The organism is Streptococcus mitis, assembly GCF_002860865.1.
GTDB lineage: Bacteria > Bacillota > Bacilli > Lactobacillales > Streptococcaceae > Streptococcus > Streptococcus mitis_AT.
This window is the reverse complement of the sequence record NZ_PKIE01000009.1, coordinates 2,501-51,231: the sequence shown is the minus strand read 5'-3', so window position 1 is coordinate 51,231 and position 48,731 is coordinate 2,501. Positions and strand designations below refer to the sequence as shown.

51 protein-coding genes and 2 tRNA genes are annotated in these 48,731 nt (G+C 40.1%); 2 read left to right on the top strand and 51 right to left on the bottom strand.

From position 1 onward, the window contains the following. Positions 1-272 precede the first annotated feature (272 nt). From CYK18_RS09800 to pbp2a, 6 genes are all read right to left on the bottom strand, one after another. Positions 273-344 (bottom strand) — tRNA-Glu (locus tag CYK18_RS09800). 92 nt (positions 345-436) lie between these two features. Beyond that, positions 437-916, bottom strand: a complete 480-nt coding sequence (locus CYK18_RS09795) for a transcriptional regulator (protein ID WP_101786372.1) — start codon at positions 914-916, stop codon at positions 437-439. Positions 917-1,036: 120 nt separating this feature from the next. Continuing rightward, on the bottom strand, positions 1,037-1,573 hold the full coding sequence (nusG, locus tag CYK18_RS09790) for a transcription termination/antitermination protein NusG (protein ID WP_000376740.1): 537 nt from the start codon (positions 1,571-1,573) through the stop codon (positions 1,037-1,039). 50 nt (positions 1,574-1,623) lie between these two features. Then, positions 1,624-1,800: a preprotein translocase subunit SecE gene (secE, locus tag CYK18_RS09785; protein ID WP_001210991.1), complete on the bottom strand. Its 177-nt coding sequence runs from the start codon at positions 1,798-1,800 to the stop codon at positions 1,624-1,626. A gap of 9 nt (positions 1,801-1,809) precedes the next feature. After that, entirely contained in the window at positions 1,810-1,962 is a 153-nt protein-coding gene (gene rpmG, locus CYK18_RS09780) for a 50S ribosomal protein L33 (RefSeq protein WP_014017356.1), read from the bottom strand. Positions 1,963-2,014: 52 nt separating this feature from the next. Continuing rightward, the gene (pbp2a, locus tag CYK18_RS09775) at positions 2,015-4,210 is read right to left on the bottom strand and encodes a penicillin-binding protein PBP2A (RefSeq protein WP_101786370.1); all 2,196 of its coding nucleotides are present in this window, start codon (positions 4,208-4,210) and stop codon (positions 2,015-2,017) included. An 86-nt stretch (positions 4,211-4,296) separates the two neighbouring features. Here pbp2a and CYK18_RS09770 point away from each other — a divergent pair, with 86 nt between their 5' ends. Further along, positions 4,297-5,172 carry an RluA family pseudouridine synthase gene (locus CYK18_RS09770; RefSeq protein ID WP_101786368.1) on the top strand — a complete coding sequence of 292 codons (876 nt, stop codon included), beginning with the start codon at positions 4,297-4,299 and terminating at the stop codon, positions 5,170-5,172. A gap of 69 nt (positions 5,173-5,241) precedes the next feature. Here CYK18_RS09770 and gap read toward each other — a convergent pair whose 3' ends face one another. The 36 genes from gap to tgt all read right to left on the bottom strand — a co-directional run bounded on the left by gap (position 5,242) and on the right by tgt (position 39,494). Continuing rightward, positions 5,242-6,249: a type I glyceraldehyde-3-phosphate dehydrogenase gene (gene gap, locus CYK18_RS09765; protein WP_000260682.1), complete on the bottom strand. Its 1,008-nt coding sequence runs from the start codon at positions 6,247-6,249 to the stop codon at positions 5,242-5,244. 176 nt (positions 6,250-6,425) lie between these two features. Next, positions 6,426-7,727, bottom strand: a complete 1,302-nt coding sequence (locus CYK18_RS09760; RefSeq protein ID WP_180947970.1) for an ABC transporter permease — start codon at positions 7,725-7,727, stop codon at positions 6,426-6,428. Further along, positions 7,696-8,379, bottom strand: a complete 684-nt coding sequence (locus CYK18_RS09755) for an ABC transporter ATP-binding protein (protein ID WP_101782612.1) — start codon at positions 8,377-8,379, stop codon at positions 7,696-7,698. The genes CYK18_RS09760 and CYK18_RS09755 overlap by 32 nt, the downstream gene beginning before the upstream one ends. Before the next feature lie 211 nt (positions 8,380-8,590). Beyond that, positions 8,591-9,502, bottom strand: a complete 912-nt coding sequence (locus CYK18_RS09750; RefSeq protein WP_101782613.1) for a helix-turn-helix domain-containing protein — start codon at positions 9,500-9,502, stop codon at positions 8,591-8,593. Positions 9,503-9,633: 131 nt separating this feature from the next. Next, positions 9,634-12,285 carry a bifunctional acetaldehyde-CoA/alcohol dehydrogenase gene (adhE, locus tag CYK18_RS09745; RefSeq protein WP_023945660.1) on the bottom strand — a complete coding sequence of 884 codons (2,652 nt, stop codon included), beginning with the start codon at positions 12,283-12,285 and terminating at the stop codon, positions 9,634-9,636. A 300-nt stretch (positions 12,286-12,585) separates the two neighbouring features. Beyond that, entirely contained in the window at positions 12,586-12,996 is a 411-nt protein-coding gene (locus CYK18_RS09740; RefSeq protein WP_101786366.1) for an MORN repeat-containing protein, read from the bottom strand. Then, the gene (locus tag CYK18_RS09735; protein ID WP_101786364.1) at positions 12,983-13,426 is read right to left on the bottom strand and encodes a low molecular weight protein-tyrosine-phosphatase; all 444 of its coding nucleotides are present in this window, start codon (positions 13,424-13,426) and stop codon (positions 12,983-12,985) included. Before CYK18_RS09735 ends, CYK18_RS09740 begins: the two co-directional genes overlap by 14 nt. 46 nt (positions 13,427-13,472) lie before the next feature. Continuing rightward, a complete protein-coding gene (yajC, locus tag CYK18_RS09730) occupies positions 13,473-13,772 on the bottom strand; it encodes a preprotein translocase subunit YajC (protein ID WP_000445810.1) in 300 nt (99 codons plus the stop codon). Positions 13,773-13,889: 117 nt separating this feature from the next. After that, positions 13,890-15,866: a transketolase gene (gene tkt / locus CYK18_RS09725; protein ID WP_101786363.1), complete on the bottom strand. Its 1,977-nt coding sequence runs from the start codon at positions 15,864-15,866 to the stop codon at positions 13,890-13,892. Between the two features lie 113 nt (positions 15,867-15,979). Next, complete coding sequence (gene ulaG / locus CYK18_RS09720) at positions 15,980-17,071, bottom strand: L-ascorbate 6-phosphate lactonase (RefSeq protein ID WP_001134226.1); 1,092 nt, start codon at positions 17,069-17,071, stop codon at positions 15,980-15,982. Between the two features lie 111 nt (positions 17,072-17,182). Further along, the gene (locus CYK18_RS09715; protein ID WP_101786361.1) at positions 17,183-18,856 is read right to left on the bottom strand and encodes a BglG family transcription antiterminator; all 1,674 of its coding nucleotides are present in this window, start codon (positions 18,854-18,856) and stop codon (positions 17,183-17,185) included. Between the two features lie 166 nt (positions 18,857-19,022). Continuing rightward, entirely contained in the window at positions 19,023-19,730 is a 708-nt protein-coding gene (locus tag CYK18_RS09710; RefSeq protein WP_101786359.1) for an L-ribulose-5-phosphate 4-epimerase, read from the bottom strand. A gap of 1 nt (position 19,731) precedes the next feature. Continuing rightward, a complete protein-coding gene (locus CYK18_RS09705; protein ID WP_101786357.1) occupies positions 19,732-20,595 on the bottom strand; it encodes an L-ribulose-5-phosphate 3-epimerase in 864 nt (287 codons plus the stop codon). 3 nt (positions 20,596-20,598) lie between these two features. Beyond that, positions 20,599-21,264, bottom strand: coding sequence for a 3-keto-L-gulonate-6-phosphate decarboxylase UlaD (locus CYK18_RS09700; protein ID WP_042516260.1), 666 nt, complete (start codon positions 21,262-21,264; stop codon positions 20,599-20,601). A gap of 16 nt (positions 21,265-21,280) precedes the next feature. Further along, on the bottom strand, positions 21,281-21,766 hold the full coding sequence (locus CYK18_RS09695) for a PTS sugar transporter subunit IIA (RefSeq protein WP_023947940.1): 486 nt from the start codon (positions 21,764-21,766) through the stop codon (positions 21,281-21,283). A 76-nt stretch (positions 21,767-21,842) separates the two neighbouring features. After that, positions 21,843-22,124, bottom strand: coding sequence for a PTS sugar transporter subunit IIB (locus tag CYK18_RS09690; RefSeq protein ID WP_000241466.1), 282 nt, complete (start codon positions 22,122-22,124; stop codon positions 21,843-21,845). Between the two features lie 22 nt (positions 22,125-22,146). Continuing rightward, positions 22,147-23,604 (bottom strand): PTS ascorbate transporter subunit IIC, encoded by a 1,458-nt coding sequence (locus CYK18_RS09685; protein WP_101786355.1) that lies wholly within the window; start codon positions 23,602-23,604, stop codon positions 22,147-22,149. A 130-nt stretch (positions 23,605-23,734) separates the two neighbouring features. Beyond that, positions 23,735-24,358 carry a ribonuclease P gene (locus CYK18_RS09680; RefSeq protein ID WP_101786353.1) on the bottom strand — a complete coding sequence of 208 codons (624 nt, stop codon included), beginning with the start codon at positions 24,356-24,358 and terminating at the stop codon, positions 23,735-23,737. A 50-nt stretch (positions 24,359-24,408) separates the two neighbouring features. Beyond that, the gene (jag, locus tag CYK18_RS09675) at positions 24,409-25,395 is read right to left on the bottom strand and encodes an RNA-binding cell elongation regulator Jag/EloR (RefSeq protein WP_101786351.1); all 987 of its coding nucleotides are present in this window, start codon (positions 25,393-25,395) and stop codon (positions 24,409-24,411) included. A gap of 17 nt (positions 25,396-25,412) precedes the next feature. Continuing rightward, complete coding sequence (locus CYK18_RS09670; RefSeq protein ID WP_219619946.1) at positions 25,413-26,237, bottom strand: membrane protein insertase YidC; 825 nt, start codon at positions 26,235-26,237, stop codon at positions 25,413-25,415. Then, positions 26,212-26,583 carry a ribonuclease P protein component gene (gene rnpA / locus CYK18_RS09665; protein ID WP_000739245.1) on the bottom strand — a complete coding sequence of 124 codons (372 nt, stop codon included), beginning with the start codon at positions 26,581-26,583 and terminating at the stop codon, positions 26,212-26,214. The genes CYK18_RS09670 and rnpA overlap by 26 nt, the downstream gene beginning before the upstream one ends. A gap of 149 nt (positions 26,584-26,732) precedes the next feature. Beyond that, complete coding sequence (locus CYK18_RS09660) at positions 26,733-27,923, bottom strand: acetate kinase (RefSeq protein WP_101786347.1); 1,191 nt, start codon at positions 27,921-27,923, stop codon at positions 26,733-26,735. 50 nt (positions 27,924-27,973) lie between these two features. After that, a complete protein-coding gene (locus tag CYK18_RS09655; RefSeq protein WP_101786345.1) occupies positions 27,974-28,927 on the bottom strand; it encodes a class I SAM-dependent methyltransferase in 954 nt (317 codons plus the stop codon). Between the two features lie 60 nt (positions 28,928-28,987). Continuing rightward, on the bottom strand, positions 28,988-29,575 hold the full coding sequence (locus tag CYK18_RS09650) for a class I SAM-dependent methyltransferase (protein WP_180948047.1): 588 nt from the start codon (positions 29,573-29,575) through the stop codon (positions 28,988-28,990). A gap of 32 nt (positions 29,576-29,607) precedes the next feature. Then, complete coding sequence (comGG, locus tag CYK18_RS09645; RefSeq protein WP_101786343.1) at positions 29,608-30,021, bottom strand: competence type IV pilus minor pilin ComGG; 414 nt, start codon at positions 30,019-30,021, stop codon at positions 29,608-29,610. Further along, positions 29,999-30,460 carry a competence type IV pilus minor pilin ComGF gene (comGF, locus tag CYK18_RS09640; protein ID WP_101786341.1) on the bottom strand — a complete coding sequence of 154 codons (462 nt, stop codon included), beginning with the start codon at positions 30,458-30,460 and terminating at the stop codon, positions 29,999-30,001. Before comGF ends, comGG begins: the two co-directional genes overlap by 23 nt. Beyond that, positions 30,423-30,725 carry a competence type IV pilus minor pilin ComGE gene (gene comGE, locus CYK18_RS09635; protein WP_153197443.1) on the bottom strand — a complete coding sequence of 101 codons (303 nt, stop codon included), beginning with the start codon at positions 30,723-30,725 and terminating at the stop codon, positions 30,423-30,425. The genes comGF and comGE overlap by 38 nt, the downstream gene beginning before the upstream one ends. After that, the gene (gene comGD / locus CYK18_RS09630; protein ID WP_257960197.1) at positions 30,688-31,092 is read right to left on the bottom strand and encodes a competence type IV pilus minor pilin ComGD; all 405 of its coding nucleotides are present in this window, start codon (positions 31,090-31,092) and stop codon (positions 30,688-30,690) included. Before comGD ends, comGE begins: the two co-directional genes overlap by 38 nt. Further along, positions 31,085-31,411, bottom strand: a complete 327-nt coding sequence (gene comGC, locus CYK18_RS09625; RefSeq protein WP_101786339.1) for a competence type IV pilus major pilin ComGC — start codon at positions 31,409-31,411, stop codon at positions 31,085-31,087. Before comGC ends, comGD begins: the two co-directional genes overlap by 8 nt. Before the next feature lies 1 nt (position 31,412). Continuing rightward, on the bottom strand, positions 31,413-32,429 hold the full coding sequence (comGB, locus tag CYK18_RS09620) for a competence type IV pilus assembly protein ComGB (RefSeq protein ID WP_101786338.1): 1,017 nt from the start codon (positions 32,427-32,429) through the stop codon (positions 31,413-31,415). Beyond that, entirely contained in the window at positions 32,377-33,318 is a 942-nt protein-coding gene (gene comGA, locus CYK18_RS09615; RefSeq protein ID WP_101786336.1) for a competence type IV pilus ATPase ComGA, read from the bottom strand. Before comGA ends, comGB begins: the two co-directional genes overlap by 53 nt. A 76-nt stretch (positions 33,319-33,394) precedes the next feature. Continuing rightward, positions 33,395-33,760, bottom strand: coding sequence for a DUF1033 family protein (locus CYK18_RS09610; RefSeq protein WP_000286405.1), 366 nt, complete (start codon positions 33,758-33,760; stop codon positions 33,395-33,397). A gap of 150 nt (positions 33,761-33,910) precedes the next feature. Continuing rightward, positions 33,911-34,969 carry a zinc-dependent alcohol dehydrogenase family protein gene (locus CYK18_RS09605; RefSeq protein WP_101786333.1) on the bottom strand — a complete coding sequence of 353 codons (1,059 nt, stop codon included), beginning with the start codon at positions 34,967-34,969 and terminating at the stop codon, positions 33,911-33,913. A 161-nt stretch (positions 34,970-35,130) separates the two neighbouring features. Then, the gene (gene nagA, locus CYK18_RS09600; protein ID WP_101786331.1) at positions 35,131-36,282 is read right to left on the bottom strand and encodes an N-acetylglucosamine-6-phosphate deacetylase; all 1,152 of its coding nucleotides are present in this window, start codon (positions 36,280-36,282) and stop codon (positions 35,131-35,133) included. A gap of 151 nt (positions 36,283-36,433) precedes the next feature. Next, positions 36,434-38,251 carry an acyltransferase family protein gene (locus tag CYK18_RS09595; protein WP_101786329.1) on the bottom strand — a complete coding sequence of 606 codons (1,818 nt, stop codon included), beginning with the start codon at positions 38,249-38,251 and terminating at the stop codon, positions 36,434-36,436. Positions 38,252-38,351: 100 nt separating this feature from the next. Next, the gene (tgt, locus tag CYK18_RS09590) at positions 38,352-39,494 is read right to left on the bottom strand and encodes a tRNA guanosine(34) transglycosylase Tgt (protein WP_020903627.1); all 1,143 of its coding nucleotides are present in this window, start codon (positions 39,492-39,494) and stop codon (positions 38,352-38,354) included. Positions 39,495-39,611: 117 nt separating this feature from the next. Here tgt and CYK18_RS09585 point away from each other — a divergent pair, with 117 nt between their 5' ends. Then, positions 39,612-40,469, top strand: coding sequence for a DUF975 family protein (locus tag CYK18_RS09585; RefSeq protein WP_101786327.1), 858 nt, complete (start codon positions 39,612-39,614; stop codon positions 40,467-40,469). Positions 40,470-40,494: 25 nt separating this feature from the next. On the opposite strand, the gene pcp is transcribed toward CYK18_RS09585, so the two are convergent. The 9 genes from pcp to CYK18_RS09540 all read right to left on the bottom strand — a co-directional run bounded on the left by pcp (position 40,495) and on the right by CYK18_RS09540 (position 48,730). Then, positions 40,495-41,139, bottom strand: a complete 645-nt coding sequence (gene pcp, locus CYK18_RS09580; RefSeq protein WP_101786325.1) for a pyroglutamyl-peptidase I — start codon at positions 41,137-41,139, stop codon at positions 40,495-40,497. Positions 41,140-41,252: 113 nt separating this feature from the next. Continuing rightward, on the bottom strand, positions 41,253-41,615 hold the full coding sequence (locus tag CYK18_RS09575) for a DUF1304 domain-containing protein (RefSeq protein ID WP_061759602.1): 363 nt from the start codon (positions 41,613-41,615) through the stop codon (positions 41,253-41,255). A 10-nt stretch (positions 41,616-41,625) separates the two neighbouring features. Then, complete coding sequence (locus tag CYK18_RS09570) at positions 41,626-42,051, bottom strand: MarR family winged helix-turn-helix transcriptional regulator (protein WP_061759601.1); 426 nt, start codon at positions 42,049-42,051, stop codon at positions 41,626-41,628. Between the two features lie 319 nt (positions 42,052-42,370). Next, positions 42,371-43,573 (bottom strand): LysM peptidoglycan-binding domain-containing protein, encoded by a 1,203-nt coding sequence (locus CYK18_RS09565; protein WP_061759600.1) that lies wholly within the window; start codon positions 43,571-43,573, stop codon positions 42,371-42,373. Between the two features lie 162 nt (positions 43,574-43,735). Next, positions 43,736-44,359, bottom strand: coding sequence for an HAD family hydrolase (locus CYK18_RS09560; RefSeq protein WP_101786323.1), 624 nt, complete (start codon positions 44,357-44,359; stop codon positions 43,736-43,738). Between the two features lie 3 nt (positions 44,360-44,362). Further along, positions 44,363-45,643 (bottom strand): MATE family efflux transporter, encoded by a 1,281-nt coding sequence (locus CYK18_RS09555; protein WP_101786321.1) that lies wholly within the window; start codon positions 45,641-45,643, stop codon positions 44,363-44,365. 60 nt (positions 45,644-45,703) lie between these two features. Continuing rightward, on the bottom strand, positions 45,704-47,188 hold the full coding sequence (gene thrC, locus CYK18_RS09550) for a threonine synthase (protein ID WP_101786319.1): 1,485 nt from the start codon (positions 47,186-47,188) through the stop codon (positions 45,704-45,706). A 75-nt stretch (positions 47,189-47,263) separates the two neighbouring features. Beyond that, positions 47,264-48,541 carry a glutamate-cysteine ligase family protein gene (locus CYK18_RS09545; RefSeq protein ID WP_060806157.1) on the bottom strand — a complete coding sequence of 426 codons (1,278 nt, stop codon included), beginning with the start codon at positions 48,539-48,541 and terminating at the stop codon, positions 47,264-47,266. Positions 48,542-48,646: 105 nt separating this feature from the next. After that, positions 48,647-48,730: transfer RNA gene (locus tag CYK18_RS09540), tRNA-Leu, on the bottom strand. Position 48,731 lies beyond the last annotated feature (1 nt).

The window sequence follows — 48,731 nt, the reverse complement described above, 5'->3', positions numbered from 1 at the left end:
TCGTCCTGAGCCAGGATCAAACTCTCATTAAAAGTTTGAGTTCTCACTCATTTCTGTCACTGACAGATTTATTGTTTTTCATTGTTCAGTACTACAACCTTAGTTGTAGCGCCCTGCACATTGGTTCGTCTTGTTCAGTTTTCAAAGGTCTTTGTCACTCACTTCTCTCAAGTGACAACTATATTAGTATATCACAGTCGCTTTCGCTTGTCAACACTTTTTTGAAACTTTTTTAAACTTTTTTCATCAAGTATTACTACCGCAACATACCATAGTCCGTACGGGATTCGAACCCGTGTTACCGCCGTGAAAAGGCGGTGTCTTAACCCCTTGACCAACGGACCAGAGTTGTTATTTTCAACTCTTACTATTATACCGACTTTTTATTTTTTGTCAACTACTTTTTTAAACTTTTTTTACTTTTTTGCATGAATTCCTAATAAGTACGGATGTCAAACTCTTTAAACACAATACGTAAGTCTCTTAACACTCTTTGACGCCCTCGGAAGCGTTCATCTCTTAAGACGCGTTCTAACTCTTCTTGTTTGTCTTTACTTTGTTTACTTCTATAATCTCTTAGTGTTTCATGAAAGAGATAATAGTCATCTAGCCAGAGTCCTCCCTCACTTATACGATGACTTATCTCACCCACTTCTTCATAAAGCTCTTTATCATATCTCCGTTTTTGACTTTCTTGTTTACGGAGATAATCTAGAATTCGATTCCGGAATTTTGTTTTGAAGTATTTACGTAAACGAGGAATATCGTCTACTAGCCCTTCTTCGCTACTAATCAATTCATGTAGACATATCATTCCCTCTTGATCCCAGTCCGATAACTCCCACAAATGAAGGTAATATTCATTTCTACTCTTATATACAATTCCCTGGACTTCTCCATACAATTCTTTAAACATAACGTTCCCCTTTCTGTGTACAGTCTAACAGATTCAGAAACACTTTTGGCACATTTCATCCATTCTGCACCCTTTAGCTCCTCAACTGCACAAAAAAGAGAGGACAAGCCTCTCTCAGGGTTATAATTCTGCGATTTGGTTTAGGTTTACTTCTGCAACTGTGTCATTACCAAACATAGAGATAATCATCTTCACTTTATTGTTATCAATCTCCGTAATCTTACCGGTATAATCTGCAAAAGCTCCATCAATAATACGTACAGTTTGACCAACTTCAACATCGATATCAAACTCTTGTACAGTTTGTCCCATAGAAACCAAGATATCACGAATTTCTTGTTCCAATAATGGAGTTGGTTTTGATCTATTTCCGTGAGATCCGACGAATCCTGTAACATTTGGTGTATTTCGAACAACAAACCAAGCTTCATCTGTCATGACCATTTCTACAAGAACATAACCTGGAAAGCGATTTTCTTCTACTTCTTTTCTCTTTCCATTTTTTTCAACTTGCACTGTTTGTGTTGGAATTTCAACGCGTAGAATATTATCCAACATATTGTAGGTTTGTGCACGTTGTAATAGATTTTCTTTCACCTTATTTTCATAACCAGAATAAGTTTGTAAAACAAACCATCCTTTATCAAAACTATCCATGATATTTCCTTTCATAAATAGAAGATTTTTAGTGTACTTTCACTACTCTTCTAAAAAATGTTAATAAATCGAATCAAACCTGAAACAATCAACTGGTCAAAAATGTAAATAATCACTACAAAGAAAGCTGTGTATTCCATGATAGAACGAAAATCTCTCCAGCTTTCCTTGCGAGTTGGCCATGTTGTGTCTTTAAGAAGTCTAAAAATATCTCCAATAAAACGCATCGCTCTCTCCTATCTCGTTTCTCTGTGTGTAGTGTACTTGCCACAATGCTTACAAAATTTATTTACTTCTAGTCGTGTAGGCTTGGGGGTTCCACTAATCTTGATTGAATAGTTTCTCGAACCACAAACCGCACAAGCTAGGCTTGCTTTTTTTAGTGCCATAACGCCTCCATCTTATCTATTATAACAAGAAAGCTAGGCTTTGACAAGCATCTTAGCGAAATAGATTGACTACCGAATCCCATATTGTTTGAGCCTTTTCCTTAATCTTCGCATCTGAGATAGCCCGGCTAGCCTCATCTACTAGACTTTGCGCACGTCCTCGAATATCAGACAAATTATCATCTGTCTGGCTATTATCATTGGTTTGTACTTGTCTTTTTGTGTTAGCTGGTGCAATTCCATTTTGCTTATAAGCATTTTCAACTGTAAAGGTGCTTCCTGGTGTATAAGGTAAAATGGTATTTGCAATGTTTCTAAAGACATGAGCAGCACCATTTGATGTAGAACCCGCTAGATAGTGACTTTCATCAGTGGTCGGGAAACCAAGCCAGTGACTAATCACTACATCCGGAGTATAGCCAATTACCCACTGGTCACTTGTGTACTCCGGATTGAAAACTGCTTCAGTTGTTCCAGTTTTCCCTGCCATGACATAGTCTGCAGGCGATGAACTAATACCGGTACCATTGGTGAATGTCCCCAACATCATACTAGTCATCTTGTCAGCTACAGCTTTATCAATCACTCGTTTTTGTGAATTTTTATGACTCGCAATAACCTGACCACTAGCATTTTCAATTCTACTAATAAAATGAGCTTCCGGCATTAAACCTTCATTTGCAAAGGCAGCATATGCTTGAGCCATTTGAAGAGGATTGGTTTCGACACCGCTTCCTAAAGCGACACCAAGAACACGTTCTACCTTTTCCATGTTGAGTCCAAATTTTTCGCCTGCCTCAAAAGCCTTATCAACACCCAAATCATTAACAGTAGCAACAGCAGGTAGATTAAGCGATTCTGCCAAGGCTTGATACATGGGAACTTCTCGACTCTTTTTGATTCCTGCATAGTTATCTACCTTATAGTTGTCATACTTCATGGTATGGTTATCCAAGAGCTTATTCAAAGCCCAACCTGCTTCAACTGCTGGCGTATAAACAACTAAAGGCTTAATTGTAGAGCCAGGGCTACGTTTTGATTGAGTTGCATAGTTGAAATTCCGGAATCCTGTTTTATCATTGTCAGCAACTTGACCGACAACTCCACGAACTCCTCCTGTTTTCGGTTCGAGAGCGACACTTCCTGATTGTGCAAATGTTCCATCCTCTGCTCTCGGAAATAGCGCTGTATTTTCATAGACAACCTGCATATTTGCTTGGTAGTTTTGGTCCAGTTCTGTGTAAATGCGGTAGCCATTATTTACGATTTCTTCCTCTGTTAGATTATACTTGGAAACAGCTTCATTAACCACCGCATCAAAGTAAGAAGGATAGCGATAATCTGAGATTTTCCCTTCATACTTATCGTGCAATTGCGAATTCATATCAACTTCTGCAGCTTCGGTTTCTTGATTTTTATCAATATATCCTGCTGCAACCATATTCTGCAAGACAGTATCGCGCCGATTGGTAGAATCTTGTACGGAATTCAAGGGATTATACAGTTCCGGTCCTTTGAGCATCCCTGCCAGAGTTGCAGCTTGATCCAAACTCACTTCTGATGCAGAAACTCCAAAGTATTTCTTACTCGCATCTTCTACACCCCACACACCATTTCCAAAATAAGCATTGTTAAGGTACATGGTTAGGATCTGATCTTTGCTATATTTTTTAGTCAATTCTAAAGCCAAGAAAAATTCTTTCGCTTTTCTCTCAACAGTTTGATCCTGCGACAAATAGGCGTTTTTAGCCAGCTGTTGGGTAATAGTAGAACCACCACCTGAACGTCCAGCAGTGACAATAGCCAAGAAGAAGCGACCATAGTTAATCCCGTCATTTTTGTAGAAAGAACGATCTTCAGTTGCAATAACAGCATTTTGCAAATTTTTACTGATATCAGTCAATTCAACATAAGTTCCTTTTTGACCAGACAAAGCACCAGCCTCTTTTTCTTCACGGTCAAAAATGATAGTCCGAGTTTTCAAGGCGTTTTGCAAATCGTTAACATTGGTTGACTTAGCTACAGCAAACAAATAGGTTCCAACTAGCAAGCCTGCACTCAAACCTAGTATAAGGACAATCTTTGTTAGATGATAACGACGCCAGAATTTTCGAATTGGACCTACTTGGGCTAATTTTTTTCGATCACTGCGAGAACGACGTAAGCTAGTAGAATCAGAGTCCTCTAGTTCACTTGTTTCTTTTTTAAAAAGAGAAAGAAATTTCTCAAATAATTTATCTAATTTCATGCGTTTATTTTATCATCTTCATCATAGGAAGACAAGAATTTAGCTATTTCCTATCCAAATAGGGCTTTTTTTGTTACAATATCTGTATGAAATTCACATTTACATTGCCAGACTCTCTACCTCAAATGACGGTAAAGCAATTACTTGAGGAGCAACTCCTCATCCCTAGAAAAATCCGTCATTTTTTGAGAATCAAGAAACACATTTTGATTAATCAGCGAGAAGTTCATTGGAACGAGACGGTAAATCCTGGAGATGTTTGCCAATTGACTTTTGACGAGGAAGATTATCCCGAAAAAGAAATTCCTTGGGGCAACCCAAACCTTATTCAGGAAGTTTATCAAGATCAACACTTGATTATTGTAAACAAACCCGAGGGAATGAAAACGCATGGTAATCAGCCAAGCGAAATCGCCCTTCTTAACCATGTCAGTGCCTATGTTGGCCAAACCTGCTATGTCGTTCATCGTCTGGACATGGAAACCAGTGGCTTGGTTCTCTTTGCCAAAAATCCTTTTATCCTCCCCATTCTCAACCGCTTATTGGAGAAAAAAGAGATTTCTAGAGAATATTGGGCACTCGTTGACGGAAATATCAGCAACAAAGAACTTGTTTTCAAAGACAAAATCGGACGTGATCGCCATGATCGCAGAAAGCGAATAGTTGATACAAAAAATGGGCAATATGCTGAAACGCATGTAAGCAGATTAAAGCAATTTCCAAACAAAACTTCCTTGGTTCGTTGCAAACTAAAGACCGGGCGAACCCATCAGATTCGTGTCCACCTTTCGCATCATAATCTTCCTATCCTGGGGGACCCTCTCTATAATAGTAAATCAAAAACAAGTCGGCTTATGCTCCACGCCTTTCGACTTTCCTTTACCCATCCACTTACATTAGAGGGATTAAGCTTCACTACCCTATCAGATACTTTTGAAAAAGAATTAAAAAAGAATGGATGATAGCGTCATCCATTTTTCCATATAAGAAAAGCAAGACCAAAAGGCCTTGCTTTTTTATCGACTCATGAATTATTTAGCGATTTTTGCGAAGTATTCAAGAGTACGAACAAGTTGTGCAGTGTATGACATTTCGTTGTCGTACCATGATACAACTTTAACCAATTGTTTACCGTCAACGTCAAGAACTTTAGTTTGAGTTGCGTCAAACAATGAACCGTAAGACATACCTACGATATCTGAAGATACGATTGGGTCTTCAGTGTATCCGTATGATTCGTTTGAAGCTGCTTTCATAGCTGCGTTTACTTCATCAACAGTAACGTTCTTTTCAAGAACTGCTACCAATTCAGTAACTGATCCTGTTGGAGTTGGAACACGTTGTGCAGATCCGTCAAGTTTACCGTTCAATTCTGGAATTACAAGACCGATAGCTTTAGCGGCACCAGTTGAGTTAGGAACGATGTTTGCAGCACCAGCGCGAGCACGGCGAAGGTCACCTCCACGGTGTGGTCCGTCAAGGATCATTTGGTCACCAGTGTAAGCGTGGATAGTAGTCATCAATCCTTCAACAACACCAAAGTTGTCTTGAAGAGCTTTAGCCATAGGAGCCAAGCAGTTTGTAGTACATGAAGCACCTGAGATAACTGTTTCAGTACCGTCAAGAACGTCATGGTTAGTGTTAAATACAACTGTTTTAACGTCGTTTCCACCAGGAGCAGTGATAACAACTTTTTTAGCTCCACCTTTAAGGTGTTTTTCAGCTGCATCTTTCTTAGCAAAGAAACCAGTAGCTTCAAGAACGATTTCTACACCGTCAGTAGCCCAGTCGATTTGCTCTGGATCACGCTCAGCAGAAACTTTAACGAATTTACCGTTAACTTCAAATCCACCTTCTTTAACTTCAACAGTACCGTCGAAACGACCTTGAGTTGTGTCGTATTTCAACAAGTGTGCAAGCATAACTGGATCTGTAAGGTCGTTGATGCGTGTAACTTCAACACCTTCTACGTTTTGGATACGACGGAAAGCAAGACGACCGATACGTCCGAAACCGTTAATACCAACTTTAACTACCATTAGTGATTTCCTCCTTATGAAAATCATGAAATTTTTATTGTGAAAAGAGTAACTTGAATCACTACAAATCACCTTTCAACAAACCTATTATATAACTATTTAAGTTTAATTGCAAGTACGGGCATTGTTTTTCTATGTTAGTTTCTTTTTTAAACTGTAAATCAAGGAATCCCTTACTATTCATATCGTAGCGATTCTACAGGATCCATTTTACTAATTTTACGTGCGGGGAAGTAAGCTGATACATAACCAAGCAAGAGAGCGAAAGCTAGAGTTCCTAAAATAGATAGAGGATTTAATTCAAAAACTTTCGTGATGGATGGGTAAAAGTGATTTACAACCGCATTCGCCAAACTTCCCACCCCTTGTGCAACCAAAAAGGCCAGTAACAAGGCGATGCCTACAATCCAGATAGCCTCGTAAATAAAAATTCCTTTGACATCACGATTTTGATAACCAACTGCCTTCATGACACCTATTTCCTTAGAACGTTGCATGATATTGATGTAAATGATAATACCAATCATGACCGCTGCTACCACAATAGCTTGTGATGAAAGTACAATCAATAATCCCTGAATGACACGAATAAAAGTAATCACAATATCAAGAACCTTCTGTTGAGAAAGAACAGTATACTTCTTGTTTTTCTGCAATTCTTCTGTTATCGCTTTTGTTTGTGATGGATCTTTGAGTTCCAAGATAAAATAAGATACAGCTTTTGTAAATCCAGCTTCTTTCAAGATTGCTTCCATTTGATTAGACGGCATAAAACTGTTGCTGTTCTCCATATCATCTTCATCATTGATCACACGCACAATCTTTGTTTGAAATTGAGCAGTCTTGCTAGCTTCGGCAGCATTTTCTACAATGCTGGCTGAGACTGATTTGCCAATAACATCACTAGCTGTTAGATTTTTTCCTGTCTGTTCATTCCAATTTTTTAGTAAACTGATTGGAATCGTCAAGCCCTGTTCATTTGCATCAGTATAGAGGGAGCCAGCCAATACTTTATCCGTCTCATTACTACTAACAGAGATACTTGTATCCTCATAGAGACTCACTACTTGAGCATAAGAAGGCATCGTTTGACTCAGATCCATTTCTTGCCCATCTATAGTAATATTTGACATGATCATCCCAAAAGGACTCTCCAAATATTTAATAGCTTCTTTTCCAACTGTATCCGTGATATAGTTCTTATCATCTTGGTTCAAAAAGCCTCGTCCAACATTTTTTGTGTTTAAAGCAATCTGAACTTGAGAAGGAATTTGACCTCCATTCGTATTTTCATCAATCATCGAAATCAATGCATTTCCCAAGCCGAAAGAAATTAAGACTCCTACAAAACCGATTGAGGTTGCTAGCGCAATCAATAGGTTACGCCACTTTCTTTCCAGAAAGTTATTTAAAGAAAGTTTGAATTTATTTTTCAATGATAATCCTTTATTTTTTGACTTCTTCAACGACTTCACCATCCTTCATTTTGATAATCACATCTGCATATTCAGCAACCTCTGGATTATGGGTTACGATCAATACTGTTTTCCCTGTTTGGGCTAAATTTTTAAACACTTCCAATACCTTTTCTTGGGATTGAGAATCCAGCGAACCCGTTGGCTCATCTGCTACAATCATATCAGGCTGATTTACCAGTGCACGCGCTATTGCTACACGTTGCTTTTGCCCACCAGAAAGTTGTTTAACATTTTTAGCCACAAAAGGCTCCATGCCTAAGTTACTTAATTGCTCCTTTGCAATCATTGTCATCTCCCTGTCAGATAAATCTTTGACATAGAGAGGTAGCTTGACATTGTCCAAGACAGACTGATGTGGAATGAGGTTAAAGTTTTGAAACACAAATCCAATCTTATCTTTACGAAATTGAGTTAGTTCAATCTCTGATAAGTCACGGAGGGATTCCCCTTTAAACTCTAAATCTCCTTCATATTGTCTATCTAAACCGCTGATGATATTTAGTAAACTGGTTTTGCCACAGCCTGATGGACCGTAAATCGCTGTAATTTTACCTTTTGCGATTTGCAGATTTATATTCTTTAAAGCCTGCTCTTGATGTTTACCGTCCAAAGTGTAAAACTTTGAAATATTTTTAATGGATAAAATGGACATTCTTTCCCCCTTGTTTAAAACCGTTATCGTCATACATCCTACTTACAGAAAATCCTTCAAGTTACATCAGCACTGATTTCCCCTACGGGCCTACTAGCTTAGAGTTTTCTCTCTATTGCCTAGTTTGCTTCTGGATGTATATCAAGTAAAATTCATTGTAACAAAAAAGCGGCATTCCCTCAATGACAGAAATGTCACTCCTATAAAGCATTTAACAATACCTTTCTAAATCTTGGCTCCATTCATTATCTAAACTAACGATTAACTTCTCATTGCCAAACATCCTCGCCATCATTTTTGCTTCTTCATACTTTTGTTTTGCTGTATCATAATCAGTCTGAAGATAATATTTCCACTCCACCATCAAGACAATCGGTTGCTTTTGGAAATCTCGTGTTTTCTGCCCTATTTTATTTAAGGTCTCAACTGCTCTCTTAAAATAACGAAACAGCCCCATAATTTCTATACAAGCTAAAGAAGCTAACAAGGAATCTCTAAGCAAGTCCAAACAATCGAACTCTATCTTATCAACCTGAGAACTTAGTTTGTCATGAAAACAAAGAATGGTTTCATGCTCAGATTCTTTTATCTCACCCATATTTAAACCATCCATTAACTGACAGTTGAAATACAGTCTCAGTTTCAACAAGTCCTCGGCTTTATATACATCTCTGGATAGTAAATCTTGAAGACCGCCCTCAATCACACTGCTTCCGTATAAGGAATTACTAGTCGCCCTCACCTCATCTATTGCTTGAAGACAATCCACTAGCACTTTCTCATCACGTGGCAAATCATCATAAAAACACTCAAAAATCTCATCGAAATATTCTTCCTTTTGTTCCTGCAACTCCTTGTCTCCATAGTCAGGATGATGTAAAAGAAAGTACTTTAATTCTTGGTAGCGTTTAGGCAATTCCTTATAATCTGGCATCAAGACGTAGGACGGAATTTCTAATCTATCTGCAATATATTCTAGGGTTTTTATCGTCGGGCGAAATTCTCCTTTTTCGATTCTCACCAACTGACGCACTGATAGTTCAGACTCATCCCCGCAAAAAACTGGACGACTAAGCCCTTTCTCCTCTCTAAGAATCCTTACCTTTTCCCCTAGCTCATTCATCTCTTACATTTCTCCCTCGCATGATTATAAAAGATTTGATTTTCAAATAAATATATGCGATGATTATACCATTTTTCAAATAGAATTACAAAAAAAGAGACAGGAAATTCCTGCCTCTAGGCTGATAACAATTATTTACGGCGTCCTGGTCTTTCTTTGTAACCATAGTAAGAATCTTCGATGATTTCTTGCATATGGTCAACCATTGGAAGACGTGGGTTAGCTGGTGAACATTGATCTTCGTAAGCAAGGAAGGCCAATTCGCGAGAATGTTCTTTCCATTCTTTTTCATCGATTCCTTGTGCTTTGAAGTTCATTTGGATACCTACGCGCTCACCAAGTTCGTAGACAGCTTTTGCGTAAGATTCCACACCTTCTTCTGGAGTAGAAGCTGGAAGTCCAAGCATGCGTGCGATATCTTGGTATTTTTCATCTGCACGGTAGTAGTTGTACTTAGGCCATGTTGCTGTCTTAGCTGGACGTGTACCGTTGTAACGGATAACGTATGGAAGCAAGATAGCATTAGTACGACCGTGGATTGTGTGGAATTGCGCACCAATCTTATGAGCCATTGAGTGAGAAATACCTAGGAAGGCATTTGCAAAGGCCATACCAGCGATTGTTGAAGCGTTATGCATTTTCTCACGTGAGTGGAAGTCTGCATTCTTAACTGAGCTTTCAAGGTTTTCGAATACAAGTTTGATTGCTTGAAGCGCCAAACCGTCAGTGTAGTCGCTAGCCATTTGTGATACGTAAGCTTCAGTCGCGTGAGTCAATACGTCCATACCAGTATCCGCAGCTACAAATCCTGGAACTGTCAATACCAAAGCAGGGTCTACGATTGCCACAGTTGGTGTCAATGAGTAATCAGCGATTGGGTATTTACGGTTATTTGCTTTATCAGAGATAACGGCAAATGGTGTTACTTCAGATCCTGTACCAGATGTTGTTGGGATTGCGATGAATTTAGTCTTCTTACCAAGCAATGGGAATTTGAAGGCACGTTTACGGATATCCATGAATTTTTGGACAAGGTCACGGAAGTCCACTTCTGGTTGTTCGTAGAAGAGCCACATTACTTTAGCAGCATCCATTGGAGATCCACCACCGAGAGCGATGATTGTATCTGGTTTGAAGGCACGCATAATCTCAGTACCACGGTTTACAGTTGTGATATCTGGATCTGGTTCTACATCAGCAAAGATTTGGTAAACAACCTTATTGCGACGAAGATCAAGTTGTTCGATGATACGATCAAGGAAACCAAGCTCTACCATGGCATGGTCAGTAACGATCATGACACGTTCAACGTCACGACATTTTTGAAGGTATTGAATTGAATCACGTTCAAAGTATGTTTTTGAAGGAAGTTTCATCCATTGCATGTTATTTCTCCGTCTTCCGACTTTTTTGATATTCAAGAGGTTAATGGCACTAACGTTATCCCCAACTGAGTTGCGTCCGTAAGAACCACATCCAAGTGTCAATGATGGCAAGAAGGCATTGTAAACGTCCCCGATACCACCGAAAGTAGAAGGTGAGTTACAGATAACACGAATAGCTTTAACAGCTTTACCAAATTCTTTAGTCAATTCTTCGTCAGCTGTATGGATGGCTGCTGAGTGACCAAGACCGTTAAATTCAACCATTTGACGAGCCTTAGTAATACCATCTTCACGGCTTTCAGATTTCAAAACTGCGATAACTGGTGATAATTTTTCACGAGTCAATGGCTCATTTTCACCAACTTCTTTACATTCAGCAGCAAGAATGTTTGTTCCTTCTGGAACTGTAAATCCTGCTTGTTCTGCAATCCAAGTTGCTGGTTTACCAACGATGTCAGCGTTCAATTTCGCACCAGCACAGTTTTTGCTGTTTGCTTTCACGCCGAAACAGAATTCTTCAAGAAGAGCTTTTTCTTTTTTGTTTACAAAGTAAGTGTGGTAAGATTTGAACTCTGCTACAAATTCATCGTAAATTTCTTTATCAATGATAACCGCTTGTTCAGATGCACAGACCATACCGTTATCAAATGATTTAGACATGACAATATCGTGTGCAGCTTGACGAATGTTTGCTGATTTTTCAACATAAGCTGGAACGTTTCCGGCACCTACCCCAAGAGCTGGTTTACCACATGAATAAGCCGCCTTAACCATGGCATTACCACCTGTTGCAAGGATTGTCGCAACACCTTCGTGGTTCATAAGGGCACTTGTTGCTTCCATAGATGGTTGAGTAATCCATTGCACACAGTTTTCAGGAGCACCAGCTGCGATAGCTGCATCGCGGACGATACGTGCTGCATGAGCAGATGATTCTTGTGCTGATGGATGGAAGGCAAAGACGATTGGGTTACGTGTCTTCAATGAAATCAATGATTTGAAGATTGCTGTTGATGTTGGGTTTGTTGTTGGAGTGATACCACAAACAACACCAACTGGTTCAGCAATAAGGGTTAAACCTGTTACATCGTCTTCTTCAATAACACCAACTGTTTTAGTGTGGCGCATGTTGTTTACTACGTGTTCACAAGCAAACAAGTTCTTAGTCGCTTTATCTTCGAATACACCACGTCCTGTTTCTTCAAAGGCATGTAAAGCCAATTCTCCGTGGGCATCCAAAGCTGCTACTGACGCTTTAGCTACGATGTAGTCGACCTGTTCTTGGTCGAGTTTACGCATTTCTTCAAGGGCAACTAGAGCTTTTTGCACCAATCCATCAACATGCTTTTCAGCAGCGAGTTTCTTTTCCTCTGGTGTCACAGTTTTTTTATCAGCCATATTTTCCTCCATAGCTTTCAAGGATCGATATCCTTTGTTAATTTTTTCACAAGTTTATTATAACGCATTATTTCAACTTTGTAAACAGTTTCATAAACATTTCACAAAGAATTTTTAGTTCCTTGTGAAATCTTTCTCATTTTCTTTGCTTATCAAGTTTTTTCTTTAGAGTTTGTGAAATTTATTTCAAATATTTTTTTATTTCACAAACTTGCTTGGAAGAGAGACTTGGAAAGAAAGGGATTTGCAGGTAAGCGCTTACTTAAACATTCTAACAATACCTCCTTTGATAAGGAGGCTTTATTTTTGTTGAAAAACACCTTGTTTAAAAGTCCCTTCATAAACGACTTCTTGTTCTGTTGTTAGTTTTCCTTTTCCTTCAGCCTGACCATTTACAAAATCACCTTCGTAGGTCCAGCCTTCTTTAGATTGAAAGGTACCTTTTCCGTTGAAGGCTCCATTGTTGAAACCACCTGTATATTGGTCTCCATTTTGGAAGGTGATGGTTCCTTGGCCATTCATTTTACCACGGACAAGACTGCCATCGTAAACAATCGTTCCATTATCAAGCTTTAGAACACCTTTTCCGGGAATATTTAGAAAAAAGACGAGTACAGCACAGAAAACAATGGTAACTACTGCCAAAAGCTCTAAACGTGGACGAGTCAGATAGACATGATACTTTTCGTAAAAATTCTTAAGATTTTCCACCTTCACTCTCCTTTTCTAAACGTTCTAACCAAGCTTGACAACCTGCTTGAACACGCTGATAGGTTTCCTCAAAATCTCCTGTATACCAAGGATCTGGAACACTTTCAGATGCAAATGAGTAAATCTTATCTTGACAGTCTACTGGACACATCTGACGTAGATCCGAAACATTTGAAGCGTCCATTCCGATAATATAATCAAAGGCTTCAAAATCTTCCTTACTAATCTGAAGCGATGTTTTGCCTCTGTCATAAGGAATATCATACTCTTGAAAAACCCCCTGAGTTCCCTTATGAATCGGATTGCCATGTTCCCAAGAGGAAGTCGCTCGACTTTGGATTTCGTAGTTATCTGTCATCGATTTCATCACAAACTCGGCCATAGGGCTGCGGCAAATATTTCCCAGACAGACAAATACTAATTTTTTCATCCCATTTCCTTTCTTTTATAGAAAAACGGGAGTTCGTGATCTCGTCTTATTTTTCAATTGCGCCTTCGAGTGAAGCTGTTTCTTTCAGCGGCAATACGGTCTTGATAGCAGCTAGTTCAAAAGTCAAGTAAACTCCATCTACATCAAGAACAATTGTTTTCTTTTCTGTATCTACTTCATCGACTGTTCCATAAAGTCCACCGATTGTAATCACTTCATAGCCTTTTTGTAATTTATTCAAGCTTTCCATACGCTTTTGTGCTTGTTTCTTTTGAGAGCGTTGCGTAAAGAACATCAAGCCCACCATAGCCACAAGAATGATTAAAAATGTATATTGTGATTCCATTATATTCTCCTTTGTCTTTTACATAGGACTACTATATCAAATTTCAGTTACTTTTACAAGATTGTACCTTACTTTTCTAGTAAGAAAAAACCAGAGCTTACGCCCTGATTTTTAGGATTATTTCAAGTTTTGAACGACTTTTACAAGATTTTCAACTGTAAAGCCATATTCTGCCAATACTTTTGGTGCTGGGGCAGAGGCTCCGAAGGTATCAATACCGAGAACGGCACCATCGAGACCAACATATTTGTACCAGTTTTGAGTTGCACCCATCTCGACTGCAACACGACAGCGAACTGCATCTGGAAGGATTTCTTCCTTGTATGCTGCATCTTGTTTATCAAAGACATCTGTAGATGGCATACTGACTACTCGGACTTTTGCTCCTTGACTAGCCAATTCTTTGGCAGCTGAGACAGCAAGATTGACCTCTGAACCTGTCGCAATCAAGATGGTATCAAAGTCGACTGTATTTTCATAGACAACATAGGCACCTTTTGCAACTTTATCAAAGTCTGTTCCTTCTTCGACAGTCAAGTTTTGACGGGTCAAGACAAGGGCAGTTGGTGTTTTCTCACTTGTCACTGCAAGGTACCAAGCTGCTTGCGTTTCACGCGCATCTGCTGGACGGAAGACATTTAGATTTGGCATAGCACGAAGACCTGCTAAGTGCTCAACTGGTTCGTGCGTTGGGCCATCTTCCCCTACCGCAATAGAATCGTGGGTAAAGACATAAGTCACAGGAAGGCCTTGCAAAGCTGACAAGCGAACAGCTGCCTTCACATAGTCAGAGAAGACGAAGAAAGTTCCACCGTATACACGAAGTCCACCGTGAAGGGCCATCCCGTTCAAGATCGTTCCCATTGCAAATTCACGAACACCAAACTGAATGTTACGATTCAAGCGATTGGCATCGTCTTGAAGTCCGTCAGTCTTGATATAAGTCATGTTTGAGTGAGCTAGGTCAGCTGATCCACCTAGGAAGGTTGGTAACTTAGCTGCCACAACATTCAAGGCATCTTGGCTTGAATTACGAGTTGCTTGAGAGAAACCATTTTCTAAAGCTGGGAAGTCTGCTGGAGTCACTTCAACTGGATCACGTCCATCGATGATGGCTTCTACTTCTGCTGCCAGTTCTGGATGAGCTTCTTTGTAATCTGCGACTAGTTTTGTCCATGCTTCATAAGCTGATGCACCACGGTCTGCAACATGTTCTTTGAAATCAGCATAAACTTGTTCTGGGATTTCAAATGGTTCATAGTCCCACCCGAGAGCTTGACGAGTTGCTGCAGTTTCATCTGCTCCAAGAGGGGCACCGTGTACGGCATTGGTTCCTTGTTTATTTGGAGAACCGTATCCAATAATAGTCTTCACTTCAATCAAAGATGGTTTGCCTGAAGCTTTTGCTGTTTCGATAGCAGCATGGATTGCTTCCAAGTCTGTTCCATCTTCTACCAAGGCAGTATGCCAACCGTAAGCATTGTAACGGTCACGAACACTTTCTGTAAAGGAATCCTTTGTCTCACCATCCAAGTTGATGTCATTTGAATCATAAAGAACAACCAACTTGTCTAGTTTTTGCAGACCTGCGTATGAAGCCGCCTCGCTTGAGACACCTTCCATCAAGTCTCCGTCTCCACAGATAACATAAGTATAGTGGTCAAAGATATTGTAGCCTTCGCGGTTATATTTGGCTGCCAAGAAACGTTCTGCTTGGGCAAAACCAGTGGCAGTTGAAATCCCTTGACCTAGAGGACCTGTGGTAGCATCAATCCCTGCTGTATGGCCAAATTCTGGGTGCCCTGGTGTTTTTGAACCCCACTGACGGAAGCTCTTAATCTCATCCATGCTAACATCTTCAAAACCAGAAAGGTGAAGAAGGGCATAAAGAAGCATTGAACCATGACCTGCTGAAAGAATAAAGCGGTCGCGGTTGATCCAGTTTGGTTGAGCTGGATTGATACGAAGTTGTTTTGTAAAGAGGCTGTAAGCCATCGGAGCCGCTCCCATAACCACACCTGGGTGACCTGAGTTGGCTTTGTTGATAGCGTCAATACCTAGGAAACGGATTGCATTAACAGATAGATTTGACATAGAATTTCCTTTCTATTTGAGGTGATTATTGAATCACACATTCTATTTTACTATTATATGAAAATTATCCGTATCATGCAACATACGGATAACCTCCAAAGAATATTTTTATATTATAGCAAAGCTTTAAATTGAATGTTAGAGTCTTGTTCAAAACAATCATCAAAACCACGTGGATGATGGTATTCTACTAAGTGTTGATCTTGAGGATAAGTGTACTTACCGCCGACTTCCCAGATAAATGGATGGAAATCGTATTGCAAGCGATCTTTTCTCATTTTCCAAAGTTCTAGAATCTCATTAGTAGAAGCCATGAAGTTAGACCAGATATCATAGTGAACTGGGATAATGACTTTGGTACGCAGATTTTCTGCCATACGAAGAAGGTCGATAGATGTCATTTTATCTTGGATACCTACCGGATTTTCACCATAGTTATTCAAAGCAACATCAATTTTAAAGTCTTTACCATGTTTTGCAAAATAGTTTGAGAAGTGAGAATCTGCACCATGATAGATGGTTCCACCTGGTGTTTCAAAGATATAGTTAACAGCCTTTTGAGCCATTTCTTCATCTGTAACAGCTAAGCCAGCAAGTTCACCGCCTGTCTCATCAGCACCGTTCACTGGGAGAGTTACCAAGCAAGTACGGTCAAATGATTCTACTGCATGAATCTTCATATCTTTTAATTCGATAGTGTCACCTGGTTTAACAACGATGATACGTTCTTTTGGAACACCCCATCCTTCCCAGATTCGTCCACAGTGGTAAGGACCGATAAACTTAACATGCTCTAACTTAGGATTGTTGAGAATTGCTGCAGCTGTGTATGGGTCGATATGATCACTATGGAAGTGTGAAACTAAGTAATAGTCTAGTTCGTTGATAGCAAATGGATCGATAACCATTGGCTGAACACGCAAGTTTGGTTGCAACTTACGAACACCTGCCATATTTGCCATTTGGTGCCCACGGACCATATCTTTCACTTTTTTGGTTGATTTTCCACGGTTTGACCAAAGGTCCATGACAACGTTAGCACCACCTGGTGTCTTAATCCAAGTACCACAGTTGCCTAGCCACCACATGGCAAAGTTGCCTTCAGGTACGACTTCTTCTTCGATTTCTTCGTTCAACCATGTTCCCCACTCTGGGAAAGTAGCTAAAATCCATGACTCTCTTGTAATTTCTTTGACGTTTGGCATATGTTGCCTCCTTTGGATATAATTGTTATCTTTGAGATTAGTATACCACCCTTCAAAACACTAAAAAAGACCAAGAAAAACACAGGTTTGTGTTCATCATTGGACTGTCCTTCAAATATCTTCCAAAAAAGCTTGAACTACTATTTCTTGATTTATAAGTGTTTGAACCTCTTCTTGGAACTTACTAGCCAACTTACTGTCTACAATATAAGACGAAATAAGACTAGAAAGATTTTCACTGAAACTTTTGCTCTCATTACGAAATATATTGTGTTTAAGGTAGTCTAGCATTTTCAAAATATCTTCTGCTTCAAGGATAGGATTAACCCTTAAAATCGGAAATCTGCTATCCAAATCATCATTAGTAGTAATCACTACATCAACTTGTGCAATATCTTCCACACTCTTAAATTGTTCTGTTGTAAATACAGTGCCAATTTGCTCATTTGGAAAATAAAGTTTGCATTGTTTCAGCAAAAGTCTCGAAACCGCAACACCTTCATCACAAACAAGATAAACTTTTTTCATATTTTTTTGAGACGATGGTGTATACTTTAAAAATCCTCCAATATGAATCGTCAAATAGGCAATATCATCGTCTGTTAGCCGAATAAACCATGCTCCTTCTAAAATTTCCGCAGATTTTCTAGTGACTAAAAATAATTCTCCATACTTGGATCGAATTTGTTTTGTTAGAGGATTTTTAGAAAAAATACCGTAAGTCTTTCTAAATAACAAGGCTTTACAGTGGATCATCAAATTTCTTAACAAATCATCCTTGTTCTCAATCTCCATTCGGATTTGTGATTCAAAACACCAGATAAATTCTTCTAAAGCAAGTTTTAATTGCCGAAAATCATCACTTTCTGCATGAATATCCAAATCTTTACGATAGGAGAGGAGAAGAACAGCTACAAGAGAAACTTCAAGTTCTGACAAAGAAATTTCAAACTTTTGAAACAACCGTTCTCCTAATTTCTTAGACACCTGATACTCTATTCTTTTTCTTATCAAAGAAAATTCTTTCTCTATATCCTGATGTCTTTCTTGATACTGTTCAACATTATGACAGCTTAACAGCAAATAAGGTAGAACCTGCAACATAAAAGTTACTTCATGATGATTTATTTTCTTCCCTAAATCTTGTTCAACTAAAGGAACCTGTTCCTTAAAAAATTGGTTCATTTCAACAGAAAGCAAACACTCACCATCTAACCTCTCTTTCATCTTATCTTCTAAAATAGATACAAAAGTGGCATTTTCTTCCATAAAAATATGATATAGAAGCGATTGAAGATACTGAATTTTATTAAGAGGGTGGGCATGAAGATGGTATCCCTGTGACTTGCTCACTTGCAAGGTCACCTGATATTGTTCCAAAGTTAGTTGATAACGAATACTATTCAAATCATTGAGAACAGTATTCCTAGACACCTCTGTTAACTCCATCAATTTTTCAATCGTAATACGTTCTTTAGAAATACCTATCCATAGTAACATTATCATCATACGTTCATGCGCACTCATGATATAATCGTACGAATCTACTTCCGATAATAGTTCACAACAAGCATCTCTTTGCTCTTCCGTTAAGTGAATACCAATTCGTGGAATACTAATGATATGAAGCGCCTCGTCACCCAAAGCAGCATTGATTTTGTCAATGTGATAATAAATTTTCCTTCTTGACTCTTTCAAATCTTTTGAAATCGCCATAATCGTTTTGGACGTTTCTTGATCCATCAAATATTGAAGCAAATCACAACTTGCCTTATCCAGTACCATATTTCATACTCCTCTATCAATCAACTGCCTTGAAAACAACTTTATAATAGTATCACATTCACTAACGCATTTCAATTATCAACAGTAGTCTCTTAATAACGAATACTTACAATTACAAAAGCGAGGCTTGGATCGAAAGGTCCTAGCCTCTTTTCAATTCGATTTCTTATTTCTTTTGACCGTAATAAGCATTTGGTCCATGCTTACGTTGGTAGTGTTTTTCTAGAATGTACTGAGGAGCAGGTTCAACTCTTGGATTGATTTGTTCTGTAAAGCGATTCATCCTTGATACTTCCTCTAGTACGACAGAGTGATAAACAGCATTCTCTGGATTTTTTCCCCAGGTGAATGGACCGTGATTGCGTACAACAATACCTGGTACTTCAACAGGATTGAGACCACGACGCTCAAATTCTTCTACGATAACCAAGCCAGTATCTTTTTCATAGGCTACTTCTACTTCATCTTTGGTCAAACTACGAGCGCAAGGGATTGAACCGTAGAAATAATCTGCATGGGTTGTTCCATAGAAAGGAATATCACGTCCAGCCTGTGCCCAACCAACTGCTTCTGTCGAATGGGTGTGTACCACACTACCAATCTCTTGCCATGCCTTATATAACTGCACATGAGTTGGGAGGTCAGAAGATGGTCTTAAATCTCCTTCTAGAACTTGGCCATCCAAGTCCGTCACCACCATGTTTTCAGGTGTCAATTCGTCATAATCTACGCCTGATGGTTTAATAACAATGACACCTAGTTCGCGATTAACTTCCGATACATTTCCCCAGGTAAATTTAACAAGTCCATGTCTTGGTAATGATTGATTGGCATTACAGACTCGTTTACGCATATCGTTTATTACTTGATTCATCTTACATCAAACCTGCTTTCTTAATTAGTGGGTAGAGAAAAGCTTGCGCCTCTTGAATGACTGCGCGTGTTTCTTCTACAGTTTCACAATTTTCAGACCACATTTCGATTAGGAAAGGTCCATTATAATTGGTTTGTTTTAAAATATCGAAAGCTTCTTCCCATTTGACACAACCTTGCCCAAAAGTTACATCTCGGAACTGGCCCTTTGAACTTTCTGTCACTGCATAAGTATCCTTGAGATGGAGAGCTGCGATGGCATGATGCCCAAGATAAAATTCACTGTAGACATCATTATGCCATGCAGATACATTACCAATATCTGGGTATACAAAGAGGTAGGGAGAGTCAATCTCTTTTTCTACAGCCAAGTATTTTTCGATGCTATTGATGAAAGGATCATCCATAATTTCAATAGCAAGTACCACCTGAGCTTCTTCAGCCCAGTCACAGGCTTTTCTCAAATTTTTGATAAAACGTTGGCGTGTCTGGGGTGACTTTTCCTCATAGTAAACGTCGTAACCAGCTAATTGAATCGTACGAACTCCCAAATCCTGAGCTAATTCGATACATTTTTTCATGAGTTCCAGAGATTTTTCCTCTAGAACTGGATCATTTGATCCCAATGGGTAACGACGATGTCCTGAAAAACAGATAGAAGGAATACGAACACCAGTTTCATAAATCGCTTTGACAACTGCCAAGCGCTCTTCCTTGCTCCAGTCCAGTCTTGCTAAACGCTGGTCACGTTCATCAATAGACATCTCGACAAAATCAAAGCCTAACTCCTTAGCAAAATTTAAACGTTCTAGCCAAGTAAAGTGTGTTGGGGTTGCCTTTTCATAAATTCCAATTGGACGTGCCATGGTTTACCCCCAAATTCGTTTGATTTCATCCTTGAAGGCACGCGCTGCTCCTGCTGGATCCGCAGCCTCCGTAATTCCACGACCTGCGATAAAGGTAAAGACATCAACGCCTTCAAAGAGTTTGAGAGTATCTACATCTAGACCACCTGTTACAGATACACGGAAGCCCATGTCAATGAGTTTTTTAACCTTATTAAGGTCTTTTTCACCCCAAGTTTCACCAGCAAGAAGAGCATCACGAGATTGGTGATAAATAGCTTGTGAGATACCTGCATCTAGCCAAAGCTGAGCTTGTTCAAAAGTCCAATCGCCATAAAGCTCGATCTGGATTTCGCCTCGTTCTCCTCGTTCAGTCTTGATAGCCTTTAGAGCTGCTTCCATAGTAGGGATGGTTGCACAACAGATACAAGTCATCCAGTCTGCTCCACGAACTGCATTATTTTTAGCAACTGTTCCACCAGCATCAGCACATTTTGTGTCTGCCACAATAATCTTATCTGGGAAAAGGCTACGCAAGACTTCAACCAGTTCACTTCCAACTTGAAGCAAGCAAACAGTTCCAGCTTCGATAATATCTACTTCCTGACCAACAGAAACAGCTGCTTTAATCGCTCCTTGCAAGTCTGAATGATCTAATGCAACTTGTAAATTAGGTATTCTTTTTGTCATCTCTTTATTCCTCTTTCTAACTTTCCAAATCCAATCCCTCGAGATAAGGGCTATCCTTAGATTCTTCAATCATCGCCAAGACATCTTCTTTAGTCTGGCAAGCCTGTAAACGTGAAATAGAATCTTCTAATTCAAACAGGGCAATGATTTGTGGAATGGCTACACTTGTGTGAATTTTTGAGCTTGTTGCTGCTAGTGCCAACAAAACAGATACCTCTTTCCCATCTGAAAATACAACAGGATTTTGTAAGGTAATCAATGAAAAGGCATCACTTTGCACACCCGCTTCAGGTCTAGCGTGGGGCATAGCCATACCTGGCATCAAGATATAGTAAGGGCCATACTCTTCAGTCGATTCAATGATAGCATCGTAATACTCTGGCAAAATTGCCCCACTTTCAATCAAGGGATCTACTGCTACCTTGACTGCTTCTTTCCAATCGTGAGCCTCTAAACCTAGTCGGATCGAGTCATTGTCAATTAAAGCTTGTTTTAAATTCATATCTGCCTCCTTTATTTAAAGAGGGAGAAGGACAGAAACGATAACTCTCAGTTTCTGTCCAGCCCCCTCCAACCTTTTACTGTAGTGCTTGACTGAGTTTTTCAGTGATTTCTTTATCATCCATCAAGTTGTCAAGCCCAATTAACTTCCCATTAGTTCGCCCTTCCAATTCTTGGATCAAATGAAGAGAAGCGATTACGATGTCATATCCTGCTGCTAAACCTTTAGCTTCCCCGACACTGCATGAATTGACTGTAAAATCTGTTTGATTAAGCTTACGGAGAGCATTTTCAACCTTCATCTTGATAACCATTGATGAACCCATTCCATTTCCGCACGCTGCTAATACTTTAACCATTTTATTTCTCCTTTTCTAGATACTAAGCTTCTTCTTGAACTTCACCGTTGTAATATTTCTCTTTATCTTTTGCTTTGGCAAATTGAAGTTGAGGAATAACAAGCAAGAAGAGACACACAAGTACATAACCAACAATACCAAGGTATTTGAAGATATATCCAAATCCAAGCCATGGGAATTCAAAGTCGATATTTCCATGGTAACCACCATAAGATGCTAAATCAAGAAGAGCTACACAGAGAGCTCCTAAAGCAACTTGGAGAACACCTGAGATGAAGGATAGGATAACAGCCGCTTTCCATCCGCCGCGTTTATCAGCGTAGACCGCAATGGCTGCATTGTCAAAGAACACTGGTACAAATCCTGTAATAATAAGAATCGGATTTTTAAAGACGATGAGCAAGACAATTGTGATCAATTGACCAATCAAACCAAAGGCAAATCCTGACAAGACAGCGTTTGGAGAACCAAATCCATAAGAAGCTGCAACGTCAACCGCTGGGAATGAGCCTGGCAACAATTTGTTTGAAATACCTTGGAAGGCGTTTGTCAACTCAGATACGAACATGCGGACACCTTGCATCAAAACGAACAAGTAAACTGAGAAGGTAAAAGCTGTTTGAATAATGTACATAAAGAAATCTTGTTTAGCAGGATTGAATAGAGTTCCTGAAGTGATGACTTCTTTATTAGACATAATGTCTGGACCCAAGATTAAAAGAATGGCTCCGAAGAATACGAGCATCAAGGTAGCAGATGCAACAACTGTATCGTGGAAGATTGAGAGGAACTTAGGTAATTTAAGATTGTCTAAACTTTCTTCTTTCTTACCAAAGCGTCCTGCTACTTTATCTACAAACCAGATTGCAAATTGCTGTTGGTGACCAATCGCAAATCCGCCACCACCAGTCAAGCGTTGAGTTGCCTCAACAGTCATATTTGAACTAACTGCCCAGTAAAGTCCACAGATGATACCAATTGCTGCTGTACCGTAAGCATTGCGTAATTGTGGGACTAAGAATAGAACCATAAGAGATACGGTTGCAGCTTGTTGTACCATGATATGACCAGTAATAAATAGGGTTCTTACCTTCGTAATCTTGCGAAGAGCCACAAGCAAGATATTTATTCCAAAACCAATCAATAGAGCTGTAGTTGCAGTTCCAACAAAGTCTGGAAACTCTGCCGCAATTTTGTTGTTTGCTGCAGCAAGTCCAAAGTAAGGGTCGATAACCGCTGCACCAATTTGGAATTTGTAGTTAAGGGCTGCTAAGATCGGACGGAAGGTTGTAACCAAACCACCCGCACCCACGTTGAGCAACATATACCCTACTGTTGCTTTAACAAACCCTGAGAAAACGTCATGGGTAGGTTTTTTCAAAAGTGCGTATCCTACCAACACCAATAAACCTACGAAAAATGCGGGATTCTGCAAAATATTGCTAGAAAACCAATTTAGAACACTTGAAATGACTTCCATAATTGTTCTCCTTTTTAATTGTTTTTGTAGGTTTATTATATACTTTGAAAGCGTAAACAAAAAGACCAAGAATTACACAGCGGACTGTTCACTCTTGGACTGTATGATTTATGATATTTTAATGATTAGCTTAGTTTCTCGTAGCTAGATAAAATGGAAGAATTTTATCATAAGATTTCAGTAAATTTTCCACGATATCTTCTTCAGATGAATTTTCTGTCACAGAAACATCTGCCTTCACTAACACTTTTCGGATTTCTTGACTGCTTACCTTCTCACGCAAAGTACGACGATTTTCTTCGTTCGCCTCCCACCGTTGACTTTGACCATTAGAGTAGGCTAGATAATAAATCCCTTCTACCACTGGAACTTCTAGGACCTTGGCCTGCTTGCCTAAAGTTTGCTCATCTTTCTTGCGCTCTATGAAACTGACCTCTAAGGAAATACCAAACTCAGAAGGATCCCCGTACAAACGTAAGGCTAGCATAGGCTCTGTCACTTTCCCCTCACTCTGTAGATAAGCCCAGAAATGCGGTCGCAAACGCTGGGCTTGATTCATCCACTGGCTAGTCTGTTGGAGTTGCCATTCTGTATGGCTTGCTTGAAAGACTTTGGCCAGTTCTGTAAAAGCCTTTCGTGCCTCTTGACCTTTGTGGCGGAAGTCCAGCATTTTCTCTCGTTCTTCTCTCGCTTTATCAGGATTACGGTACTGCAAACCAGCAAAATCTAAATAGTCTATTATCTTATTCAACATTAGTTTAATCTCCTCTAGCTAGCAAAAAATCAGGAGAACCCTGATTTTACTTATTCTGTATCTACAACGACATAGCGATTGGGCTCGTCACCTTCAGAGTAACTGGTCACGCCATCCATACGCGAAATAATACGGTGGATAATCTTGCGTTCGCTATTCGACATTGGATCTGTCTGATGACTGCGACCTTCTTCCAAAACACGAGTCGCCAATTTTTGAGCATAGGTCTGCAAGACTTCTGCACGGTGTTCGACATAATCATTGACATTAATAGTGATATAGAAGGTTCTTGAATAGCGGTTGTAAAGATAATTTTGAGCCAACAGTTGCAAGGCCTTCAAAACTTTACCATGGTAGCCGATAATACGACCTGGTTCGTTAGTATCAATTTGTAGATTGATGCTACGACGGTTATAATCATTTGAAAGTGTGGCCTCAACATCCATGTCATCAATAATCGTTTGAACATAAGTCGTTACTTCCGTAGCTACTTGTTCAATATCAAAGCTCGGTTCAACCTTCAAGCCCAAGTCTTCTAGTTCTTGACTTTCAGTTTGCTCAGCTTGGTTTTCAATAATAGGCGTTTCTACTTCTTCGAGAGCAGTTTCTTCAAGTTGTAATTCATTTAAAATCTCAATGTGACCAGTTTCTTCCAAGATAGTGCTGGCATGTCTTTCATGTTTTAAGATTTCAGCCTTGACTTCATCAGAAATACCTTGGCCTTCCTCTTCAATCTTTTTAATTGCTTCTACAACATGACCCAAATCAACAGTTGCTTCACTGACTGTTTTAACAGGCTCATTCAAATCATTGATTTGTTTTGGAACTCCCTTTACAGCTTGTTGGTTTGCTTTTACAACTGTCGTTTCACTAATAGCATCGATATCCACTTGGGCTGGTTTTTTACCAAATAAACCAAGAAATCCTTTTTTCTCGCGAGAAATGACTTTGATATGAGCCTTCATTCTTGGAATATCTAATTCTTTCAATCCTTTCTGGATTGCTTCTTCAACAGTTGAACCTGTAAATACTACCATTACCAGATTCCTCCTTATTATTTCGTTTTCTGAGCCTTTTTCTTGGCTTTTCTTTTTCTATTTTCCAAATCTTTCTGTGCCTGAACTACTGCCTCTCGCTCTGCGATAATCTTGAATGGATTGTTCAAGAAATAGGTTTGCAAGACTTGATAAGCATTAGACACTGCCCAGTAGAGCGCTACTCCGCTTGGAGCATAAACCCCAAAGATAAAAATCAAGACTGGAATCCCATACATCATCGCAGTCGTAGCACCATTACGCTCAGACAAGGCTTTGTTGGACAACCAAGTACTTAAAAAGGTAAATACTGCCGCTAAAATCGGAAGAACAAGGGTTGTATCCACACCACCAAGGTTAATCCATAAGAAATGACCTGTCTTTAAAAAGTCAACTCTTGATAGAGCTTGGAACAAGGCCAAGATAACCGGCATCTGAATCAAAATCGGCCAAAGAGAATCCGACTGTCTGACACCCATTTCTTTAAAGACTTTACGCATTTCTTGCTCTAGCTTGGTTCTGCTTTCCATATCTCGACCTGGATATTGTTCTCGAAGCGCCTTAATGCGTGGTTGAGCTTCTTGCATTTTTCTAGAAGCCACCATTTGCACTTGAAAGACCGGCAATAGAACTGTACGAATCAAGACCGTAAAGAGAATAATCCCCACTCCGATACTGATATCAAACGATAAAAAGCGAATGATTTCCGCAAAGAAGTAAACAAATTTACTCCAAAAATCAGCCGATTCGGCTGTAATATCGCTAGTTGTCCCATTTGTTGCACAGGCTGTCATGATAAATAGGGACAGTCCTAGCAAACTAGTCAACTGTAGTTTCTTTTTCACTCCCATTTCCTTCCTGGTAAATCTTTGATAATTTTAATACGTGGAGTAGATTTTTCTCCATCTCTGCGTATCCCAAGGTTTCGACTCCTTTTCGAGCAATGACAACAAAATCGACATCTTCTACCAGACTCCCTTTTGCATTCTGGATAATATGCCGAATCCGTCGCTTAATTTGATTTCTAGTGACGGCATTCCCAAGTTTTTTACTAACTGATAGACCTACTCGAAAATGGTTTTTCTGGTTTTCTAATTGGTAGACAACAAATTTGCGATTGGCAAAACTTGTCCCTTCCTTGAAAATCGCCTTAAAATCTTTCTCTCTTTTTACACGAAAGTTTTTCTTCAAAACTCAACTCCATCTATTAAATTACTACTATTATACCATATTTTTCAAAAAAGCCAATCATAGCAAGGTTTTGGACATTTCCATCAGAAAAAGAAGCTGGAAAAATCTCTTTCCCAACTCCTTGTACTAAATATTTTTTCTAGTTTTACTTATTTTTTCAAGCGTTCAACGTCACGGGCAATGACCAATTCTTCATCTGTTGGAATAACCAAAACACGAATCTTCGCTGCCTCTGTTGAGATGTCTCCTGTCACGCCAAAGACGTTCTTCTCTGGATCAACATCACAGCCAAACCAAGAGATACCTGAGATAACATCTTCACGTACGTTTGCAGAATTTTCACCGATACCTGCAGTAAAGATAATAGCATCTGCTCCATTTAAGACTGCAAGGTATTGACCGATATGTTTTTGGATACGGTCAACATACATTTCATAAGCCAAAGTGGCATCGTGGTCCCCTTCTTCCATAGCAGCAATCACATCGCGCATATCACTAGATTTGCCTGAAACACCCATAAGCCCTGATTCACGATTAAGGACGTGACTAATATCCTCAGGCGTGTTAAAGTCCTCTGTATATTGCATTAAATAAGGAATGATAGCTGGGTCAATATCCCCTGTACGAGTTCCCATCATCACACCACCAAGTGGAGTGAATCCCATTGAAGTATCGACAGATTGACCACCCTTAACAGCTGTAATAGAAGCACCATTACCGATGTGGCAAGTAATCAATTTCAAGTCTTCTAATGGACGTCCCAAAAGTTTTGCGGCTTCTCCTGCTACAAACTGGTGACTTGTACCGTGGGCACCATATTTACGAACCTTGTTTTCTGTGTAATATTTTGTTGGGAGAGGGTAGCGATAAGCTTTCTCTGGCATACTTGTGTGGAATGAAGTATCAAAAACAACTACACTGGTGATGTCTGGCAATAATTCCTTGAAGGCACGAACACCTGCTGCATTAGCTGGATTGTGGAGAGGAGCCAACAAGCTCAACTCTTCAACTTTTTCTAAAACATCTCCCTCAACGACTGTTGATTCTTTGAAATATTCTCCACCAGCAACAACACGGTGTCCAACACCTGTAATCTCGTCATAAGCCTTGATAATATCGAAACGAATCAAGTCATCCAATAAAATTTTAACAGCTTGTGTGTGATTTTCGATATCCAAAATTTGTTGTTCAGAACGGCCGTCAAATTTTACAGTTGAAATTGAATCTTTCAAACCGATACGTTCAATCAAACCTTTCGCCAATACTTTTTCTTCTGGCATTAAATATAATTGCCATTTTAAACTTGAACTTCCTGCATTGATTGCAATTGTTTTTGTCATAACACGATACCCCTTTTCAAGCGTTTTCATCTATTATAACAAAATCTATTTTATATTTCAGTACCTTGAGTCCATTTTTGAAAATTTTCTTTAAATTTCATTAAAACACTTGCATCTTGCAAGCTAGCAAGTGGATAAACAAAAGGCTCTACTGCTGTTTCACTTTTCTTCTGTAAGATAAAAATGGTCTTGGATTGTTTAGCACTGGCAAAAAGATTTTCAGGCAAACTAATCATGGCTACCAGACTCGCTTCCTCTTTCAACCAGCCTTTCAACAAATCACTTTGAGGGCTGGTCAACAAATCACTCGGAGCGAGAAAAATAGCGTATCCATCTGACTTGAGATACTTAAGTCCTTGTTCCATGAGCAAGTGATGAGCGTAGGTATGTTCTTGACTAGAAGCAACTTGATGGCGCGACGCAACGGCATCATCAGGATAATAACCGACAGGCAAGTCGCTGATGACCACATCGCTTTCTTTGAGCATTTGTGGACGAACGGCATCTCCTTGGACAAAGCCAGCCTGCAAACCAATTACATCTGCCATACTAGCCGCCAAATCAATCAGCAAATCATCCACTTCCATTCCCAAGTAATCCACCTTTTTATCAAGCGAGGTCAAGAAAGTAGCGCCTAGAATTCCCATTCCGGAACCCATTTCGAGGATAGTGATTTCCTCCTTTTGAGACAACTCTTCCACAATAAACACCAAAAGCAAAGCAATGGCATCTGGCGTAAACTGGTGATTGGCCTGTAGGGGCTCTGTCTGCCCAGCCTTCATCAAGAGAAACTGGTAGGTCTTGAGCCATTCTTCCTTACGAAGTGCCAAACGCTTAAGGGCCTGATTGTTTTCCTTGACCTGCTCTAACTCAGTCTCACCATCCAAATAGATGCTGTTTTGCTCCACCAAGGCATCATAAAAATTGGTCGCCAAATCACTTTGGATGACTTGGACATTCTCTAATAAATACGTATAAGCTTGTTCAATTTTTTCAAAATCCATATTCCTATCTTATCAAATTTCCCTTCTTTTTTCCATCCTTATAGAAAAATCACTCCCTGACTAGGCGAGTGATTTTTGGGCTACTGTTAAAAAGAGTTCTGAGTAATTTCCTTGAAACAGGTCTTCAGCGCTATAGAGAATCTGACTATGCACAGATGAAAAACCGTGCTGAATTAGCTTGTTTTCCAGTTCAGCTAAATCAAATCCATGATGGTTAGCTTCTGTCTTGGTAAAATCAGCAAGGAAGAGTTGTCCATCTTCCTTCAAATGTTGATGAAACAGTGAGAGAGTCGCATCCAAATCAGGCATATGGTGAAGAACACGACAAACAACAATGAGATCAAACTCTTGCTCCAAGGGATTTGCCAGTAAATCTTGCTCCAAAAACTGGATATTCTTACTTTCTTGCTGCTCCGCTTTCAAACGAGCTTGCTCCAGCATTTTCTCAGAAATGTCTACAAGAGTAACGAACTTGGCTTGCTTGGCTAGGGGCAAGGCTAATAGACCCGTCCCTCCACCGAAATCCAAAATTTCTTTGTCTGATAGAAGATCAATCTGTTTCTCGACTGCTTGACAAACCAAGTTTGCAAGGAAGATATTTTTAGGGGAATCAAAAGTTTCTGCTTTGTGGTTAAAATCATGTTTCATATTTTTAGTTTAGCACAAAGTAGCTTGATTGGCTAGGAATTCTCTTTCTTTTCAGGCTTCTCTTCTGATTTTTTCTTCTCCACTTTTTCGCTTGAATCGGTCGCTACCTCTTCCTTTTTCTCTATTTTCTCTTCTTTTATTTTGACGGAAGGAAAGATGAATTCATATTGACTCTTAGACGAACGAACCGTCGTCACTAAGCTTGTTTTCTTATTTTGATAGCTCACCTGACCCAGATTAAAGGCCTGTTCCCCACTTTCTTGCTCAACCTTATCTTTGGTTCGCTTAGCCATAGCAAAAGCAATCAACTTTTCTTTATTCAAAGCATAGTCTTGATAGTGGGTGATCTGTCGGTTCAAGTAAAATTGTAACAAAAGACTAAAGATGGCTGCCATAGTGACTGCATAGATGAGAACACCTGCCTTAACTTTTTTCTTTTTCCACACGATAGATGAACTCCCTTTCTAAGCCTTTTTGAAACTGGAAACGAAAACGAACCAGTTGATTATCCTCTGTAATCTGAGCAGATTTAAGTCCATAAATCATAGGCTGATATCCTCGTCCACTGGCATCAGTTTTTCGAAAATCATCTGATTTGGATTTACCCATAGCGATATCCTTGCCATCTTGCTTCATATAGAGGCGATTGCCCTCCACTTTTTCGAATTGCGAACGGTCTAATTCTGCCTCCAGCTGGTCCACAAACAAGAGCCACTCCTTTTGCTCGCTTTGTTGCTGGTAGCGAACTTCTGAAATAAGGAGCTGACTCATGGCTTGAAAGAGGAGTAAACTTCCACTGATGACAATGAGAGCAATCAGTGATTCCAACAAGGTGAAAGCCTTGACCTTATGGCTCTTTGATAGCCAACAACTGTTCTGAACCATGGTAGACCTCCAATCCTTTTTCACTAGAAAACACCTGAATCTCCACTCCGTTTATCTTTACCTGATTTTGACCTGTCTGCAAGGCCATCTTAGCTACCCTCAAGACTTCTTCCTTTTGCAAGATTTTTGCTTCTTCTTGCCTATTTTTTTGAATTTGTCCCAAAAGAAGGGTCGCGATGCTGGCAAAGATAGCTAGAGCCACTACTGCTTCCAGTAAAATCACTGCCCTAATTTTTTGTTTCCTTAATGCGTTTAATTTTTCCATTTCCTAGATATAACTGATAGCGAATCGTTCCTTTACTGGTCTGAAATTCAACATTAGCTAGGGACGAATTGCCCCCAGCTCGGTCAAATGTAATACTTTGTCCCGATGGTGCTTGAATTCCTTTAGGAACTGTCAGCTTTTGAATGCCATTTCTAATGGTCTGTCCGTCTATGCTTAAACTTGTCTTTTGCTGACTAGCTACACTGCGTTTTTGGGTTTCCCGATAGAGTTCTTCAAATTCCATAAAGAAAATCTGCTCCTCTACCGCCGCAAAAGTGGACTGGACAGAGCCAGATAAGCCCAAGGCAAGAATACTCACAAGACCCAAAACCAGGAGACTTTCAAGCATGGTAAAGGCCTTAATCATTGACTTTACGATTTGCCCCTCCATTTTTAGTATAGTATTCATTATAAGCTTTAGCCTGTTCTTCTGTGATTCGCCCATCTGCTTGTAACTTGCTTAGGCTAGCATCTTCATTTTTATCTAAGCTATAAAGCTCTGCCTGGCTTTCCACCACCTTAACAACAGCAGCTTTTCCTTTGTCGTTGACTGCTTCTTTTTGCTTGGTCAGATTAGGTACAAAGAGTAAGAGAAGCACACTGATGATGAGTAAGACCACCAACATTTCCACAAGTGTGAAAGCTTTAACCTTAGCTTTTTTCAAGAATGTTATCATTTTTTTCATGTTAAAAATTTACCTCCATATTTTGATACATGGGCATCAGCATTGCCGCATAAAGTAACACGATAATCAGTGCCACAAAGATAAAAACCAGTGGCTGCACCAGATTCATGGTGCGGTTGACTCGGGTAAAAAAGGCTTCCCAAGTTTTTTCAGCATAGATTTCCAACTCACTACCCAGCTTGGACTTGACTTCCCCATACTCGATGATGAGACTCAACTCTTTCTTAAAGAAAGGATAGGTTCCTATCGTCTGAGAAAATTCTCGACCATTTTGTAGGGCTTGAGCTAGATCTTGACCGATTTCTTTAAAGAGCTGGGAACCTTGTTCCTGCATGATCTGAAAAATCTGCGTTAATTCCATTCCCTGCGAAATCATATTCCCCCATTCACGCGCATAATAAGCTGTCAGATAAGTCTGCACAAAGATTCCAAGAAAAGGAATGCGTGCTAACATCGAGAAGACCCGCATCTTGGAACTTCTTTTATAAAAAGTTAGTGCTAAAAGGGTAAGTAGAGAAACAAACCCTATCATTCCTAGAAAGATTTGTGGCAGATTGCCAATAATTTGGGTGGCAATATTACTACTATCCAGTTGTGGTAGTAAATAGTTCCGTAGTCCCAGCATAATTAAGAGAAGAAAACCCAGCAAAATCAAAGGGTAGGTCGCTACTTCAATTAACTTTTTCTTGACCTTGGCCAGATTATCTAGATACTCTTCTATCTTTCCCAAACTCAGGTGGAGATTTCCATGGACTTCCGCTAGGGATAACTGAGTGACAATGGCACTTGAAAATCCCAAACTTTCCATCATTTCTGAGAATGATTTCCCCTGAGACAAGCCCGTGCGCATCTGGGTCACACACTGCTTGTCCAACAAGGCACTCCTATCTAAAAAGGAGATGGTCTCCACCAGATGAAAACAGCTGGAAAAGAGATTGTTAAACAGGGTGATGATATTTTTTTGCTTAGCTGTAGCTAATTTTTTCCGTTTCAGCCTGAAGACTTGTGATATGTCCATCTTTAAAAAGCTGGTCAATCTGTTCATTCCAGCTAGTTGGCTGGTGTTCTTGATAGTCTTTGTTTGCAAAGTCAACGATTCCTCCTCCCCCGATTAATCTCTGGTAGCAGACTCCTTGCAGAACGACTGCTAATTCCTCCTCACTCACACCCAACTCCAGCAGGCGCTCATAAACACCTCGGATACTCTTGGCATGAATGGTTGAAAAGACTGTCGCCCCTGTCAAACTAGTTCTAACTACTGCACGTGCCGTTTCGCTGTCCCGAATTTCTCCGATAATCAAGAGGTCTGGCCGATGACGTAAGGAAAGCTTGATCAAATTTTCATAGGTCAACCCGATTGCTTCGTTCAACTGCAACTGAAGCATGTCGTCCTGCTTGATTTCGACTGGATCTTCGATGGACATGACTTGCTGTCCTTTAAAGAGAGACTTGGCCAATTCGTGCATCAGGGTCGTCTTGCCACTACCGACTGGACCAGCAAAAAGATAAAGTCCCCGTTGCCTGTACTGCTTGCCCAATTCTTCAATATCCTGAAACCAAAAATGCAAATCCTGCTCCTCATCATGCAACAAGCGAATAACTAAACTCTCATGTCCTCGATAATCGCCTACAGTAGATAGACGTAGAGATGCCATTTTCTGGTCATATTCATAATCACAGGAACCAAGTTGACTACGTCTCTTTTCTCCAACATTCATACCTGCCACAAACTTAAAGTGACTGATGACGGCCGCAAACTTTTCAAAATCATAACAACCGATTTTACAGCGCTCGTCTCCTACCCTCATATGAAGCTCATAGGCGTCTAACTTGGGGACAAAATAAATGTCTTGCGCCCCTTTTTTCCGAGCCGAACGAATGATTTCTTGTGCAATTTCTTGAACCATACTTACCTCCTCACCTATACTATTCGCAAAGATTTGGAAAAATAAAAAAAGCAACTCCAAAAAAGTTACTTTTCCTCTATTTTAATTTCATACGGCAAGAACGGTGCCTTTCCTTACCTGTTTGTTTTTCATAGCCTGGGCGTAGTTTTTCATCTGGAATAACCTGCTCATCCTGTAAAAGAGCCAAAGAATGGTATTGTTGTAAATACTCATCACATTCATCACACCAGCGTTGGTCTTCTGGATCCCAAAAAATGGTCATCAAGTCACTTCTGCTTTTATAAAGAGGGGATTCTTGTTCCAATCTAAACCAGCAAGTTTTGTAGTATTTGAGAGCATCATAATACTGGTCAAATTTCTTACTCGCTACAATATCTTCTTCCCAACCTTCTAAGAACCACCAAGGTTCAAAATCTCCGTACATTTCTATAACACGATACATATTCATTCATTCCTTTGTACCGTATATTATAACCAATTCCACTAAACAAGGAAAGAAATATGCTCATTTCTTAATTTCTCGATAAAAAATCCAGCCATCTGATGGATGACTGAATTTCTATTTACTTATGTTCCAAAATCTTTTTACTACCTAGACTTCTGAGATATCGTTTTCGATAATGACCTTAATGGCATGGTGGTCTGCTGCCTGACTGAAGACTTCATAAGCTTTTTCAATTTCACTAAGTTTGAAATAGTGAGTTACCAATTTTTCTGGTTCAATCTTATGACTTTCAAGAGCTTTCAACAATTGTGGAGTGGTATTTGTAGATACCAAACCAGTTGTTACATTGATGTTGCGAATCCAAAGTTTGTCCAAATCGAATTCAACTGGTTTACCATGTACACCACAGTTGGCAACTGTTCCGTCTACACCGATAATCTTTTGACAGAAATCAAATGTTGCAGGAATACCAACAGCTTCGATAGCGACATCCACACCACGTCCATCTGTCAAATCATAAATTTCTTTAATAGCTTTTTCAGGGTCTGAAGAATTAATCTTATGAGTCGCACCAAATGATACAGCAGTTTCCAAGCGGTTATCGTCTAAGTCCACCATAATCAATTTAGCTGGTGAATAGAATTGGGCTGTCAAAAGAGCAGCCAATCCAACAGGTCCTGAACCAATAATGGCTACGCTGCAACCAGGTTCTACTTTCCCTTTTAAGACACCAATTTCATATCCAGTAGGCAGAATGTCTGATAGCATAACCAAGGCTTCATCTGACAAGTCTTCTGGAGTATGGTAAAGAGTGTTATCTGCATGAGGGACACGCAGATATTCAGCCTGCATACCATCAATCAGGTGACCGAAAATCCAGCCCCCTTCGTCTTCACAGTGGGCATAAATTCCTTTTTTACAGTAGTAGCATTTACCGCAGGCACAGACACAAGAAATCAAGACCTTGTCGCCTTTTTTGAAGTTCGAAACTCCTTCTCCAACTTCTTCAACAATCCCAATCCCTTCGTGACCAAGAATGGTACCACTTTGGCAAGCAGGAACATCCCCTTTGATAATATGGAGGTCTGTTCCACAAATAGTAGTTTTTACGATACGCACAATAGCGTCTGTTGGCTTGCGAATAACTGGTTTGTCTACATCAACAAAAGAAGCAAGTCCTGGTTTAACATAAGTATAGGCTTTCATAAAGTACTCCTCCGTTTTTTATTTGTACTATTTATAATATAATTGTAAACCCTTTCATTTGTTTCTTCAAGATTTTTTGTGATTTTTTTAACTTTTTTATTTACCGGTAAAGCAATATAGATAAAAAAACAGAAGCTAGTCTCTAACTTCTGCTTTCTCTCTTATGCTTGATAACGTTTCACGCCATCTAGGTAGGTTGCTACCAATTCCAAATCTTTATCTAATACGATAAAGTCTGCATCATATCCTTCACGGATTTGACCACAGACATCATCAATGTGAACAGATTTAGCTGGGTTAAGGCTGGCCATCATGACCGCTTCATGCGGATTAGCAATACCCCACTCGACTACATTTCTCATACCATCTTTAAGTTTGAGGATAGAACCTGCCAAATTACCAGTAGATTTGAGACGTGCAGTTCCATTTGCTACTACAACAGGGAATTCTCCCAACATATAGTCACCATCTTCAAGCCCACCAGCTGTCATACAGTCCGTAATAAGAGCGATGTTTTCTGTCCCCTTTTGCTTAAGTAAAATCTCACAAGCTTTTGGATCTACGTGGTGACCATCACAAATCAATTCTGCGTAAGTATGTGGGAGCTCATACATAGCTCCTACCATACCGAGTTCGCGGTGTGTTAAACCACGCATCCCATTATAGGCATGTACCCATACACTAGCTCCAGCATCAACTGCCTTCTTAGCTTGTTCAAATGTCGCATCTGAGTGTCCAAGTGCAACTGTCACACCCTCACCTGTAATAGTACGTACAAAATCTTCCACCCCATCACGTTCTGGTGCAATAGCGATCTTATTTAGCATCCCTTTTGCAGCATCCTGCCAAGAATGAAACTCCTCAACACCCGGGTCTCTCATATAAGTTGGATTTTGTGCCCCCTTAAAAGTTTCTGTGAAATATGGACCTTCATAATAAATCCCACGAATCTTAGCACCTGTTGCTTCTTTATAATGGTTTCCAAGATTTTCAGTGACTGCAAGCAATTGCTCATAAGTGGCTGTTAAAGTTGTGGGCAAGAAACTGGTAACACCGGTACTAAGAAGTCCTTCACTCATAGTATGCAATGTACCTTCAATATTGTTGTCCATCACATCTACACCTGCATATCCATGAATATGAGTATCCACAAGACCTGGTGCAATGCTATAACCAGTATAGTCAAGAACCTCTGCTCCTTCAGGAATTTGATCCACATGTTTCCCAAATTTGCCATCAACAAGTTCTAAGTACCCACCACGACGAATGCCAAATGGATAGAAAAACTGATCCGCTTTAACGTAATTAGGCATAATAATGACCTCCTTAAAAGATTGATTCTACAATTTATTATGTCAATTACATTATAAACCTTTCTGATTCATTTGTAAATGGTATAGACCTATTTTCTGGAGATATTTTAAAAGAGCTGGATTTCTCCAACTCTTCTCTTTTTAATATAAGTTATTTTGATTTGACTGGTTTGTCTTGAGCTGTTTGCAAAGCTGTAGCAATGGTATCTGCATACAATTTTGCTCCTGCTTCAATTTTGCTATTGTCACTTCCGAAATGGACTTGGTCTGTCCCAGTCCAAATTTCTGGATGTTCTTTCGCAACTTGATTCCAATCTGCTATCGTGATGTAAGGAGTCTTCTCTGCCAATTCTCTCATATAGGCAGCCGCCTTCTCAACGATGGCATAGGTCTCTTTTGTCTTATCTCCCTCATAAGGAGTCACCAAAACCATATGGTGGCCCTTAGGAAGATTTTTCACGATACTATCCCAATCTTCCTTGTAATTTTCAGGATTATTTACCCCAGTCGCAATAACCACCATCTTTGGTAGAAATTTATTCTGGCTATTGTTGAGCATGATTTCGTTGGCAGTCTTGGTTGTTCTGCTGACCTGCGCGTTAATCTGTGCTCCAGGAAGGGCTGTCTGCAGGGCTGTATTTGCCCTTAAAGCCACCGAGTCACCAATTAACATAGTGCCATCAGCAATTCCCAAACTGTTTGCATCTGCCCGTTCTGTCATCACCTTGGTTTGGCTAATATTTGTTGCAGCTTGCTTCAAACCATTGACAGTTAAGTCTGTCTCAAAAGCTCCCACTTGTGGTGCCAACAAAGTCACTAAGAGGACAATGAAGGCCAAGATTCCTGTACTTGTTGCAAGAATTGCGTGAATATAAGGCAGGGGACGAAGAGTTTGTAAAACAGGTGTATTCTTGCCTACAATCCACGGCTCCAATACATAAAATGAAAGACTGGCAAATCCATAAGAACAAATCAGAGTCAGTAACACAGCAAGAAGATTTGAGGTCAACTGTGAGAAAATGATGTAGAAAGGCCAATGGAAGAGATAAACTGCATAGCTAGTATCCGCTAAAAAGCTAATTATCTTTGGCTCCTGTACGTTAGGAGTCTTTTCATGTAAGACACGCGCTGCCAATATCATAGCAAGAGCTGCAAGACTGGCAAGCAAGAAGCCCATAAGATAGGCAAAAAGATAGGTAAATTTGACAAAGAAGGTCAAAATGAGTAAGAAGCCAAAACCTCCTCCAAAAACTAAAAGGGTCTTGCGTAAATCCCAGATTTTATCCAATTGCTTAACTAGGGAAGTCGTCTGACGAACGCCTACGATAGTTGCTAACACACTTCCCAAAAAGAATGGATAGACATGAGTTAAACTGGAGAAGTAAACAGAGGAATAAGAAGTTACTAGAAAACTACCAATAAACATAGAGAAGAAGCTGATCAAGAAGGCAGCAGCAGACAAGAGAAAGACCATCCCCTTCAACTGACCATTTGATTTAGCCTGTTTGGATAAGAACCAAACTGCCAATCCCCAAAGAATATAGTAGTGAACCTCAACGGCCAAGCTCCAATTATGAACAAACAAATGTGGAATGAACTGAGATTCATAACTCCCACCTGTTAGGAGCTCATAGAAGTTGGTCATGAAGCCTAAAACACCCGCAATCTGACCCCCAATTCCAGCCACATAATCTTGGCGAACTAGAAAGGTAAAGGGCATGGTCACCAAGACCATCAAAACCACAGGTGGCACGATACGATAAAAGCGTCTCCTAAAAAATCCAACCAAATCAATTTCATGACTTTTAGAAAATTCTTCGATAAGTAGAGCTGTAATCAGGAAACCTGAAAATGTAAAAAAGACATCTACCCCGAAAAATCCTCCAGGAAAGATCGTCTGAAAGAAATGATACAAGAGTACCAAAAGTAAACCTGTAATCCTAATCAAGGAAAACCATTTAATACGCATACGAGTTTATTCTCCCTTTCATTATACACTTTATTCTATCAAAAAAAGAAGAAAAATCCCAAGAGAAAACTTAGGATTTTTAGCTTATATCTATTCCAGTTTAAAAATTACGGCCTGATTTATTATAGCCATATTTTTCAATAAAATACTCACGGAATTCCAAGAGATTGTCATCCATGATGGCTTGTCGCACTTGCTTCATCAGGTTAAGCAAGAAGTAAAGATTGTGGTAGCTAGTCAAGCGGATACCAAAGGTTTCATCAGCCTTGAGCAGGTGACGAAGGTAGGCGCGTGTATAGTTCTTACATGTGTAGCAATCACACTCAGGATCCAGTGGCGTAAAGTCCTCAGCAAACTGGGCATTCTTGACAACCAAACGACCTTGACTAGTCATACAAGTCCCATTACGAGCGATACGAGTCGGCAAGACACAGTCAAACATATCTACACCACGAATCACCCCATCGATCAGGCTATCTGGCGCTCCCACACCCATCAAATAGCGAGGTTTATTTTCAGGTAGTAGTTGAGTTGTGAAATCCAAGACCGCATTCATCTCTTCATGGGTTTCTCCCACTGCCAAACCACCGATAGAGTATCCAGGGAAATCCATGCTGACAAGGTCATGAGCTGACTGACGACGAAGGTCTTCAAATCCTGCCCCCTGCACAATCCCAAACAAACCTTGGTCATGCGGACGACGATGAGCCTTCAAACCACGCTCAGCCCAACGGCTGGTACGCTCGATGGATTTCTTAACGTAATCGTAAGGTTGGTAAAACTGAGGACATTCGTCAAAGGACATCATGATATCTGAGCCCAGATTATTCTGAATAGAAATAGCCTTCTCTGGAGACAAGAACATCTTGGAACCATTGAGATGGTTTTTAAAGGTTACCCCTTCTTCTGTGATATTACGGCTATCAGCTAGGGAATAAACCTGGAAACCACCGCTATCTGTCAAGATTGGCTGGTCCCAGTTCATGAACTTGTGGAGACCACCTGCGCGTGCAATGAGTTCGTCTCCAGGACGAAGCCAGAGATGATAGGTGTTTGATAGGATAATCCCTGAACCCATTTCCTTCAATTCTTCAGGTGACTGAGTTTTGACAGTGGCTTGAGTTCCAACTGGCATAAACATAGGCGTCGGGAAGGTGCCGTGGGGAGTGATGATTTCTCCCAGACGAGCTCCCGTGTGTTTTTCTTTCTTAATCAAACGATATTTGATTGGTGAATCTGACATTTTTTTACCTCCGAAGCTGGGAAAGACAGTCCCAGTTCATACTTTGTGCCCAAGGGCATACTGTATGATTTTATCAAAAAAAGCTGGAACTGTCACGAACTATGGTATAATGAGAGAATGAAATACCCAAAAATTGATTTAAAAACCATTCGTCTGCAAGCCAGACAATTTCAGGCTGAAAATCCCCGCCTCTTTCTCGTCTATCTTTTACCTAGCATACTGCTCATCTTGTCTGGCTTCCTCAATCCCTTAGAGCGCATCAATGAGTCTATTTTAGAGCAATCCTTTTTAAGCGTGTTTGGCCATGTATTCCAAGCCTACCTTTTTCCACTATTAGTCTCCTTTATCGGAACGATTCTTCTAACCAGTTCAGTTTATACAACGCTGAAACTCATCAAGAATCCCGATACAGAACTATCCGTCAAAAATAGTCTCACTCTCTTTAACGAAGAGCACTTTTCACAAACCTTTTTGACTCTCCTTCTCAAACGCTTCTATCTCTTCTTATGGAGTATTCCTAGTTTACTCGGGATTTACTTTCTCTTTTACAGTAGCTTTTTAGCCAAGAAATTCGTTACCCTTCACCCTGAATTTCCCAATCTAGATCTCTCGTCAGTTGAAACGGAGCGTTTCCTCATGACCTTTGGTCTCTATTTTCTAGCAAGTATCCTCTTGATGATTGTCGGAAATAGTCTCTATATTCCACAATACTATGCTTATTCACAGGTAGAATTTCTCCTCTGTGACACCCTAGACTTGGGCCAAGCTAAACCAGGGCAAATCCTTAAAACCAGCCGTTTCCTGATGAAAGGCTACAAATTTCAGCGCTTTATTCTAGACCTACAACTCCTTCCTTGGTACTTCCTCAATTGGATTACTTTTGGAATTGCTAGTTTCTCACTCCTCCCCTACATTCAAATCAATAAAATGATTTTTTACCGAGCAGTATTGGCTCGAAAACGTCCAAAAGCTTGAAGGTGACCCCTCAAGCTTTTTTCTATCAATGAGTTTCTCCCCCTACCAACTTGAGGTCCCGATCTCCATGTTCTATAATGGCCCCGATTGCTGCTTCTATACCTCGCCTAATGTCCACTAAACTCATAGCTGGGGTAGTCGGTCGATTCACCACCTGTTCCATCATATAAGGAATATGCATAAACCCTGCCCTAACATGGGGAAATTTCTTTTCTGCCAAATAGAGGGCCTGATACATCAAATGATTGCAGACAAAAGTCCCTGCCGTATTGGAAACAGAGGCCGGCAATCCCTCTTTTTTTATAGCCTGAACCATCGCTTTAATCGGTAAACTACTAAAGTAGGCAGAGGCACCGTCTGGGCGAATGGGAAGGTCAATCGGTTGATTACCTTCGTTATCAGGAATGCGTGCATCGTCTTGATTAATGGCTACTCGTTCAGGTGTCAAACTAGTTCTTCCACCAGCTTGGCCGATACAAAGGACAAAATCAGGTTGATAACGACTCATCTCTTCTTCCAATACTTGAGCCGATTTGTGAAAAACTGTTGGCACTTCTAGCCAGTGGACCTCAGCGCCATGGACTTCAGCTGGCAAACCTTTAATGGCTTCCAAGGCTGGATTGACCTTTTCCCCTCCAAAGGGCTCAAAACCTGTCACTAATACTTTCATTTCTAACTCCTTACAAATTATTTCATGAAACACTTTTCTTAAAGACAAGTATAACATATTTCCCTTATTCTGGAGTGAAAAGGACTAGCGAGACTAGGATTGACCTTTTGAGTCTATTTAAAAAGTAAAATGCTGATCAAGGCTAAAATAGCTGGTCCACCTTGCTTCAAAATAATTTTCTTGTCTGCTGTCAGAGAGCCATAAGCCGCAGCCCCAATCACAAATAAGACAAAAATAGTCACAATTTCTAAATTCTGTGAAAAATAAATGCCATACAAGAGAAAGACTCCTAGCAGAGCATTATAAATCCCTTGATTTTTAAACAATGAGCTTACTGACGGACGAGCCAGTTCTTCCTTGTCCATATTAAAGACACGACCAGTTACTTCTGATTGCGTTGCAATACTTTCCAAATAAAAAATGTAAAAATGCTCCAAAGCAACAATCGTTGCTAAAATGAGTGTAATAATTGACATCTATTTCTCCTTAAATTTCTATATTCTCAATACCCAAAACCAATTTATGTAATAAACGGTTGAGCTCTGTTCTCTCAGACTCTGTTAAGATACTTTCCATCGCTTCTTTAACCTTGATATGCTGCAGAGGCGGATTCATCACTAACTGCTCCTTGGCATACTTCGTAGCCTCTACCAACACTTCCCGCTGATTTTCAGGATTGCGATGGCGCTCCACCAAACCTTCCTTTTCTAAAATCTTGAAATGTCGTGTCAAGGCAGCCTGATCAATCTTCAAACGTTCCTGAACCGCTATTTGATTACAGGGAGAATTCTCCAGTAAAAACAGTAAAATCTGATACCGTGTCAAACTAATCCCAAGCCTTTTTTCAAACAATTGAGTACTCGCTTGCTCAGACAAGCGGAGTTGATACAGTAAATCTTGAATCTCTATCATGTCTTCTTCCTTTCGATTGACTCATCAATAGTTGATTAGTCAATCATAATGCAAAGTAAAATAAATTGCAAGAATCATGCTTCAATCATTGCAAAATGGTAACTTCCCATTTTCCATTCATATTGATACTCAATGAAAGTTAAAGAGCAAACTAGGAAGCTATCCGTAGGTTGCTCAAAGCACAGCTTTGAGGTTGCAGATAAAACTGACGTGGTTTGAAGAGATTTTCGAAGAGTATGACAAAGAAAAAACGAACGAGAATCGCTCTCTATTACGAAAGCTAGATCTCATTCGTCAAAATGATATTACAAAGTCTGATTTATCCATTCATTGAAACGTGAACGTGATCATAGTGATTTTCTGTCACGCTACCACGGTCTGGCATTGGGTTCCAAGTATTAGCTGGTCCATATTTACTATCGAATGGAGCATAGAAACGTTGTTTCCAAATAATGTAACTAATTCCACGGCTGGCCATGTTTTGAATAGCGTATTCCGCAATCTTATCCCCTAGTTCTGAGCCTTCTGGTACCATAAAATCGATAGCCAAACCTTTTCCGTGATCTCCACTATCTCCTGGACGGTAACCACTAAAGGATGTAATGCCAAACAAGTTAGCAATTTCTTCTTTAAAGGCAGCTGTTTGTGGTTGAAGGCCAGCATTTTCAGATTTCGCTACTGCCAGTCCAGCATAATCGGGCGCAGCTGGAGCCGCGTAAGTTGTTGAAACTGTTTTCACCTCTTCTGGTTGATAAGTAGAAACTGCTGGTGTAGCTTCACTTGATGCTACTTCTTTTACTTCTTCTAAACTTGTTGCAGTTGTTTCTATTGCTTTTTCTTCTACTGGAGTTGTAGTTGTTTCCACTGTTAACTCAGCCTGAGGGCTTGCTTGTGTTTCCTCTTTCTCAGCTGGAGTCGTTGCCTGAGGAGCTGCTTCTGCAACTGCATTGCTTGTTTCGGCTGTTTGCTTCTCTGGGACAGAAGTTCCTGTAGATGGCGCGACTTCTTCTGAAGCAGTCACTGTCTCTGTAACTTCTGAACTTGATGCTACTTCTTTTGTACTTGTAGTTTCTACCGCTTTTGGAGCTTCTGCAATCGGTTGAGAAAGGTCTGCAACCTGAACAGTTTGATCATCAACCGTCACTTGATTGGTTGTCAAATCTGCTGTCGCAGTTGTCACTTCTTCACTAGAGTCTGCTTGAGGAGTTTGGATTTCAACTTCCGTTACCTCTTCTGCTTCATTGACAGTCGTTGTCAAAACAGTTTCTGGGAAAATCAAGTCCATATTCGTGATTTTATTCAAATTCGCAAGAACTGTGACATCTACACCCAAGGCTTCTGCAATGGTGCTCAAGGTATCACCATACTGAACGGTATAACTTGTCTTGTTGTCCGTTTTAGTCAAATCGTTTTGGATTTGCTCAACACTACGTGCAGTCCAAAGAACTTCTTCTGCTTGAGTTGCCAATACTGGGGCAAATGACAAGGCTACTGTTGAGGCTAATAATATTCTTTTCTTCATTCTTTCAAATTCCTTTCAAATGAGTACCTGTCTATCATAACACAAAAAATGCAGAAAAAAAGACCTCTCGGGCCTATTTAACAGAACTGTCTATTCCTTGTAACAAACTCGGTTACTTGAAATAGTTTGTTAGATCTCTGTCACAAAACTGACACAATCTTTTTATCGCTCAGCCTTAAAAAAACGGAAAATATCTGCTAACGCTTGAATCCTATGATTTCCTTCATAAGTCGACTCTAAAAAGTTGATACTTTGAATCCCACTATTCTGGGCAAATTCCACATCCAGAGTCCGATCCCCTATATAATAGGTTTTCTCAGGATCCAACTGATACTTGTCTAACAGATAGATAGCCACTTCCGGATTAGGCTTGCGCGCAAAGCCACTCTGACTGGTTAAAATCTCTGTAAAATAAGATTCCAACCCCAAGTCTCTTAGAATGGTAAAAGCATTGTCTCCCTTATGAGTGTAAACAAAATTCCGAATCCCTACTTGATCTGCCCAACCCAACACCTCACGCGCACCTGGCATTAAGACTACCTGAGCATTCTTCTCAGCCAGACTCTGGGCACGCACCTGATTTAGCACTTCCGCATCCAGTTTTCTCTCTTCCGCAACTTGCTCCAGCAAATCCTGCACAGAAAACTTGAGGATAAACTCTCTCACCTGCTCCTTATCATAAGGAATAGAAAACTGACCAAAAGTTTCCTCAATCCCTGACAAAATCGCTTCGTAAGAGTCCAATAAAGTCCCGTCTAAATCCCAAATAAAAGCTGTTTTTTGCATTTCCTATCCTTTCAAGCTCATATAACGCTGGTAACGATAGCGTAGAAATAACCAACGAAAACCATTATCCAAAAGAGTTCCGGCCCAAATACCGGGCAAGCCCCAACCAAGCACAATCCCCATCAGATATCCTGTTCCAATGCGGATACACCACATTCCTATACTTGTCGCATAAAAGGGAAGCCGAGCATTGCCCAAACCCTGCCAGACTGCTGTATAGATAACTGTTCCTATCGTCATAGGAGTACCAAGTAGTGAAAAAAGTGTCACTAGAACACTAGCCTCCACCGCTAGAGAATCATTCGTATAGAGATGAGTCAGTGGTATGCCCAAGGCATAGACACTAAGCGTCAAGGGCAACATGAGAAGCAGAGAAAGCCAAAAGGATTGCTTGCTCAAACTAGCTACTCTTTCCCAATTATCCTCTCCAACTGCTCGAGCTACCAGCATGACCGTTGCCGTAGCGACGCCAAAGGCAGGCATGTAGTTAAACTGGGTCAAGACTTCTCCGACTGCATTCCCAGCAACTGCCTCCGTTCCAAAAGAAACGACCAAGGCAATGATAACGACATCACCAGCCCGCATCATAAGCCGCTCTCCAGCTGCTGGCAAAGCTAAGGTCAATAGTTCCTTATCTAAACCAAAAGTCGGTTTCTCAAAAGGCAACTTTAATTGCGACCATAAAATCACAAGACCTACCAAGCGAGACAGAATTGTCCCCCAAGCAACACCAGCTATCCCCATATCCAGAACAAAAATAGCTAGACTTGAAAAAAGAATATTCAAGGCATTGGATAAAAAGCTAACATAGAGAGGCAAACGTGGATTATGCGTTGCACGAATCAAGGCACCCAGACTGGTCATCAAGCCCAAAAGAACAATCGATCCGCCTACCAAAGATAGATACAGTCCACCACTCTCAGCTACATCCCTCTCCGTCCCCAAAAGTCCTATCATCTCTTTCCCAGCGAAGATGGACAAAAACCCTAAAAGGAAACTTAATAGTAAGGTAATCTTCAAGGCCTCAGTCACATGATAGGCTAGCATAGATTGATCCTTCTGCCCCAAACTTTTTGAAATAACACTGGAAATAGCAGCTCCTAGAGCGATGAAAATCGCCTGGTAAATCGTGATAATATTGCCAGCTACTGATACACCCGAAATAGCTATCAAACCCAAGTGGGCTACCAAGTAACTATCCACCATCCCCATGAGCATCTGCAAAAAGTTTTCGCCCATAGCTGGCAAGGCAATATTAAGAATGTCTTTATTTTTCTTAAACAATCCGTCCTCCTGATGAAAAGAAACTCAGTTGGCTTCCCAACCGAGTTTACTCCTTCTGTCTTAAAGTCCTAGATAAGCCTCAACCGCTGCTTGCATATCAGCAGCTGCCACTGTTGTCTTATGACGAACAGGAGCTGTTTCAAGCCCGTCAACTGCTGGCGGCACTGCAACACCTGAGATTTCATGTAATTGAGCTAAAGCTTCAAAGTCAGTCAAGCCAACTTTCCCTGTTACAGCTTCTACTGCAACCACTGGGAACTTGTAGGGACTAGCTGTTGAAGCAATCACTGTCTTAGTCGCATCGCCAGTAGCCACTTGGTATTTCTTATAAACTGCCGAGGCAACCGCCGTATGTGGATCCTCGATATAAGAATCTGACTCATAAACACGCTTGATTTCTGCTGCCGTTTCTTCCTCAGTCGCATATTCAGCTGCAAAGAGATCAAGAATCTCTGCATCAAAATTAGTCAACTCATATTGACCTTGTGTATTCAAGGCATTCATGAGTTCAGCTGTTTTAGCCGCATTATTACCCAAAAGGTGGAAAATGAGACGCTCCAAGTTTGAAGATACCAAGATATCCATAGATGGGCTAGTTGTTACCTTAAACTCACGTTTCTTATCGTAAACACGTGTCTTGAAGAAGTCTGTCAAAACATTGTTATCATTTGAAGCACAGATTAATTTGCCAACTGGTAGGCCAATTTGCTTAGCATAAAAGGCAGCCAAGATATTCCCAAAGTTTCCTGTTGGTACGGTAAAGTTGACCTTTTCACCAGCCACAATCTCACCAGTCTTAACAAGCTGAGCGTAGGCATAAACATAGTAGACAATTTGTGGCACCAAACGGCCAATATTCATAGAGTTAGCCGATGAAAATTGCAACTTGTTGGCTGCCAACTTCTCACGAAGAGCCACATCGTTGAACATATGTTTCACATTAGTCTGAGCATCGTCAAAGTTACCATCAATGGCGATAACATGAGTATTGTCGCCAGTCTGAGTGGTCATTTGCAACTCTTGTACCTTGCTGACACCATCCTTCGGATAAAAGACGATAATCTCAGTGCCAGGAACATCCGCAAACCCTGCCATAGCAGCTTTCCCAGTATCACCAGATGTCGCTGTTAAGATGACAATCTTGTTCTCCAAACCATGCTTCTTAGCAGCTGTTGTCATAAAGTATGGCAAGATAGACAAGGCCATATCCTTAAAGGCAATCGTAGAACCATGGAAGAGTTCCAGGTTGTATTGCCCGTCTAATTTCACCAAAGGCGCAATAGATGGAGTATCAAATTTACTATCGTAGGCATTGTTGATACAGTAGTCCAACTCTTCAGCTGTAAAGTCATCTAAAAATGCTGACAAAACTAACTTAGCAACTTCCTGATAAGAAGCATCTTTCAATTTGTCAAAGTCCAAATCTACCTTTGGATAAGTAACTGGTGTAAACAAACCACCATCCGTCGCCAAACCTTGCAAAATTGCTTGACTGGCAGTTACTGTATTGTTGGCATCACGCGTTGATTGATAAACTAATGTCATTACTCTCTATCCTTTATCTATAGTCTCTTCCATTATATCATGATTTTTCAGAAAATTCTCCCTTTATAAGAGAAATTATAGGCTCAATTCTTCTTTCAAAGGCTCTAAATAGCTCATTTCTTGCTTATTTCTCATCTTCAGTCCTTCCTCAGCTAACAGAAGTAAGTCTTTTGAAAAATCTATAATCGAAGTTTTCTCCTCATCTGTAAGCTTTTTCTTAGAAAATTGTCGTCTTAAAAACTTGTAATCACGACCAAATTCTTTAAAGAAAGGTTCTGTTTCTAAGTAAGCTTCTAACTTATCTAAATTAACTAATAATCCCAAGTGAAAGGCAGCAGAAGCGAAGGTTTTATCTAGAGGCTGAGTACACACACTACGAAACTCAACTGTTCCTCGAGTCGTTAAGTCTTGGTACTGGTAACTACGATGAGTTTCAAAGTCTTTCTCTTGAGGGTAAATAAGAACCTCTTCCCCATTAAGATCAAATGCTTGGATTTCAGGCATAGCCAAATAGTCCCTAGCCTGAATCGGATAAAAATAATAGGTTTGTCCATCACGTTCCGCAGTAAAAATTGCAGAATGATCTAGATAGTCAAAAAAATCATCCTCATCTTTAAAGAGGCTAGCATTGACACCAACATTCTCTGGATAGATACCATGCATAGATTCTTCCCAGAAAATATCTCTTGAGATTTTTGTATCCCAATCCGCACCTGTAAACTCAGAGTTTGCAAATAAGTAAGCCTTAGCCGCTTCAATTTGAGTAAAAGCATTAATCACCCGTAAGTAGTTGGATTTTGAAATATCCAGCTGAACCTGACTCCCACAGATAAAAGCCCCATATTCAGGGAAATGATGTAAATCTGATTTAGTAACATTTCTACTCAAATTCAAATAATCCATCAACATCTGATAGCGTGGATATGCCACTGGACAATTCTCATTTTTATCCCAGTTAGGATGAATTCCACAGCCAACAATAGCATGATTTGATTCGCCTAATTTTCTCTGAATTACATCCATATAATTATTAAAACGATTTTCGACCTCCTGAATTGTTTCGGCCTTACCAAATGCAAACTCAATCGTTGTATAGGAAACTTCAAATAAAATAGCATCCTGACTTATCCGATCCACTAACTGGATAGGATTGCCAAAATCATCTACCTTTTCTACAGTGAAACCCAGAGCGGAAAGTAAATAATGAAATAAATCTTTTATAACTTCAACATTTGTAGCATCCCCTTCTAAATTTGCAACAGGATATTCCAGTTCAATCCCGACAAACAATCCAGGATTTTCTTTAATATTTTTCAAATACCGATGTTTTAATAAATCGATAGAACGAGACATACTTCCCTACACTTTCATAATCTAAATAAAATTTGAATAACTATTATTATACCAAAAATAACACAAAAAGGAACGAAGAATAACAACGTTCCTAGCTCTATACTATACCGGCGGCCGGGGTCGAACCGGCACGTCCTTGCGGACACTGGATTTTGAGTCCAGCGCGTCTGCCAATTCCGCCACGCCGGCA

Bases quoted from the DNA above. Each gene is read 5' to 3' on its own strand.
- ulaG (WP_001134226.1), bottom strand. From the start codon at position 17,071: ATGCCAAACGTCAAAGAAATTACAAGAGAGTCATGGATTTTAGCTACT.
- nusG (WP_000376740.1), bottom strand. From the start codon at position 1,573: ATGGATAGTTTTGATAAAGGATGGTTTGTTTTACAAACTTATTCTGGT.
- CYK18_RS09715 (WP_101786361.1), bottom strand. From the start codon at position 18,856: ATGGTACTGGATAAGGCAAGTTGTGATTTGCTTCAATATTTGATGGAT.
- CYK18_RS09695 (WP_023947940.1), bottom strand. From the start codon at position 21,766: ATGAATTTAAAACAAGCTTTAATTGACAATGACTCGATCCGACTAGGT.
- CYK18_RS09565 (WP_061759600.1), bottom strand. From the start codon at position 43,573: ATGAAGAAAAGAATATTATTAGCCTCAACAGTAGCCTTGTCATTTGCC.
- nagA (WP_101786331.1), bottom strand. From the start codon at position 36,282: ATGCCTAATTACGTTAAAGCGGATCAGTTTTTCTATCCATTTGGCATT.
- CYK18_RS09690 (WP_000241466.1), bottom strand. From the start codon at position 22,124: ATGGTTAAAGTATTAGCAGCGTGCGGAAATGGAATGGGTTCATCAATG.
- CYK18_RS09560 (WP_101786323.1), bottom strand. From the start codon at position 44,359: ATGCAAAAAACAGCTTTTATTTGGGATTTAGACGGGACTTTATTGGAC.
- CYK18_RS09680 (WP_101786353.1), bottom strand. From the start codon at position 24,358: ATGTTGAATAAGATAATAGACTATTTAGATTTTGCTGGTTTGCAGTAC.
- CYK18_RS09735 (WP_101786364.1), bottom strand. From the start codon at position 13,426: ATGAAAAAATTAGTATTTGTCTGTCTGGGAAATATTTGCCGCAGCCCT.
- CYK18_RS09655 (WP_101786345.1), bottom strand. From the start codon at position 28,927: ATGGATTTTGAAAAAATTGAACAAGCTTATACGTATTTATTAGAGAAT.
- CYK18_RS09770 (WP_101786368.1), top strand. From the start codon at position 4,297: ATGAAATTCACATTTACATTGCCAGACTCTCTACCTCAAATGACGGTA.
- comGD (WP_257960197.1), bottom strand. From the start codon at position 31,092: ATGATTAAGGCCTTTACCATGCTTGAAAGTCTCCTGGTTTTGGGTCTT.
- comGC (WP_101786339.1), bottom strand. From the start codon at position 31,411: ATGAAAAAAATGATAACATTCTTGAAAAAAGCTAAGGTTAAAGCTTTC.
- CYK18_RS09575 (WP_061759602.1), bottom strand. From the start codon at position 41,615: ATGTCAATTATTACACTCATTTTAGCAACGATTGTTGCTTTGGAGCAT.
- CYK18_RS09660 (WP_101786347.1), bottom strand. From the start codon at position 27,923: ATGACAAAAACAATTGCAATCAATGCAGGAAGTTCAAGTTTAAAATGG.
- CYK18_RS09700 (WP_042516260.1), bottom strand. From the start codon at position 21,264: ATGACAAAAAGAATACCTAATTTACAAGTTGCATTAGATCATTCAGAC.
- CYK18_RS09605 (WP_101786333.1), bottom strand. From the start codon at position 34,969: ATGAAAGCCTATACTTATGTTAAACCAGGACTTGCTTCTTTTGTTGAT.
- pcp (WP_101786325.1), bottom strand. From the start codon at position 41,139: ATGAAAGTATTAGTGACAGGTTTTGAGCCCTTTGGAGGGGAAAAGGTC.
- secE (WP_001210991.1), bottom strand. From the start codon at position 1,800: ATGCGTTTTATTGGAGATATTTTTAGACTTCTTAAAGACACAACATGG.
- CYK18_RS09755 (WP_101782612.1), bottom strand. From the start codon at position 8,379: ATGTCCATTTTATCCATTAAAAATATTTCAAAGTTTTACACTTTGGAC.
- CYK18_RS09705 (WP_101786357.1), bottom strand. From the start codon at position 20,595: ATGGCACGTCCAATTGGAATTTATGAAAAGGCAACCCCAACACACTTT.
- CYK18_RS09710 (WP_101786359.1), bottom strand. From the start codon at position 19,730: ATGAATCAAGTAATAAACGATATGCGTAAACGAGTCTGTAATGCCAAT.
- yajC (WP_000445810.1), bottom strand. From the start codon at position 13,772: ATGGAATCACAATATACATTTTTAATCATTCTTGTGGCTATGGTGGGC.
- CYK18_RS09570 (WP_061759601.1), bottom strand. From the start codon at position 42,051: ATGATAGAGATTCAAGATTTACTGTATCAACTCCGCTTGTCTGAGCAA.
- CYK18_RS09610 (WP_000286405.1), bottom strand. From the start codon at position 33,760: ATGTATCGTGTTATAGAAATGTACGGAGATTTTGAACCTTGGTGGTTC.
- adhE (WP_023945660.1), bottom strand. From the start codon at position 12,285: ATGGCTGATAAAAAAACTGTGACACCAGAGGAAAAGAAACTCGCTGCT.
- CYK18_RS09595 (WP_101786329.1), bottom strand. From the start codon at position 38,251: ATGCGTATTAAATGGTTTTCCTTGATTAGGATTACAGGTTTACTTTTG.
- tkt (WP_101786363.1), bottom strand. From the start codon at position 15,866: ATGTCAAATCTATCTGTTAATGCAATCCGTTTCCTAGGTATTGACGCT.
- jag (WP_101786351.1), bottom strand. From the start codon at position 25,395: ATGGTAGTATTTACAGGTTCAACTGTTGAAGAAGCAATCCAGAAAGGA.
- rpmG (WP_014017356.1), bottom strand. From the start codon at position 1,962: ATGGCACTAAAAAAAGCAAGCCTAGCTTGTGCGGTTTGTGGTTCGAGA.
- CYK18_RS09760 (WP_180947970.1), bottom strand. From the start codon at position 7,727: ATGGTGAAGTCGTTGAAGAAGTCAAAAAATAAAGGATTATCATTGAAA.
- comGB (WP_101786338.1), bottom strand. From the start codon at position 32,429: ATGGACATATCACAAGTCTTCAGGCTGAAACGGAAAAAATTAGCTACA.
- CYK18_RS09685 (WP_101786355.1), bottom strand. From the start codon at position 23,604: ATGGAAGTCATTTCAAGTGTTCTAAATTGGTTTTCTAGCAATATTTTG.
- thrC (WP_101786319.1), bottom strand. From the start codon at position 47,188: ATGACATTAGTTTATCAATCAACGCGTGATGCCAACAATACAGTAACT.
- gap (WP_000260682.1), bottom strand. From the start codon at position 6,249: ATGGTAGTTAAAGTTGGTATTAACGGTTTCGGACGTATCGGTCGTCTT.
- CYK18_RS09545 (WP_060806157.1), bottom strand. From the start codon at position 48,541: ATGTCTCGTTCTATCGATTTATTAAAACATCGGTATTTGAAAAATATT.
- comGF (WP_101786341.1), bottom strand. From the start codon at position 30,460: ATGGTTCAGAACAGTTGTTGGCTATCAAAGAGCCATAAGGTCAAGGCT.
- CYK18_RS09795 (WP_101786372.1), bottom strand. From the start codon at position 916: ATGTTTAAAGAATTGTATGGAGAAGTCCAGGGAATTGTATATAAGAGT.
- CYK18_RS09585 (WP_101786327.1), top strand. From the start codon at position 39,612: ATGAAATACCCAAAAATTGATTTAAAAACCATTCGTCTGCAAGCCAGA.
- tgt (WP_020903627.1), bottom strand. From the start codon at position 39,494: ATGTCAGATTCACCAATCAAATATCGTTTGATTAAGAAAGAAAAACAC.
- comGA (WP_101786336.1), bottom strand. From the start codon at position 33,318: ATGGTTCAAGAAATTGCACAAGAAATCATTCGTTCGGCTCGGAAAAAA.
- pbp2a (WP_101786370.1), bottom strand. From the start codon at position 4,210: ATGAAATTAGATAAATTATTTGAGAAATTTCTTTCTCTTTTTAAAAAA.
- comGE (WP_153197443.1), bottom strand. From the start codon at position 30,725: ATGGAAAAATTAAACGCATTAAGGAAACAAAAAATTAGGGCAGTGATT.
- CYK18_RS09750 (WP_101782613.1), bottom strand. From the start codon at position 9,502: ATGAATGAGCTAGGGGAAAAGGTAAGGATTCTTAGAGAGGAGAAAGGG.
- CYK18_RS09650 (WP_180948047.1), bottom strand. From the start codon at position 29,575: ATGAAACATGATTTTAACCACAAAGCAGAAACTTTTGATTCCCCTAAA.